Genomic DNA, 56,370 nt, shown 5'->3' with positions numbered 1-56,370 from the left:
AATATAATGGAAGCGGATCGTGCTGACCAATTCGCCATAGCAATAGACACCGAACCGGTAGGAATTGGGCAGATTGTCCCAGCGATCCTCGAACATCCCACTGGCGATTGGGCCGCACATGCCTGAGCGCAGATAGGATTTATAGCGAAGCCGGTAAATCGCCTCCAAATCCTCGCCCCCGGTAACGAGGCGATAATCGACATGCTCCAGCAGTTGCATAATCGATCGATTCAGTACCGAATCGCCGGCTGCGCTGACCGCGCCGGAGGCTTTCCTTGCAGCCCTTGCAGCATCCATCATCTGTCCTCGAAATTCCGCCTACGGATAAGCTATTCGAGTGAAAATGAGACACAAGCTGAAATTTAGATGTTGTTGATTTACCTTGTGTTAACCTTAACAGGTGAGCGCCCACTTGAGAATGTCTTTTGATGAGGAATGCGCTGCGAGAAGGATGTGGATCATTGCCTCCAAGACATCGCACCTCCATCAACACAGGTGCGTGAGCCAGGCCAACGCTTAGGCTGTCGATCACAGCGCTAACTGGCTATCCGTTTGCCGGTGAGACGCAGGTCAGCGGCGAAAGGCCAAGTGACATTCGACATCGTCTCGATACCCGACGCACTGAGCGCGGCACCGAACAGGAAGCCTTGCACGAGATCGGGTTTGACCTGCATGGCCAGGATCTTGAGCTGCTCGAAGGTCTCTACGCCTTCGACGGTGACGGAAAGTCCCAGCGGCCGCGACAGGTTGACGATGCCCTTGAGCAACTCAAGCGAACGCGGGTTCTGGGTGACGTCGATCAGGAACGAGCGGTCGATTTTGATCTTGTCGAGCGGCAACTTATGCAGATAGCTCAGGCTCGAATAGCCGGTGCCGAAATCATCGAGCGCGATGCGTACGCCAAGCTGCTTCAGCTCCTCGATGTACTGGCGTGTCAGCGACTTGTCGTCGAGCAGTGCCGTTTCGGTGACCTCGATCTCCAGTCGGCCGGCGGCCAAGCCGGAACTCGCCAGCGCATCGCGAACCTTCTGGATGACATCGCGGCTGCGGAAATCCTTGGCGGAGAGATTGACCGAGACGCTGGTCTGGTCGGGCCATTTGGCGCATTCGGTACAGGCTGCCTGCAGCACGAAGGTGCTGATCTCGGAAATGATACCCATTTCCTCGGCCAGCGGAATGAAGATGCTGGGCGAAATCGGCCCGAGATCGGGATGGTCCCAGCGGCACAGCGCCTCGCAACTCGCGATGCGCATCGTGTTCATTGCCACGATCGGCTGGTAGACCACCCGCAATTCCTTGCTTTCTACCGCGCTGCGCAGATCCGCCTTCATCAACTGACGGTTGCGGAACGCGGCGTCCATTGCCGCCTCGAACAGCCGCCAGCCGTTCTTGCCGAACTCCTTGGCCTTGTAGAGCGCCAGGTCCGCCTTGACGATCATGGCGTCGACATCGGTATCCTTGACATGCGACAGCACCGCACCGCCACTGGCTTGGATACGCAGCCCGTGACCGGCGACGTCGACTTCTCCTTGCAGGCCGGCGAAAATCTCGTCGAGCTGGCTGGTCAGATGGCTCTCATCCTCGACGCGGTCGAAGAAGATCATGAACTCGTCGCCGCCAAAACGGCTGACCGTGATGCCTTGCCCGGCAATGGCGGCAAGCCGCTCGGCAACGGCGTAGATCAACCCGTCACCGATCGGATGGCCAAGCGTGTCGTTGACGCTCTTGAAATCGTCGAGGTCGAGCACCGCCAGGCCGCAGAGCCGGTCGCGATCGCCGGACGCCATGGCCTCGCCGACCAGTTCGTGGAAATAGGCACGGTTGGGCAGGCCGGTAAGATTGTCAAAGCGCGCCATGAAACGGATCTTGTCTTCCGCCTCGACGCGGGCGGTGACGTCCTCGAAGGTGATGACGCCCAGCTCCTGGCTGCCTTCGCGTGCCGAAAATTCATAGTGCTGGCCGTTGGCGAGGGAAACGAGCACCTTGCGGTCGCGGCCCTCGCGCAGGGCGCGAGTCAGCTGAGCCTCGATATAGCGGCAATCCTTTGGCGCCAGCATGCCGCCGGCGACACCTCGCATCAACAGACCATGGATCGACCGACCAAGCAGCGCATCCCCGGACTTGAGCGACATCAGATGGGCAGCTTCGGCATTGGCCACCGCCACGCGGCCGTTGGGGCCGAGCATGACGAGGCCGTGCGACATCGTGTTGAGTGCGCGATCGAATCTGAGCGCGAGCTTCCTCGCTTCCTTGTGGCCGATGACCGCCGAGAAGAGCACGTCGCGAACGTGGTCGGCGCTGTTGATCGTGACGAAAGTCAACGGAATGATCATCAACCCGAGGACAACCGAGGGGACATCCATGCGCAGCAACAGTGCAAGTGCTGCGGGACCAATGAAGGTCACGGAAAAAATCCGCACCATGAGCGGAGATCCGTAGTTCCGGCCAACAACCGTCACCAACGTTGCGATGGCCAGCGACGTCGCGGCAAGTTCGGCAAAGGGGTCGGGATAAACATAGATAGATATGAAGCACAGCGCGCCCAGCCCGAGGCCCTGCAGGCTGCCCTTGAGGATGTAGTTGCGCTCCCACCGCTGCGCCTCCTGGACGTCGGCTATCACACCGCCCGCCTTCCGGAAGCGGCGAATGCCGAAATAGCGGAAAAGGCAGATAGACAGCAGGGCAAAAGAGAAAGCCAAGAACAACGGATTGTGCGTGCGCAAATAGATCATGAATCCGAGGATCCAGTAGCACACGCCGCCAATCACCAGCATGTGAGCGTTGTCGAACAACGACCGCACAAACTGGATATAAACATCCGCTGGGATGTTTTCGGTTTTTGTTCTGCCCATATCGTCGGCCCAACGCTAGGCCTCGTCATCCCACATCCGCCTTAAGAAAGGCTTAGAACAGTGGTTTTGGCTCGGCTGCGAAGGAGCGCAAAAGCAGGACAGACCAGGAAATCAAGCTTCAGGTAAACAAGGCCTTCATTCGGCGGCCTGAAGTGCGGGGCCCGCCGGTGCGTTTGCAAGGCGCTGGAGCAACCGGGAGCGCTCGCCGGCTGCCTTTTCGGCGCTGGCCTGCCTGACATGGCCATAGCCGCGAATGAGGGCCGGCACCGAGGCAAGGGCAACCGCCGCATCGGCCTTACCCGGCGCCAGTGATTTGACGATTAGCTCCAGATCCGCCTCGTACTGTGCCAGAAGCTGTCGCTCCATGCGCCGCTCGGCGGTGTAGCCGAACAGGTCGAAGGCAGTGCCGCGCAGGCTCTTCATCGCCGCCAGCACGCGAAAACCCTTCATCATCCAGGGGCCAAAGCTCGATTTCCTCGGTTTGCCGTCGTTGCCGCGGCGGCCCATGATCGGCGGTGCGAGATGGAATTCGAGTTTGTCGTAGCTCTGGAATTGCTTGCCCAATTCGGCGGCAAACGAGCCATCGGTGTAGAGCCGCGCCACCTCGTACTCGTCCTTGATCGCCATCAGCTTGAACAGGTTCTTCGCGGCGGCTTCCGACACCGCGGTCGAACCAGGCACGGCCTTCGCTTCGGCGGCGCGCAAAACGGCCAGTCTTTCGGAGTAGCGCTTGCCATAGGCGGCGTTCTGATAGGCGGTCAGGAAGGCGGCGCGGCGGCCAATGATGTTGTCCAGCGTCTCGGCAACCGTCCCAGGCTGACCGGGCTTTCCAGCGACGGTTGGGCCCGGCTGGGCGACAAGGCCGCGCACGAAGTCCGGTTGATGGGCGGCACGACGGCCCCAGCGGAAGGCGGCGATGTTCATCGCCACGGCTTCGCCATTGAGCTCGATCGCCTTCTCGACCGCTTCGGCGGACAGCGGCAAGCCGCCGTGCTGGAAGGCAAAGCCAAGCATGAACATGTTGGCGCCGAGCGAGTTGCCGAACAGTGCCGTGGCGGTGCGGGTGGCGTCGAAGAAATGCGCCTTGTCGTCGCCAGCGGCCGCGCGGATCGCCTTCTTCAGGCGCTCTATCGGCAACGAGAAATCGGCCGAACGGGCAAATTCGCCGGGCATGATTTCGGCGGTGTTGGCGAGGAAGATAGTGTGGCCCTCGCGCACCGCGGTCAGCACCTTCTTGGCGCCCGACACGACGAGATCGCAGCCAAGCACGAGATCGGCCTTACCGGCCGAGACGCGGATGGCATGGATGTCGTCCGGAGTGCGGGCAATGCGGACATGCGTGAACACCGAACCGCCCTTCTGGGCGAGGCCGGCCATGTCGATCATGCCGCAGCCCTTGTCCTCGAGATGGGCGGCCATGCCGAGCACCGCACCGACCGTGACGACGCCGGTGCCGCCGACACCGTCGATGATTGCCGCCCAGCCCTGTTCGCCAAGCGGGAACTCAGCGGGCGTCGGTACGCCGTCGAGCGGGTTGGCCTTGCCGGCAAGGCCTTCGGCCTTGCGGATCTTGGCTCCGTGCACGGTGACGAAGGACGGGCAAAAGCCGTTGACGCAGGAGAAATCCTTGTTGCAGCTCGACTGGTCGATCCTGCGCTTGCGGCCGAATTCGGTCTCGACCGGCTGGATCGAGACGCAGTTCGACTGCACGCCGCAATCGCCGCAGCCTTCACAGACCAGTTCGTTGATGAAGACGCGCTTGTCGGGATCGGGAAAGGTGCCGCGCTTGCGGCGGCGGCGTTTTTCGGCGGCGCAGGTCTGGTCGTAGAGCAGCACCGAGATGCCCTTGACGTTCCGCAATTCGCGCTGAACCAGGTCGAGGTCATCGCGGTGATGGACAGTGGCGCCGGCCGGGAATTCGACCTTCCCGGCATATTTGTCGGGCTCATCGGTGACGACGGCGATGCGGGCGACGCCCTCGGCCCGCACCTGCCTGGCGATCATGTCGACGGTCAGGCCACCTTCGTGCGGCTGGCCGCCGGTCATGGCGACGGCGTCGTTGTAGAGTATCTTGTAGGTGATGTTGGCATCGGTCGACAGCGCGAAGCGGATCGCCAGCGTGCCGGAATGGTTGTAGGTGCCGTCGCCGAGATTCTGGAAGATGTGCTCGCGCTTGGAGAACGGCGCCTGGCCGACCCATTGCGCGCCCTCGCCGCCCATCGCCGTGAAACCGAGGGTGTTGCGGTCCATCCACAGCGCCATGAAGTGGCAACCGATGCCGGCTGCAGCGATCGAGCCGTCCGGCACCTTGGTGGACGAATTGTGCGGGCAACCGGAACAGAAGAACGGCGTGCGCGAGCCGATGTCGGTGGCGTCGGTGAGCATTGCCTGGAACTGGCGCAGCTTGGCCACCCGCGCCGAAATCTCCTCGGACGGACCGATGGTCCTGACGATCCTTTCGCCAAGCGCGATGGCGATCTCGTTGGGGTCGAGCGCGCCCTTGGCCGGGAACAGCCAGTCGCCGCGCTCGTCCTTCTTGCCGATAATGACCGGCTGCGTGGCGGTGCCGTAAAGGCTCTCGCGCAGCTGCACTTCGATCAGCGAGCGTTTCTCCTCGACGACGATGATGGTGTCGAGACCGCGGGCGAAGTCGGCGATGTGATGCAGGTCGAGCGGCCAGGGGCAGCCGACCTTGAACAGCCGCACGCCGATGCGGTTGGCGGCCGCCTCGTCGATGCCGATGTCCTCAAGCGCCTGGCGAACATCGAGATAGCTCTTGCCCAGCGTGATGATGCCAATCTTCGGGTTGCGGCCGCCCGAATAGACGATGCGGTTCAGCCCGTTGGCATGGATGAAGGCGGAAGCCGCGGCACGCTTATGCTCATGCAGCCGCTCCTCCTGGCCGAGCATGTCGATCTCGTGGCGGATGTTGAGACCACCGGGCGGCATGTCGAAATCCGGCACGACGATGTTCAGCCGCTCGAGCGAGGCATCGACGGAGGCCGTCGATTCGATGTTGTCCTTGACGCATTTGATCGCCGCCCAGGTGCCGGCAAAGCGCGACATGGCAAAGCCGTAGAGCCCGTAGTCGATGATCTCCTGGACGCCGGCGGGGTTGAGGATCGGCACCATCGTGTCGACGAAAAGGAATTCGGTGGCATGCGCGTTGGTCGAGGATTCGGCCATATGGTCGTCGCCCATCAAGGCGAGCACGCCGCCGTGTTTCGACGATCCGGCGAGATTGGCATGGCGGAACACATCGCCGGAGCGATCGACGCCCGGCCCCTTGCCGTACCAGACCGAAAAGACGCCGTCATGGGTGCCCTCGCCCAGCAGTTCCGTCTGCTGCGCGCCCCAGCAAGCGGTGGCGGCCAGCTCCTCGTTGAGGCCTGGTTGGAAGACGATGTCGGCCTGGGCGAGTTGATTCTTGGCCTTCCACAGCTGCATGTCGAGGCCGCCGAGCGGCGAACCGCGATAACCGGAGACAAAGCCGGCCGTATTTAGGCCGGCGCGGCGGTCACGCTCGCGCTGCATCAGAAGCATGCGGATGACCGCCTGCGCGCCGGACAGGAAGATGCGCTCCTTTGCGAGATCGAACTTGTCGTCGAGCGCGACGTCATGCAGCGTCATCAGGAATTTCCTCTGCGGAGGCCGCACGGGGGCAGGCAGCCAACGTCGGGGTCGGATGGCGCATCCTTTCTTCCCTTGCAAGGCAGGTCAAACAAAATCGCAGGTGCCAGGCAACGCGCAACGAACAGTCCGTGGCCATCTTGAATCCGGTACGAAACCGATCCGCGGGCGTTGTCCGGCGCACGAAAATTTCAGCAGCGACCAGGGCTGGAAGCGACGCGTCAGCTGCCCTTCGAGCAATCCGGCTTCGGCTCGCCCGGCAGCTTGCCGTCGGGATGGCCGGCGAGATCGGGATTGGCGGTATAGAGCTGGTCGATGACCAAAGGCCGGTCGGGCAGCACCGACTGGTCTTCGGTCGACATCAACGTGGTGTCGATCTTCTGCAGGACCGCGCCGTCGGTCCCCTTGATGCTGATGGCAATCGCATAGGGCTTGTTCTTGACGACGCAGGTCAGCGCCGGGCTCTCCAGCGTCACCTTGTCAAGCTTCGGCCACACCTTCTGCTCGACCACCAATGGCGCGCCGCCGGCGGGATCCTGGAAACTGGCGACCGCCACCTGCCCCTCTGCCATAGGCTTCAGCGGCCGCAGCGTCACCACATAGGTCGCCCTGGCGAGGCGGTAGTTGAAGACGAATATCTTGCCGGAAATCTCGAACAGCTTGCCTTGGTCATCGCCGGTATCGCGGCAGGCGCCGAGCGCAACGGCGGCAACGAGTACCGCGCCGACAATGATCGAACGGGAAAACGCTCTAAGCATCCTTGACCTCATTGGCTGCCATGCGGCGGCGACGATAGTGACGACTTGCCTTCTGCCTGTTGCCGCACACCGCCATGTCGCACCAAAGCCGGCTGGAATTGCGGCTCCTGTCGACGAACAGCCAGGTGCAATTGGGACAGATCCTGAGCCTTGCGGCGGTATCGTCGTGCAGCAGCGAGAGCGCCGAAACCGCCAACGCCGTCTCGAAGGCGAGCGGCGTCACCGGATCGCCGAACGGCCTTCCCGGCGCACCGATCTCGGTCGTGCTGTCGGCCAGGCCATCGGCGCAAGCTCTGAGGAACCCCGGTAGATCGGAGGTTGCAACCGAGCCCTTCGACACCGCACCGCGAAACAGCCGGTCCGTCGCCTCGCGTATCGACAGCACGACGGGTGCAATCGTCTCCGGTGACGGTGCTGCCAGCGGTCTGCCACCAAGCTCGGCGGCGCGAAAGCGGCTCGCCGCATCGGCGAAGCGGGCAATCTCGGCCGGATCATCGAAGCGATCGAAGGACCTCTTCGGATCGCCGCGCAGCACGACGGTGTTCGCCGTGTCGAGCGCAAGCAGGCCGCCGGTGAAGCGGTGCGGGGTCCAGCATACCGTCATGCCGGAAATCTAACCGATAAATCGTATTTGACAAGTTAGATTCAGCGATGCAACTTCTCTATTGGGCGCGGTCTCCGCAGCCTTGTTTTGAGCACATGTCGTTGTCCCAAAACCGCTTCGCACTTTTGGGCGACATGCCTCGAGGTTTTTTGCATGCTCTACTTTTTTCAGCAGGTGCTGAACGGACTGCATTCGGGCGCGCTCTATGCGCTGCTCGCCTTCGGCTATGTGCTGACCAACGGCATCCTGCACCGCACCAACCTCGCCTATGGCGCGCTGTTCGCCTTTTGCGGCCAGATGATGATCCTCACTGCGGCCTTCGGCTATCAGGTGCTGTGGCTGACACTGCTTGCGGCGGTGGCGCTCGGCGTCGTCACGGCATTCCTCTATGCCGCGCTGCTCAGCCACGTCCTGTCGCGTAGCGTCTTCGAACCGTTGGCCGACCGTACACCCAACGCGATCGTGGTGACGACGCTGGGCATATTGCTGGTCCTGTCGGAAGCAAGCCGCATCGCCGCTGATACACACGACCTATGGCTGCCGCCTATGCTGGCGCAGCCCATCGTTTTCGCGCAGGGCGCGACCTTCAAGGCGACGCTGACGCTCATCCAGCTCATCGACTGCGCGGTGGTGCTGGCGGCAATCGCGCTTGCCAGTTGGGCATTTGCCCGCTCGAGCTTCGGCCGGCGCTGGCGCGCCGTCTCCGACGATCCCAGGGCAGCGGCGATGTGCGGCGTCGACGTGCGCGCGGTGTTCCGGCGTGCGGTACTGTTCGGCGGTTTCTGCGCCGCTCTGGCCGGCGTCATGGCCGGCCTCTATTACGGCAATGTCAGCTTCGGCTCCGGCCTCGTCTACGGACTGAAAATCCTGTTCGTGACGGCGGTCGGCGGCTATCTCTCGCCGCCGCGGGCGGCGCTGGGCGCGGCGGCTTTCGGCATGGCCGAATCGCTGTGGGCCGGCTACTTCCCGGTCGAATGGCGCGATGCGTGGATGTACCTATTCCTGGTCGCCATCCTGGTGCTGATCGGCGCCGGCCGCGACACCGGCAAGATCGCCTGAACCGCATCAGACTTTGGTTGCATGACGCGGGGGCACAGAGCCGATATCCGCCCAGCTCTTCCGTGCAATGATATTTTGACGCCGCTATCCTTGTTGACCCGTCAGTCCACGCACGGCATACCGTTGGACCACGCGGCGTGACGGACAAGAAGGGGAAGCCGGCACGCCTCCGGTACAAGGGAGGAATGCATGGCAGGGCTGCTCGCTCTATCCAGAACCATTGATCGCGCGAACGAATTCATCGGCAAATGGGTGTCGTGGCTGATCCTGCTGGCGATCCTGGTGAGCGCCGCCAATGCCATCATCCGCAAGGTGTTCGACATATCCTCGAACGCCTGGCTCGAACTGCAGTGGTATCTGTTCGGCGCCGCCTTCATGCTGGCCGCCGCGTATACGCTGAGGCAGAACGAACATATCCGCATCGACATCGTCTACGGCCTGTTCACGCGCCGTGTGCAGCACTGGATCGACCTGCTTGGTCATATCCTCTTCCTGATGCCGTTCGTGACGCTGATGGTGATCTATTTCGTTCCCTATGTGTCACTCTCGTTTCGCAGCGGCGAGATGTCCAACAATTCCGGCGGGCTGATCATCTGGCCGGCCAAAGCCATCCTGCTGGTCGGCTTTTTCCTGCTCGCGCTCCAGGGCATCTCCGAGATCATCAAGAAGATGGCCATCATGCGCGGCGACATGGACGATCCCAATCCATTCATATCGGTGCATGAGCAGGCCGAGCTCGAAGCCAAGGCACTGGCTGACGAGGTGCGCTCGTGATGGAGTTCATCGCGCAGAACATGGCGCCGATCATGTTCGCTTCGCTGATCATCTTCCTGCTGATCGGCTACCCCGTCGCCTTTTCGCTGGCCGCGAACGGCTTGATGTTCTTCTTCATCGGCGTGCTCCTCTCGCCCTATTCCGGTGGCTCGATCAACCTCGCCTGGCCGCTTTTGCACGCACTGCCGGACAATTTCTACGGCAGCCGGGTAATGTCGAACGACACGTTGCTGGCCATTCCGTTCTTCACCTTCATGGGCATTGTGCTTGAACGATCGGGCATGGCCGAGGATCTGCTCGACACGATCGGCCAGCTCTTCGGGCCGATCCGTGGCGGTCTCGCCTATGCGGTGATCTTCGTCGGCGCGCTGCTGGCGGCGACCACCGGTGTGGTGGCGGCATCCGTCATCGCCATGGGCCTGATCTCGCTGCCGATCATGCTGCGTTACGGCTATGACCGGCGCGTGGCGGCCGGCGTCATCGCGGCGTCTGGCACGCTCGCCCAGATCATCCCGCCCTCGCTGGTGCTGATCGTGCTTGCCGACCAGCTCGGCCGCTCGGTCGGCGACATGTATGCCGGCGCGCTGATCCCGGGCCTCGTGCTCACCGGGCTGTATATGTCCTACATCCTGATCATGTCCTTCATCCGGCCGAATTCGATGCCGGCGCTGCCGCTCGAGGCCCGCAAGCTCGGCCATGGCGTGATGTCCTTGCTGGTGGCGTTGGCGGTCACATCAGCGGTTTCCTACGCGGCGTATCGTTATCTCGCGCCGGCGCATGGCGACAATGCCGACATTCTCGGCGCCACTGCCGGGGTGCTCTTCATCTACATTGTGGCCATTGCCGACAAAGGCCTGAACTTCAACATGATGTCGAGGCTCGCGCAGCAGGTGATCATCGTGCTGATCCCGCCGCTGGCGCTGATCTTCCTGGTGCTGGGTACCATCTTCCTCGGCATCGCCACCCCGACGGAGGGCGGCGCCATGGGCTCCGTCGGCGCCTTGATTATGGCGGCGGCAAAGGGCCGGCTGTCACTGGACGTGGTCAAGCAGGCACTGACCTCGACGACGCGGCTGTCGTCCTTCGTGCTGTTCATCCTGATCGGCGCACGGGTGTTCTCGCTGACCTTCTACGGCGTCAACGGCCACATCTGGGTCGAACACCTGCTGACATCGCTGCCGGGCGGCGAGGTCGGCTTCCTGATCGGCGTCAATATGCTCGTCTTCTTCCTCGCCTTCTTCCTCGATTTCTTCGAGCTCGCCTTCATCATCGTGCCGCTGCTGGCGCCGGCCGCCGACAAGCTCGGGATCGACCTGATCTGGTTCGGCGTGCTTCTGGGCGTCAACATGCAGACCAGTTTCATGCATCCGCCTTTCGGCTTCGCGCTGTTCTATTTGCGCTCGGTCGCCGCCCGAGTGCCCTATCTCGACCGCCTCACCGGCAAGCAAATCGCGCCGGTGACCACCGGGCAGATATATTGGGGCGCGGTGCCCTTCGTCTGCATCCAGGTGATCATGATCGGGCTGACCATCACTTTCCCGCAAATGGTGATGCATTACAAAGGCACCGTCGTGGATCCCGGCACGATCGACTACAAGGTACCGGAGGCCCCCAGCCTGTCGCCGCTCGGTACACAGCCGGGTGGTACGGCACCGGCCGCTCCCGCCGCCCCCGATCTGTCGCAACCGCCGAGCTTCGGCGACGCGCCGCCGGCCCAACCGGCAGCACCGCAGCCCGATCTGTCGCAACCGCCAAGCTTCAACTGAGACCGCCATGGCGACTGTGATGAGGGCGGTTCGGCTGGAGGCGGTGGGTAGCATCGCGCTGCGCGAAGTCGACAAGCCTGACATCGGGCCGGACGACCTTCTGGTGCGCATCGAAGCCTGCGGCGTCTGCGGCACCGACCGGCATCTGTTTCACGGCGAATTTCCGTGCACGCCGCCGGTGACGCCCGGCCATGAGTTCTCCGGCATCGTCGAGGCGATCGGAGTATCCGTATCGGGCTTTGCCGTCGGCGATCGCGTCACCGGCGATCCCAACATCGCCTGCGGGCGTTGCGCGCATTGTCACGCCGGGCGGGTCAACCTGTGCAGCAATTTGCGGGCCATCGGCATCCATCGCGACGGCGGCTTTGCCGAATATCTTGCCTTGCCGCAGAAGCAGGCGTTTGTCCTGCCTGCGGGTCTGGATCCGATGCACGGTGCGTTCTGCGAGCCGCTCGGCTGTTGCCTGCACGGTGTGGACCTTGCCGCGATCAGACCAGGCAGCTCGGCGGTCGTGCTTGGCGGCGGCGTGATCGGCCTGCTCACCGTGCAATTGGCAAGACTGGCGGGAGCCACGACCGTCATCCTGTCGACCAGGCAAGCCTCGCGCCGCGCGCTCGCCGAAGATCTCGGCGCCACGGCGACGGTCGATCCGACCGCCACGGATGTCATCGATGCCATCGCCGGGCCAGCGGGCCTCGTGCCAGGTGGCGTCGACGTCGTCTTCGAGTGCGCGGGCGTGCGAGAGACCGTCGAGCAGTCAATGCGCATGGCCCGCGCCGGTGGCATGGTCGTCATCGTCGGCGTGACACCGCAAGGCATGAAAGCGGAGTTCGAGCCCTTCGACCTGTTGTTCCGGGAACTGAAGGTGCTCGGTTCCTTTCTCAACCCCTACACTCATCGCCGCGCCGCCGAACTCATCGCTTCCGGTACGATCGAGATCGACAGGCTGATCTCCAGGCAGGTGGCGCTCAAGGACGCGGCTGCGGTGATTGCCAATCCGCCAGCGCCCGGCGAGGTCAAGGTGCTGGTGGTGCCGGGCGGAGGCTGAGTGGCTACCGCCCCAGATTGTTAGTTACAAGCGTCTGCGCCGCCCCTCATCCGCCTGCCGGGCACTTCTCCCCGTCGCTGTACGAGGAGAAGGTGCAGGCAGGCGGATGAGGGGGGCGCAGACTTTAGCCGGCGCAAGCCCGAGGTCTCTCAGATGGGACTACAGCTTGCCGTTGCGCTGCTGGACCATCATGAAGGTGTCGTAATTGTATTCGGCCACCTGCGCCCAGAGATAATGCTCCTTGCGGAAGCCCTTGATCGATTCCCAGATCTTCTTGAACGGGGCGTTGGAGGCTTCCATTTCGGCATAGACCTCGTTGGCCTTTTCGAAACAGGCGGCCATGATCTCCTGGCTGAACGGACGCAGCTTGGCACCGCCGGCCACCAGTCGCTTGACCGCCGCAGGGTTCAAATAATCGTATTTCTGCAGCATGTTGGCGTCGGCGGCTTGTGCAGCGGTGCGCAACAGCGATTTGTAAGTCGGCGAAAGCTCGTCGTATTTCGCCTTGTTGAACATCAGGTGGACGGTCGGGCCACCTTCCCACCAGCCGGGATAGTAGTAGTAAGGCGCGACCTTGTAGAAGCCGAGCTTCTCGTCGTCATAGGGACCGACCCATTCGGCGGCATCGATGGTGCCTTTTTCCAGCGCCGGATAGATATCGCCGCCGGCGATCTGCTGCGGCACGACGCCGAGCTTCTGCACTACCTTGCCGGCAAAACCGCCGATGCGCATCTTGAGGCCGGAAAGGTCGGCCACCGTGTTGATTTCCTTGCGGAACCAGCCGCCCATCTGCACGCCGGTGTTGCCGCCAGGCAGGCCGAAAAGGCCCTGCGTGGCGAGAAACTCGTTGAACAGGTCGATGCCGCCGCCATGGTAGTGCCAGGCATTCATACCGCGTGCGTTGAGCGAGAACGGAACCGCCGCACCGAGCGCCCATGTCGGGTCCTTGCCCCAGTAATAATATGCCACCGTGTGGCAGGCTTCGACGGTGCCGGCCGTGGTGGCGTCGGCGGCCTGCAGGCCTGGCACGAGTTCACCGGCGGCGAAGACCTGGATCTGGAAGTTGCCGTCGGTGGCCTCCGACAGCATCTTCGAGAACACCTCGGCGCCGCCATAAATGGTGTCGAGCGACTTAGGGAAGGACGATGCCAGCCGCCACGTCACCTTGGGATTGGACTGGGCTATTGCAGGCGCCGCCAGCGTGGCCGCCGCCGCTGCGGCACCGACGCCGGTGACACCGGCCTTGCGAATGAATGAACGACGATCCATGAAGTTCCTCCCTTTTGGATCAACAGACCGACGTTCGGGGATATCCTCGATTCCCGTATCGGTTCGCTCGAAACAATACACAGGCAAGAAGTCGAGTCCAGCATGCCGGCCCGATTTGACGGCGAAGCCCAGCTGCCCTGCAACTATAGTCTAACGGGCCGTTTCGTGGCCCATGCGACATGCTGAAACTTGTCATGGAAAAATACCCAGGGATCGCCTATTTTAGAGGCAGTACATCCCTTGCCCAGCTGGAAAACAGAGCCAAAATGCATCAGCCGCTCGTCGCCATATCGACCGACGTCCGTCAGTTCGACAACTACACCTGGCATGCCGCCCCACAGCAATATCTGGAAGCGGCGATCACCGGCGCCGGCGTGTTCCCGCTGCTGGTGCCGTCGTTCGGCGACCGGCTCGACTTCGACGAACTTCTGTCGTCGGTCGACGGCGTCATGGTCACCGGCTCGAAATCCAATGTGCATCCTTCGCACTATGGCGGCGATGCCAGCGAAGCCAACGGTCCCTATGACCCGGCGCGCGACGCCACGACGCTGCCGCTGATCCGCCGGGCGATCGAGCGCGGCGTGCCGCTGCTCGCCATCTGCCGCGGCATCCAGGAGATGAACGTGGCGCTGGGCGGCACGCTGGGCACCGAGATTCAGGAGCGCGAGGGTTCGCTCGACCACCGCGCGCCGGTGAGCGACAAGCAGGACGAACGCTTCGCCATCCACCAGACGATTTCGATCAAGCCAGGCAGCTGCCTGGCCGGCGTGTTCGGTGCCGGCGACATCAAGGTCAATTCGTTGCACCGCCAGGCGATTGACCGGCTCGGCCCGAAGCTGCAGATCGAGGCTGTCGCCAACGACGGCACGGTCGAGGCGGTTTCGGTGCGCGACTCGCGCGCCTTCGCCGTCGGCGTGCAATGGCATCCTGAATACTGGGTCAAGTCGGACAGCAACTCAGTGAAGATTTTCCGCGCCTTCGGCGATGCCGTGCGGCTGCACGCGGCGGCGAAAGCCGGAGCGCGAGCCGCAGCGGAATAATCAGTCGCCGGATTCCGAATCACCGGCGGCCGCCAGCGACAGCAACGGCGTGGCCGGAGCATAGGATTCGTAGCCCTCGCCGTCGGCAGCCGCGAACGTGACGATCGGATCGACGCCATTGGCGCTGAAGGCAACCGAGCCGTCGTTTTGCTGATGCCAGAACTTCGCTTGTTCTATACCCGGCAGGAGACGGCGGCATTTCGGAGCAACGGTGAGCAGGGACAGGCCGTCCGAAATTTCGGCCCCGCGGCTGACTGCACAGGCCGCCTCATCGCCATTGGCGACCAGCCTGTAGCTGTTGGAAGGCGCGACCTTGTCGGCGGCACTTTCACTGCTGCCGCCATGAAACAACTGAACGCCGCCAAACAGCGCTGCGGCAGCGATCAATGCGGAAAGTGCTTTCATCATTCTTCATCCACGTACACGGACAGGTTGAACAATGATTCCAAAGGGTTAAGCTGACGTTAATAAATGTGGCGGCCACCGATCAGTTTCTAGCCCTCACATTCGCCGTCTCCGGCACCGGCGTCAGCGGGCGGCGCTCGGTGAACCAGGACACCAGATTGTCGACGCACAGATCCGCCATGGCGCGGCGCGTGTGCTCCGAGGCCGAGCCGACATGCGGCAACAGCACAGTGTTCGGCGCGTCGAGCAGCGCCTTGGGAACGTTCGGTTCGTTGGCAAACACATCGAGCCCGGCAGAGGCGATGGTACCGTTGGCAAGCGCTGCCGCAAGCGCCGTCTCATCGACAGTGCTGCCGCGGCCGATGTTGACGAAGACCCCGTTGGCGCCGAGCGCCGACAGGATTTCGGCATTGACCGCCTTCTCCGTCGACGCTCCGCCCGGCGCCACCGAAATCAGCGTATCGACGGCTTCGGCAAGGCCTTTCAGCGTCGGATGATACTGATAACTCAAGCCTTCGACCTGGCGCCGGTTGTGGTAGGCAACCGGCAGGCCAAAAGCCTCCAGACGTCGGGCGATGGCCTGCCCGATGCGGCCCATGCCGAAAATGCCGACCTTGCGTCCGCGCAAGGTCAGCCGGCTCAAAGGATAGTTGCCCTTGCGCACCCAGTTGCCGTCGCGCAGCCAGGTTTCGGCACGCGGCAGGTCGCGGATGGTGTTGATCAGCAGCCCTATCGCGGTGTCGGCGACCTCCTCGGTCAACACGTCAGGCGTGTTGGTGACCATGATGTTCTTCGCCGCCGCATGGCCGACATCGACCGAATCATAGCCGACGCCGAAGGAAGCGATGAGTTCGAGATTGGGCAGCGCATCCATCATTGCCGCGTTGATGCCGGCAAATGAAGCGATGCCACGCACGTTGCTGCGCATCTCGTCGGTGACGAGCGCCGGATCGGCACGTTCGATCGGGACACGCCTGAATGTGTGGTCGATGCGGTCGTTCGCGTGATCGTTGAAATCGCCCGGCACCAGAATGGCGACGGTCTGCAACTGTTCGGCCTTGGTCATGCACGCTCCACCGGCTTGCCGGTCGACTGACGCACATGCAGTTCCGGCTTGATCAATTCCTGCGAGGGCCGCACCGTCTGCCCGTTGAGCTTGTCGAGCAACGCGCTGGCGGCGCGGCGGCCAACCTCGCGCTGGCCGTTCCAGACGGTGGTCAGGGCTGGCGTAGCGATCGCCGCCTCTTCGAGATCGTCATAGCCGGTGACGGAGATGTCGACGCCAGGCACCAGGCCGGCTCGGGCAATGCCGTTCATGAGGCCGATGGCGACAAGGTCGTTCCAGCAGCAGGCAGCCGTCGGTCTGTCCTTCAGCGCCAGGAATTGCCCGGCGGCCTCGAAACCGGCCTGCTTGGTGCGCGGGCCGGCGATACGCCAGGACGGCCTGACTTCCAGCCCGGCCGCGTCCATCGCATTGACATAGCCCTGGTAGCGGTCGCGGCCGGTCGAGGTCTGGTCGGTGCCGCCGACCATGGCGATACGCTTGTGGCCGAGCGAGATCAGATGATTGGTGGCGAGGCCTGTCCCATAAGAGTCGTCGCCGCGAAAGACCGGCACGTCGGCGCCCTCGACGGTGCGCGCGATCAGCACCGCCGGCAGGCCGTTCTCCTCGGCCATCACGATGTCGGAGGCTGGTGTGCCGATGGCCGGCGACATGATGACGCCGTCGGCACCGAGCTGCAAAAGCGTGTCGATGAACGTGCGCTGCTTTTCGAGCTGATCGTAATGGTTGGACAGGATGAAGGTCTGCCGGCTGCGGTCAAGCTCGCTTTCGATCGAGCGCAGTATCTCTGCGAAGAACGGGTTCATGATGTCGTGGACGACGACACCGACAATACCCGAACGCGAGGTGCGCAAGCTGGCGGCGCGGCGGTTGTAGATATAGCCGATGGCGCGGGCGTGTTCCTTGATGCGGTCGCGGGTGGTCCCCGCAACCAGAGGGCTGTCGCGCAGCGCCAGCGAGACCGTGGCCGTGGACACGCCGAGCGCATCCGCGATCGTCGAAAGCTTGATTTTTTGTGCCAGCGACTTGCGCTCCCCGAACGACCTGAATGCAAACCTAAACTGTTTAAAGGCGGCGTTATGCCACCGATCGGGGGCAAATCAAAGTTTTTTTGCCAGCGCTTCCGCCTCGACATCCGAGGCGGCGCGGCTCTGCAGCCGAAGCCGGTGCTCGCGGTGAACGATGTAGAGGCCGCTGGCGACGATGATGGCGGCGCCGACCAGCGTCCAGCGGTCGGGAAACTGTTTGAAGACGATCCAGCCGGAAATGATCATCCACACCATCTGCGAATAGGGATAGGGCGCCAACGCCGTGGTCGTCGCCAGCCGGTAGGCCTGGACCAGCAGCCAATGGCCAACGCCGCCGAACACGCCGAGCATGAGCAGCACCAACCAGTGCCAGCCGTCATGCGGCAGCGAAAACGAAAACGGCAGCAAGGGCAACAGCAGCAGCGCCGGTGCCAGCGCCGAGAACAGGATCAGGCTCTCCGACGTCTCGGTCGCCGACATGCGGCGCGTCATGATGACGTAGAAGCAGTTCGACAGCATCGAGCCGAGCGCGAAGAGATGTCCGATGCCGAAAACCCCGACGCCTGGCCGCGTGATGATGAGAACCCCGGCAAAGGCCGCCAGGATCGCCAGCCAGCGCCGCCAGCCCGCCCACTCGCCAAGCAGCGGACCGGCCATTGCCGTGATCACCATCGGCCCGAAGAAATAGATCGAGGTGGTCTCGGCCAGCTGCAGGGATCTGAGCGCCAGGACGTTGAATATGGTCGATCCGAACAGGAACAGCCCACGCAGGACATGTGCCGGCAGATTGACCGGGCGAAACCGCGCCGGCTGGCGCCAGCCGCGCAGCAGCGTGCCGACCAGCACGACATGCACGGCAAAGCGCACCCAGGCGACGATCAGCACCGAGACACCGGCGAGGACGAGATATTTGCTGCTGGTGTCGAGGAAGGTGAAGAAGACATAGGTGGAAAGCATGCACAGGATCGCCACCGGCGGCGTCGCGCTTTCTAGATGTCTTTGGGGAGCACTCACTTGCAGGCCGGGTGGGAGCTGGGCTGAAATCCACCTTTGCGGGAAATGTCGCTTGCCGGCAAGCCAATTGTCGGCTGTCGCGACCCGAAAGCCGGCTGGCACAACAAGAGCCGTCGGCAGGCGTAGTGTCTGAAGGGCTAGGCGTGCATGCGGGCGCCCTTGGTGATCTTGTCGACCAGCTTCTTGTCGGCGCGAAACGCGATGCCGACCACCTTGGCGTCTTCAGGCGCGAATTCGGCGAAGACGGCGCGGTTGGCCGCGTCAAAGCCGGTCGAAAACATCTCCTCGACATAGAGCGAACTCGTCAGGCCGCGCTCCAGGGTACGCCGGTGGATCGTACCCAGCGTCGCCTGGTCTGCGGACAGCACGATGACCGGCTGGATCGACAGCGGATTGTAGAGATTGCCGGCGCGGTCGCGATAGGGCTCGCCGATGATGTCCGGAAACTGCGCGACGATGCCGCTGGTTAGAAAGGCCGTGACGTTGAGTTTCTGCCAGACCGGCAGATCTTTCCGCAGTATGATTGCAAATTTCGTATCGAACATGAGACATTGACCATTCGAAGTTGCACCTCAATGCGAGGCTGAAGGAGACGATGTCGCACGATCTAGACAGCCAGGCCTTTAGGGGTCTTGGACGTTTGTGCGTCGATGCGGCGGAAAACTGCATCATCTCCGCTCCCGACCCGGCCGGCATGGAGCGCATCGAGGCGCGCTTCCATGGCAGCGCCTTCGACCTGCATCGCCACGACACTTATTCGATCGGGGTGACGCTGCACGGAGTGCAGACATTTCGCTATCTCGGTGCGGCGCGCCACAGCCTGCCTGGCCAGATCATCGTGCTGCATCCCGACGAGTTGCATGACGGCGGCGCCGGTACCGAGGACGGCCTGCGCTACCGGATGCTCTATCTGGAGCCATCACTGATGCTCGACTGCCTTGGCGGCGCGTCGCTGCCATTTGTCAGGGATGGCGTGGTGACGGACGCCACGTTCTGCGCAACGCTGCTTTCGGCGCTGGGGCCGCTGGAGCAGGAACTCGACGAGTTGTTCGTCGACGACTTCCTCGTGCAGTTGATGCAAAGCTTGACCAGGCATGCCGGCCAGCCGGCGAAACCGATGGCCAGGACGGCGTGGCGAGCGGCTGCGCTGGCGCGCGACTATCTGACGGAAAATATGACCCGGCCGGTGCGTTCGGGCGAACTGGAAGCGATAACCGGGCTCGACCGCTATGCCCTGTCACGGCATTTCCGCGCCGCCTTCTCGACCAGCCCGCATCGCTTCCTGGTGATGCGCCGGCTTCAGAGCGCGCGGCGGATGATCGCCGCCGGCGAGCCACTGGCGCAGATCGCGGTCGAAGCCGGCTTCAGCGACCAAAGCCACTTTATCAGGCAATTCAAGAAGGCGTTCGGCATGACGCCGGGACGCTGGTCGTCGCTGATCCGTGGATCGGCCGCAGCGGCGGCTTGAACGCCTGCCGACTAACTGGGACGATCAGTCGTCCGTCTCGGCGTCGTCGTCGAGGAGCACCAGTTCCTCATTGGAAAGGTTGGCCTCGATGCGGGCGAGCAGCTTGAACAGCGCCTTCTGGTCCTTCTTGTCGAGGCCTTTCAGCGCCTGTTTTTCGGTCTTCTTCACCGATTTCTCGATGGCGTGAATGATGTCGCGACCGGTGTCGGTGAGGAAGATATGCGCTTGGCGGGCATCGGCCTCCGAGGCGCGCTTCTCCAGGAAACCCTGGGCCTGCAGCCGGTTGATGGTCTTGGTGATGGTTGGCGGGCGCACGCCGAGGCGTCCGGCCAGATTGCCAGGCGTCTGGCCGTCTTCACGGTCGAGCGACAGCATGATCTGATCCTGGCCGGCATAGAAGCCGTGCGCCAGAAGCCGTGCCGCCAGCGCGGTTCTTGCCAGCCTTGCCGCCGAATGCAGCCGGCTCATTGTCGCAGTCTTGTCCGCCTTGGCCATGGTCATCCCTCTTCGGCCGTACCGGTGCGGGCAGCATAGAGGCAGCCGGCCGGTTGGCAATCGACGATCAAAAAAATTCCGGTGCTTCAAACAGCTTTGCCGGCAAGCATTGTGGTGTCCGCCGTGGCTAATGCCAGATGTTTATTTCAGTTAGATGACAAACGAGTTTTGGCCGTGGGCAGGGCGCGTGAGGAAATGCCGCTCAGCCGGGCTTCACAGCGACGATCATCAGCGCCTGATAGGCATCCTCGACCTCGCGCAGTGCGGCCTGCGATTGCGGTCCGGCACGCCTCGCGATGCCGTCACTGGCGTTCGAGGTGTCGCGCTTGCCGGGCCGGTCATTGTAGGGCGCGACCGTGGTGAAGATCTGCTCGCTCAGACTGTCGGGGAAAAACAATTGGCCGGTCATCACCGAACTGTCGTCGGGGAAGACCTTGAAATGGATATGGGTGGTGCGGCCGCGATACCAGCCGGGATAGATGGTGGCGAAGGAAACGATGCCGCTTGCATCGGTCTTCTGCCAGCCGCGCAGGAAGGTCTGGCCCGACGTGTCGACATCCCTGCCGTCACCTTGCCCCGGATAGCCGGAATAGGCACCTTGCGCGTCGCAATGCCAGATATCGACACGTGCGCCGGCAAGCGGGCGGCAGGCCGCGTCGACGACCTGCAGCCGGACAGCAAGGGCAATGCCCTTCTTGCCTTCGGTGACATCGGCACGTTCGAGTTTCGGGTCGAAATAGAACGGTCCCTCGGTCACTTCAGGCGTAATGGCGCAGACGCCGGCGCCGATTTCGAACAGGGCTAGTCCGGCATAGGGCGAGGCCTGGGTCGCCGACGACTGGGCCATTGCGGCGGCAGGCAGGAAGGCACCACCGCCGGCGGTGACCGCGATCAAACCGAGCGCCTGGCGCCGGCTGTACGATGAGGAGGATGGCTTGCCGGACATATCATACCTCTCGAATTGGCCTCCCGCGTCCTGATCCAGGTGGTCATAGCGGCTCTCGCCAGTCAAAATTCGGTAATGTCGGCAAGCCGGTTTGGCCCATCGGTTTGCCCCGTGCAAAAGTCCGGCACACATCCTATATGGAGCCGACAATCCCTTTTTCGAGAGCCGGCCCTTTTCGAGGGCCGTATCTTTCGAGGCCCAGATAGTTCGAGGCAAGCCATGAGCGACGCACAGACGCAGATCCCCGTAACCGTTCTTACCGGCTATCTCGGCGCCGGCAAGACGACGCTGCTCAACCGCATCCTGTCGGAAAACCACGGCAAGCGCTACGCCGTCATCGTCAATGAGTTCGGCGAAATCGGCATCGACAATGATTTGATCGTGGAATCCGACGAGGAAATCTACGAGATGAACAATGGCTGCGTCTGCTGCACGGTGCGCGGTGACCTGATCCGTGTCGTCGAGGGCCTGATGCGCCGGCCCGGCCGCTTCGATGCCATCGTCGTCGAGACCACCGGGCTCGCCGATCCGGTGCCGGTGGCGCAGACCTTCTTCATGGACGACGATGTGCGCTCCAAGACCAGGCTGGACGCGGTGGTGGCGCTGGTCGACGCCAAGCACCTGCCGCTGCGGCTCAAGGATTCCAGGGAGGCCGAGGACCAGATTGCCTTCGCCGACGTCGTCGTGCTCAACAAGACCGACCTCGTCACCCCCGAAGAACTCGCCAAGGTCGAGGCGACGATCCGAGCCATCAATCCGGCCGCGAAGATCCATCGCACGACACGAGCCGGCGTCGCCCTATCCGAAGTGCTCGACCGCGGCGCCTTCGACCTGTCCAGGGCGCTGGAAAACGATCCGCATTTCCTCGAGGCGCATGACGATCACGATCATCATGACCATGACGGCCACGATCACCATGATCATGACGGACACGACCACCACCATCACGCGCATGCTTCCGACATCCATGACGTGACGGTGCAGTCGGTGTCGCTGCGCGGCGGCGAGATGGACCCGAAGAAATTCTTCCCGTGGATCGAGAAGATCACCCAGATGGAAGGCCCCAACATCCTGCGGCTGAAGGGCATCATCGCGCTCAAGGGCGACGACGAGCGCTATGTCATTCAGGGCGTGCACATGATCATCGAGGGCGACCACCAGCGCGCCTGGAAGGACGGCGAGAAACATGAGAGCCGCCTGGTGTTCATCGGCCGCGAACTGGATGCCGAGCGGCTGAAGAAGAGTTTTGACGCCTGCCAGGCGGCTTGATTTCCAAGCCTTATAACGCTAGCGCTGCCCTTTCGTCCTTCTCCCCTTGTGGGAGAAGGTGGCCGAGCGAAGCTCGGTCGGATGAGGGGTGTTCCAGCTTGGCGGTGACGGCAATCCGTCACGCACCCGTCAACCGTCTCGGCGCTGCGCGCCGATCCACCTTCTCCCACAAGGGGAGAAGGTTGGCGCCACACCTGGCCGCGCTGGCGACTTCCCGGGGATGGCAACAAACTTCATTGGAATGGTTCTGATGCCCACAGTCGCCCCGCTTGATCTCGAAGGCCATTGCATCGCCGCCGTCTTCCTTGGCGATGTGCCGCATTTCGCGATGGCCGACGGCGCCGTCCATCGGCTCGACCATGGCCACAAGACAATCCAGGCCAATGACGGACTGCTCGCCGCCTTCCATGATGCGGCCAACGATCGGCTGATCACCGGCGGCGAGGATGGCAAGGTATTTGCCGTGAAAACGGGCGGCGAGGCCGCCGAACTGACCAGTGCCGGAAAGAAATGGGTCACCAGCGTTGCCGCCGGGCCACAAGGCGCCATCGCCTATGCCTCAGGCAAGACCGCCTTCGTGCGCTTTGCCGATGGCAAGACCAGGGAGTTCGTCCATCCGCGTTCGGTCGAGGGGCTGGCCTTCTCGCCCAAGGGCATGCGCTTCGGCGTTGCCCGCTACAATGGCGCGACGCTGCATTTCCCGGCCGCCGAGGGAAAGCCGGTGGAGCTCGAATGGGCCGGTGCCCACACCGGCATCACCTTCTCGCCCGATGGCGCCTTCCTGGTCACCACCATGCAGGAAAACGCATTGCACGGCTGGAAGCTCGCAGACGGCAAGCACATGCGCATGAGCGGTTATCCCGGCAAGGTCAAAAGCCTGTCGTGGAGCGTGAAGGGCAAATGGCTGGCGAGTTCCGGCGCGCCGGCGGCGATCGTCTGGCCATTTTCAAGCAAGGATGGTCCCATGGGCAAGGCCCCGCTGGAGCTCGGCACGCGCGGCAACGCCATGGTGACAGCAGTCGCCTGCCACCCGAGCCAGGATGTCGTCGCCGTCGGCTATGATGACGGCATGGTGATGGCGGTGCGCTTTGCAGACGCCAAGGAAGTGCTGTTGCGGCGGCCGGGCAAGGGCGCAATAACCTCGATGATGTGGGACAGGGAAGAACGCCGTGTCGCCTTCGGCAGTGCCGCAGGCGACTGCGGCGTCATCGACATCACGGCGTAGTTTCGGATTTACTCAGCCCCGCACGACACCTTGCCCGTCAACTCAACCGTCTTGCCGTCCTTGTCCGTGTCAGCGGATTTGTCATAGACGGCGAGCGTGTACTGCCCGTCATAGACGCCTTCGTCGGTGGTCTTGGTCAGGATCGTCAGCTCGACATAGTTGTAGGTATCCGCGAGCTGATGCTCGCGGTAGATGTTCAGCCGCAATTCCTTGCCGTCAAGCCAGTACTGGGTGAGGTTGGAACCCTCGAACACCGTCTTGCGCAGATGATCGCCAACTGGCCTCGCCTTGATTTCGAGATCGCCGCGAAAGTTGAAGGTCGGGCCGCCCATGCCTCTGGTGACGCCGGCGCCGACGTCGAATGTCACAGCCGCATCGTCAACGTTGCACCAGATGCCGCCTGAGGCGAAAGCTGCGCTGGCCGACGACAGAAGCGTTGCCACACAGATGATCGTCCGCATATTTGCTCCCCCACCTTAGTTCCCGCTCATATTGGCGCTGACTTCGGCGGCACGGTCAAGCGCCGCTGCCAAGGGCTGAGCCAATGCAGGACAGACGCGCGGCCAATTGCGGTTGCGGACACTCATTGGCTAAGAGGGATCGACCAGAGGGGTTTTCATGCACGGCGACACGTCAAAGACTGCCATCGGCGGCATCGGCCGCGACCGCATTGCCGAATTGCGCGAGACCGAAGGCGTTGCCTTCCGCAAGGCGCGGCCCAAGTCGCAAGCCAAGGTCGGCAACGGCCTGCCCGGCTTCTTCGGCGGCGTGCCGATGCACTGGATGAACGACTGGCCGACGCCGTTTCCGATCCTGGTCGACAGCGCCAAGGGTGCGACGATCACCGACATCGACGGAAACAGGCTCGACGATTTCTGCCTTGGCGACACCGGCTCGATGTTCGGCCATTCGCCGCCGCCGGTGGCGCGCGCCATCCGCCGCCAGGCTGGGCGCGGCCTGACCTATATGCTGCCCTCCGAAGACGCCCTCGCCATCGGGCCGCTGCTGCAGCAGCGTTTCGGCCTGCCGTTCTGGCAGATCGCGACGACGGCGACCGACGCCAACCGCTTTGTGCTGCGCGTTGCCCGGGCCGTTACCGGTCGGGAGAAAATCCTTGTCTTCAACGGCTGCTATCATGGCTCGGTCGACGAGACGATGGTGCGGCTGATCGACGGCAAGCCCGTCAACCGGCCGGGGCTGGCGGGCGAATTCCGTGACTTGACCCGTACGGCCAAGGTTATCGAGTTCAACGATGTTGCCGCGCTGGAAGCCGCGCTTAAAGACGAGGATGTCGCCTGCGTCATCGCCGAACCGGTGTTGACCAATTCCTGCATGGTGCTGGCCGATCCCGGTTTCCACGATGCGTTGCGCAGACTGACGCGCCAGGCCGGCACGCTGCTTCTGATCGACGAGACGCATACGATCTCGACCGGCCCAGGCGGCTACACGAGGAAGTATGGTCTCGACCCGGACTTCTTCGTGCTGGGCAAGCCGATCGCCGGCGGTGTGCCTGCCAGTGTGTGGGGCATGAGCGCCGACGTCGCCTCGCGCTACGCCGACTACAACAGGGCCAAGGAGCCGGGCTATTCCGGCATGGGCACGACGCTCTCGGCCAACCCGCTGCAGTTCGCGGCGATGCGCGCCACGCTCGAAGAGGTGATGACGCAGGAAAATTATGACCGCATGGATCATCGGGCGCGGCGGCTCGATGCCGGGCTGACCGGCGTGATCGACCGCTACCGCCTGCCCTGGCATGTTTCCCGCGTCGGCGCGCGCGTCGAGTTCATCTACGCGCCCGGTCCGCTGCGCAATGGCGCCGAGGCGGAGACAGCGCATGCACCGGAACTGGAAGCCGCCATCCATGTCGCGCTGGTCAATCGCGGCGTGCTGATCGCACCCTTCCACAACATGATGCTGATCTCGCCGGCTACGTCGGGTGCCCAGGTCAACCGGCTGATCACCGCCTTCGGCGCGGTTGCGGCAAAGCTTGCGGCATGAGACAAGCGGCGATGGACCACCCCAATGCTATGATGACATCACCTTCGGGCTCGACGCCCACCGAGGCGCAAGCCTTTCTCGATGCCCATCCCGAGGTCGAAGCCTTCGATATCGTGCTGACCGACGCCAATGGCGTCGGCCGCGGCAAGATCGTGCGCCGGCATGAGCTGAAAAGCATCTTTGAGGGCGGCCGCCACATGCCGATCTCGATCCTCGGCCTCGACATCACCGGCGAGGATGTGCACGAGACCGGCCTGATCTGGACCACCGGCGACGGCGACCTCAGGGCATGGCCGATCCCCGGCACGCTGGTGCCGCTCTACGGCACGAACCCACCGCGCGGCCAGTTGCTGATGGCGATGTATATGCTCGACGGCCGGCCGATGTCCTCCGACCCACGGCTGGCGCTGGCGCGGCAGGTCGAGATACTGGCGGCCAAGGGCCTCTATCCGGCTGGCGCCTTCGAGCTCGAATTTTTTCTCCTTGCCAACGAACGCGATGCGGACGGCAAGGTCCAGCCGGCGCGCGCCGTGCTCGACGGCCGCGTCTCGGGCAAGACCGAGGTCTATTCCGTCGATCATCTGCACGGCATGGAGCCGCTGTTTTCCGACATCTATGCGGCCGCCAAGGCACAAGGCATTCCGGCCGAGACGGTCATCTCCGAATATGCGCCCGGCCAGTACGAGTTGACGCTGAACTACCGCAAGGACGTGATGCGGGCGGCCGACGACCTGGTCATGCTGAAGCGGCTGGTGCGGGCGCAGGCGCGCCGCCACGGCGTCACCGCCTGTTTCATGGCCAAGCCGATCGAGAAATATGCCGGCTCCGGCATGCATTTCCATGTCTCGCTGCAGGACAAGGCCGGCCGGAACGTTTTTGCCGAATCCGGCGGCGAGAGCTGGTCGCTGCCGTTGCTGCAGGGGCTTGGCGGCCTGATCCAGACGATGGCGGAATCGATGCTGGTGTTTGCGCCGCACGCCAATTCATGGCGGCGCTTCGTCTCGCAATCCTATGCACCGGTGGCGCCGACCTGGGGCGTCAACAACCGCTCGGTAGCGCTGCGCGTGCCGGCTGGCGACGCCAAAAACCGGCGCATCGAGCACCGCCCGTCCGGCGTCGATGCAAACCCCTATCTGATCGCCGCAACCGTGCTCGCCGGCATCATCAAGGGTCTCGACGAAGGTCTCGATCCCGGTCCCGAAACGACTGGGAATGGCTACGAGGCGGCAGTCACGCGCACGACGATGCCGGTCGACTGGCGCGCCGCGATCGAAGCCGCGCGAGCATCCAGCTTCTTGAAGAGCGCGCTCGGCGAAGACCTGCACCGGACCTTCGTGGCGATCAAGCAGTCCGAATATCTGCGTGTAGCACGCACGGTCAGCGAACTGGACTACCACCTCTATCTGCACGAGGTGTGAGGAAGGAACCATCCTTGGCCTTGTCCATTTTCAATATCGAAATGGAAAGGCAAAGTGATGGCGACCATAGGCCTTCCGCGTGAGGCGAAGATGCCGGCCCGGCGCGTTTCCGTGGCGCACGCCGAGCCGATGCTGGACGATGCCACCTCGATCACGGAACTGCGCGAGGCGGCGAAGGGTTGCCGCCGCTGCCCGCTTTGGCGGGAGGCGACACAGACGGTGTTCGGCGAAGGGCCGGATGACGCCAGAGTGGTCTTCGTCGGCGAACAGCCGGGCGATCAGGAAGATCTCACGGGCAAACCGTTCGTCGGCCCGGCGGGCAAGGTCTTCGATATCATACTGGATGACGCCGGGATCGACCGGCAAAAGGTCTATGTCACCAACGCGGTCAAGCATTTCAAGTTCGAGCCACGCGGCAAGCGGCGTATCCATTCCAAGCCGAATGCCGGCGAGATTCAGGCCTGCCGCTGGTGGATCGACAAGGAATTCGAATTGATCAGGCCGGACCTCGCCGTGGCGCTTGGCGCTACGGCGGCACAATCGCTGCTGGGCAAGGCGACCCCGGTGATGAAGATGCGCGGACAGGTGATCGAGCGCGAGGACGGTTTACGCGTCTTTGTCACCATCCATCCCTCTTTCATCCTGCGCATCCGTGAGCCCGCGGACAAGGAAGCCGAACGCGAGCGCTTCCTGCGGGATATGAGAAAGGTGAAACGACTGATGGCGGCGTGATCTATCGTCCACACGCTCTATTCGGCTAACGGATGAGGATGGCCCTGAGATCGTTGACATTCGTGCCGGTCGGGCCGGGCACGAAGAGATCGCCAACGGCGTTGAACGCCGTCCAGGCGTTGTTTCCGGCCAGCATGGCCTTGGCATCGACGCCGGCTGCACGCATGCGTGATACGGTCGAGCCGTCGGCGAAGGCGCCGGCATTGTTTTCCGAACCGTCTATGCCGTCGGTGTCGGCGGCCAGTGCGTGGATACCGTCGACGCCGTTGATGCCGATGGCGAAGGCGAGCAGGAATTCCGAGTTGCGGCCGCCCTTGCCCTTGGCGCGAAGCGTTACGGTTGTTTCACCCCCGGACAGGATCAGCACCGGCTTGGAAAATGGCCGGTTGCGCGTCGCCACTTCGCGCGCGATGGCCGCATGGACGCCACCGACCTCGCGTGCTTCGCCTTCAATGGCATCGGAGAGGATGACAGCTTCGACGCCCTGTCGTTTCGCCTCCGCCGCCGCGGCTTCCAGAGACACGCCGGCGGAGGCAATCAAATGCACCTCATTGCGCGAAAAGCGCTTGTCGTCCGGGCTTGGCGCATCGGCCGCCGGCGCGTTGATATGCGCCATGACAGCGGCCGGCAGTTTCATGCCGTAGGCCGATATCGAGGCCAGCGCATCTTCGCGGCTGCCGGTATCCGGCACCGTCGGGCCGGAGGCGACCAGCGCCGGATTGTCACCAGGGATGTCGGAGACGACCAGCGACACCACCTTGGCCGGCCAGGCGGCGGCCGCCAGCCTGCCGCCCTTGATGGTGGAAAGGTGCTTGCGGATGGTGTTCATCGCCACGATCGGCGCGCCCGAGGCGAGCAGCGCCTCGTTGACGGCGATCTCGTCGGCCAGCGTCAGGCTGCCGGCCGGCGATGGCAACAGCGCCGAGCCGCCACCCGAAATCAGCGCCACGACCAGATCGTCCGCCGTCAACCCCTGGACCTTGGCGAGCAGACGCTGCGAGGCTTCGAGCCCGGCAGCGTCCGGCACCGGATGCGCCGCCTCGATGATCTCGATGCGCTCGCAGGTCGCGCCATAGCCGTAGCGGGTGACGACCAGCCCTTCGATGGGGCCGTCCCACACCTTCTCGAACGCCGCCGCCATCTGCGCCGAACCTTTTCCCGCGCCAATGACGATAGTGCGGCCCTTCGGCTTCGCCGGCAAATGATCCCGGATGGTTCGTTCCGGATCGGCGGCGGCGACGGCAGCGTTGAAGATGGAGACGAGGAAGGATTTGGGGTCGAGCACGGTCATTCGGCTTCCCGAGGCAATGCCAGCCCGCGCTTGTCGACGCCCAAATGATCGCATAGCGCATCGACCACCACGCCGTGATCCTGGCGCTCCGGCAGTCCTGAGACGGCGATTACGCCGATGACGCCGGCGCCCTTGACGGTCACCGGAAAACCACCGCCGGCCAGCACGTAGTCCGAAATGTCGAGGCCCTCACCGATCTTGAAGGTGCGATCAGGACGCTGCTGTTCCAGCACCATGCGGTAGGTGCTTTTCAGGAATCGCCTGACGACATTGATCTTGCGACGCGCCCAATCGGGATTGGACGCGTTCGAGCCGGGCATCGCGACGTAGAACAGCGGCCGGTCGAAGGTCCTGATCTCGACAATAACGGGCAGGTTCTCGGCCAAAGCCCGGTTGCGGATGGCCGAGCCTATCTTGAACGCAACGGCCTCGTCGAAGGCCGCGAAGACAAGGGTCTCTTCCTGTCTCTTGATCAGAGCGATGTCGTCAGCAACGGCCATGTCGTTCCCCTGTCAACTTCGCCGCACGCTTTGACCGATGGCTGCCGCCGGGTCAAGCAAGCAACACGCTGGAGCGTTCTAAATTGGCATGTCGCTCTTGGCAGGCCGCCCAGCGACATAAACCTCGCGGACAGTGCGGTCATCGCCCAGCGTCTGCAAGAGAAACAATTCCTGCGCCAGCGTCTCGACCGTTTCCATCCTGAGCCGCATCGCCGGCGTCGCCCTGGCATCCAGCACGACGATGTCGGCATCGGTGCCTGCGTCCAGCGTGCCGATCTTTTCCGCCACCGACAGCGCCTCGGCATTGCCGCGCGTCAGCTGCCAGAAGGACTGGAACGGATTGAGCTTCTCGCCATTCAGCGCGATTACCTTGTAGCCCTCGTCCATGGTGCGCAGCATGGAGTAGTTGGTGCCGCCGCCGACATCGGTGGCGGCGGCGATGCGGATCGGCTTGTCGCGGCGGCGAAAGCGCTGATAATCGAACAGGCCGGAGCCAAGGAACAGGTTCGAGGTCGGACAGAACACCGCCACCGAGCCCGAGTCCGAAAGCGCATCCGCTTCGCGTTCCGACAAATGGATGCAATGGCCGAACAGGCTCTTTTTCCCCAACAGCCCATAATGCTCGTAGACGTCAGTGTAGTCGCGCGACCAGGGATAGAGTTCTTTCGTGAAGGCGATCTCGGCATGATTTTCCGACAGATGCGTCTGCATGTGCAGGTCGGGGTATTCCCGGCACAGCGCGCCGGCCATTTCCATCTGCTCTGGCGACGAGGTGATGGCGAAGCGTGGGGTGATGGCATAGAGCTGCCGCCCCTTTCCATGCCACTCGGCGATCAGCGCCTTTGTGTCGTCGTAGCCGGATTGCGGCGTGTCGAGGACGCCGTCGGGGGCGTTGCGGTCCATCATCACCTTGCCGGCGATGTTGAGCATGTTGCGGTCATGCGACTCCGCAAAGAAGGCTTCGGCCGAAGCCTTGTGCACCGAGCAGTAGGCGGCGACCGTGGTGGTGCCGTGGCGCACCATTTCGTCGAGGAACAGCCGCGCGATGCGGCGGCCGTGCTGGGCGTTGGCGAACTTCGTTTCTTCCGGAAAAGTGTAAGTGTTCAGCCAGTCGAGCAGTTCTGCGCCATAGGAAGCGATGATCTGCATCTGCGGGAAATGCGCATGCGCATCGATGAATCCAGGCAGCAGCAGATGCGGCCGGTGGTCGATTTTTTTTGCCGCTTCGCCTGCCTGCTTTTCAACCTCGGCATAGGCACCAGAGGCAACGATCCTGCCGCCGCGGATCAGCAAGCCGCCATCGTCCTCGTAGCGCCAGGCCGAGTGGTCGTCGATGATTTGCGGCCAGCGCAGAAAAGACAGCGTGCGGCCGCGCAGAAGTGTCGAAATCATGCTATTTCCCTGCGCCTTCGAACCAGGCCACCAGCAGCGCCCGTTCCTTGTCGGTGATCTGCGAGACGTTGGCGGGCGGCATGGCGTGGCTGCGGCCGGCCTGCAGATAGATCTCGCGGGCGTGGTTGGCGATATCCGCATCCGTGTCGAGCATCACGCCCTTGGGCGCATGGTAGATGCCCTCATAGACCGGCTCCGCCGCATGGCACATCGAGCAGCGGCCGAGCACGGTGTCGCGCACGGCCGGGAAATGCGCTGAAGCGACATAGATTTGCGCCGCCGCCGATTCCCGGGGTTCGCCGGTCAGCACCTTCGGCGCGGTCGATAGCCAGATGATGATGATGAACAAGACGAGGGCACCCAGCCAGGTCCAATGCGGGTTGCCCTTGCGCGCGTGGACGCTGTTGAAATAGTGCCGGATCAAGACGCCGATGATGAACACCAGCGAGGCGATGACCCAGTTGAACTCAGTGCCGAACGCCAGGGGATAATGGTTCGACAGCATCAGAAACAGCACCGGCAGCGTCAAATAGTTGTTGTGCAGGGAGCGCTGCTTGGCGATCTTGCCGTATTTCGGGTCGGGCTTGCGCCCCGCGATGAGGTCGGCGACGACGATCTTCTGGTTGGGGATGATGACCATGAAGACGTTGGCCGACATGATCGTCGCGGTGATGGCGCCCAGATGCAGGAAGGCGGCGCGGCCGGTGAACAAATGGGTCAGCCCCCAGGCGATGAACACCAGCACGCAGTAGAGTACCAACATCAGCCCGGTGTCGCTCTTGCCAAGCGGTGAGCGGCACAGCAGATCATAGACCACCCAGCCGACGCCGATCGTTGCCAGCGATAGCAAGATGCCGACCGGCACCGACATGGGCAGCACGTTGGGATCGATCAGGAACAGATCGGCTCCGGCGTAATAGACGACACACAGCATAGCGAAGCCGGACAGCCAGGTGGCGTAGGATTCCCATTTGAACCAGGTCAGGTGTTCCGGCATTTCGGCCGGCGCCACCAGATATTTCTGGATGTGGTAGAAACCGCCGCCATGCACCTGCCATTCCTCGCCGAAGGCGCCGACAGGCATGCCCGGGCGCTGGCGCAGGCCGAGATCGAGCGCGACGAAGTAGAAGGACGAGCCGATCCAGGCGATGCCGGTGATGACATGCAGCCAGCGCACGGCGAAGCTCAGCCAGTCCCAGAAAATCGCGAAATCCATCATTGAAGTCGTCCCTGCCGATTGGGTGACTTTACGGGCTGGAGCGCAAACGGAAAGGGGCGAGGTGCACGATGACTTTCAAAAAAAAATGGAAAATACTAGGCTTATCGCTGCAAACCGGCGAAGGTGCTCCGCATGGCCTATCTCGACAACATCTCCGTCTTCGTCCGCGTCGTCGAGCTCGGCAACCTGTCGGCGGCCGGGCGCGACATGCGCATTTCGCCGGCGGTCGCCTCCAACCGCATCAAGGAGCTGGAGAAGCACCTGGGCGTGCGGCTGTTCAACCGCACCACGCGGCAGTTGATGCCGACCGAGCATGGCACGGTTTTTTACGGGGGCGCCAAGCAGGTGCTGGAGGCAATCACCGAGGCGGAAGCCGCCGTATCGGCGCTTTCCGGCCAGCCGCGCGGCACCATTCGCGTCACGGCACCCTTGGGCCTCGGGCGCCGGCTGGTGGCTTCGGGCATTCCGGATTTTCACGACAAGTATCCTGATATCGAGGTGCGGCTCAGGCTCTCGGACCACAATGTCGACATCATGAAGGAAGGCATCGACGTCGCCTTCCGGCTCGGCATCATCGAGGATTCCAGCCTCAGGATGCGCGGCATCATGGAATGCGAGCGCGTGCTGGTGGCTGCTCCGAAATATCTGGAGGCGCGCGGCGAACCGTTGGAGCCGCAAGAGCTGATCGGCAAGAAGCACGACTGCCTGATGCTGCGCTACTCCGGCGCGCGCGAATATGTATGGACGCTGCAGACCCCGACAGGCCCGCAGAAATTCGAAGTGCACGGGCCCTACGACACCGATGACGGCGACGTGCTGACCGGCTGGGCGCTATCTGGACGCGGCATCATCAACAAGCCGCGCTTCGAGGTCGAGCCGTTCATCCGCGACCGGCGACTGAAGGTGATCCTGGCCAACACGCCACCGACGCCGGTGCAGTTCGCCGCCGTCTATCCGCACAAGAAGCTGCAAGATCCAAAAGTGCGGCTGCTGCTCGACTTCATGGCCGAGCGCTGCCAGCGGCTGATCAACGATCTGCTTGCGGGGAAGTGAGGATTGCCTGTGGCACCGGTCGATCCTTGACGCCGACGTTCGAGATTGGCCGAAAGCCTCCCAACCTCGTCATCCCTGGGCGGAGCAGGAGCGAAGCTCCGTCGCGGAGACCCTGGGATCCCATGCCGCGATCTTCGCCGAATGGCGCAGCGGAGCAGAATTCTGCACCGCAGGTACCGCTCGGAGGTCGCGGCATGGATCCTATGGTCTGCGCCGCGTCGCTTCGCTCCTTGCTCCGCCATAGGATGACGAACTCATTGATGTTTCGGCTAATCGTAGAGATGTGTGATCTGCCAAAGCAAGCACGTACGGCCTGTCCAAATGTCCGCCCCCCAAGACCTGGCCGGAAACTAATTGCTGGCCGGCAAGTGAGTTGCAGTTGGCCTAGCGCCAGCGGTTGCCTTCGCTGCGGGCGGCGAACATAGTTCCAGCCCCATCTCGTCTCGCAGGAACCATCGATGGGCGACAACGCCAGAATGCATCTTGCTGTTTCGCTGTTTCCGGGAACCCCCGGTTCCGGGCCTGAGCCGGAATTCAACCATCTGGCTGATTTCGTGCAAAAGGCAGAAGCAGCCGAGTTGGACATGGTGGTGCTCGCCGATACCGCGCCTGCTTCGGGCGACGATGCGGCAAACGGGCAGATGCGCTTCGAAGCAACGACGTTGCTGGCTGCACTGGCGACGGTCACCAGCAGCATCGGCCTCGTTGCCGCTGCCTCGACAATTGCCCACCAACCCTACAATCTGGCGCGCCGTTTTGCTTCGCTCGACATCATCAGCCATGGCCGCGCCGGCTGGAACGCGACCATGGCACAGGCGCCACGTGAGGCGGCCAATTTCAGCCGGCCCGAAGGATTTTCGCCTGACGATTTTCGTCGCCGCACGCAGGAGTATATCAGCATCGTCCAAGGCTTGTGGCAGGGCTGGGATGCGGATGCGCTGCTATTCGACCAAACCGGAGGCCGCTTCCACGACCCCGAAAAGATGCACTTTCTCGACCACGAGGGCGAGTTCTTCTCCGTGCGCGGACCGTTGAATGTCGCGCGCTCGCCGCAGGACACGCCGGTGCTTGTCGTGTCGGATCTGTCGGAAGCCGACCTGGATATTGCCGCCCGCACCGCCGATGTCGTCCTGCTGCACGACGGACCGATCGATGGCACCAAAGCACGTTATGAGGATCTGAAGCGCCGCGTTGTCGTCTGCGGACACGACCCTGATGCTGTGAGGCTTCTGACGAATATCTCGCTCGTTACCGATGGTACCGCCAGGCCGACCCTCGTCGACAACCTGGAAAAAAGATTCCGGGCGAAAAGCTGCGATGGGTTCAACATCCAGATGCCGGCACAACTGTCAGCACTCGACGATTTCGTCGATCTGGTTTTGCCGGAGCTGCGACGGCGCGGCCTGTTTCGGGAGAGCTATCGCGGGATAACCTTGCGCTCTCATCTCGGACTTGCCGGCGGAGGCAACCAATGACCGCCCGCCAGATGAAGCTCGGTGCCTTCCTGTGGGCGACAGGTCATCACATCGCCGCCTGGCGCCATCCAAAAGCGCATGTCACGGCGGGCATCGACATCGACCATTACATCCAGCTGGCGCGCACTGCGGAAGCGGCGAAATTCGACATGATCTTCTGTGAGGATGCTGCCGGTCTGCGCGAAGCCGATGTCGGCATCGCCAGCCAGACGTCGCGCTCGATCGGCTTCGAGCCGATCAGCCTGCTGTCGGCGCTCGCCGTCCAGACCAGCCGCATTGGCCTCGTTTCGACGGCGTCGACAAGCTACAACGAGCCTTATGGGCTGGCGCGGACCTTCCTGTCGCTCGACCATCTGAGCGGCGGCCGGGCCGGCTGGAACCTGGTCACCTCGGCCAGTCCCATAGAAGCCGCCAATTTCGGGTCGACCGGCTTGCGTCCGCATGCGGACCGCTACGAGCGGGCGCGTGAATTCGCCGAGGTCGTTGCTGGGCTTTGGCACGGCAAGCTTGATGGGGCTTCCGGTCATGACGGCCAGAGCTTTTCGGTACGGGATCCGCTCGACCTGCCGCGTTCGCCGCAGGGCGCGCCGGTGCTGGTTCAGGCTGGCGCTTCGGATGTCGGCCGCGACCTCGCCGCCCGCACCGCCGACGTGGTGTTCACCGCGGCGCAGACTTTCGAGGAGGCCAAGGCCTTCTATGATGATCTCAAGGGGCGTCTGGCGACCTATGGGCGTGAGCCGGACGATATCAAGATTATGCCGGGCGTCGCGCCGGTGGTGGCGGAAACCGAGGCGGAGGCCCGTGAAAAATACGAGGAATTGCAAGAGCTGATCCCTGACGATGTCGGCGTTGCACTGCTGTCCAGTTATCTCAGCATCTCCGACCTGTGGCGCTATCCGATCGACGGGCCGCTGCCGGAATTGCCGGAGAGCGAGGGGATGAAAAGCCGGCAAGCGCTGATCGTCGAGCAGTCGCGCCGCGACGGCCTCTCCATCCGCCAGCTGGCGCGACATTTTGCCGGCGCGCGCGGCCATTGGCGCATCGTCGGCACGGCGGCACAAGTCGCCGACGAGTTGCAGGCACGGTTCGAGGGCGGTGCGGCCGACGGCTTCAACGTCATGCCCTCGTATTTCCCCGGCGAACTTGATGCCTTTGCGACGCTCGTTGTGCCGGAACTGCAGCGGCGCGGCCTGTTCCGCAAGGACTACGAGGGCCGCACACTGCGCGAGCATCTGGGTTTGAAACGGCCGGCATGAGATCCATTGAGGCGCAAGCTTAGCCGACCATCACCTTGTCATGCGGGACCTGATGGCCGACCTTTGATGCTGCGCCGCGAACAACCAGCGCCGTCATGATCTCGGCCGCCGCAAGCGCCGCAATGACTTGGGGGCGCTTGTCCTTGACGGCGTCGCCACCGATCGGTGAGATGAGGTGGGCAAACTCGGCTTCGCTGCCGTCCGCCGATTTCAGGAACCAGTTCTTGAATGTCGCTTTCTTGGTCTTCGACCCGATCATGCCGACATAGGCGGCGTCGCCGCGTTTCAGCGCTTCGGCCACGATCAGGAAATCCAGCGCGTGGTCGTGAGTGAGGATGGCGAAGGCGGTGCCAGCCGGAGCATCGCGCACGATCGCTTCCGGCATGGCTGTCAGCCGGGTCTCCACGGTTTCCGGCATGCCTTCCAACGCTTCGGCCCGCGTCTCGATGACGACGCCGTGCACGGGGAGGAGTGCGATCGCTGACGCCAGCGCCTGGCCGACATGACCGCCGCCGAAGATATAGACATGCGGCAGCTGTGCCTCCTCGGCTTCGGCAGCCGCGACCAATTCGGCGGCGAGCGCCTCATCCACCAGTCGGATCAGCACTTCGACGCGCCCGCCGCAGCATTGGCCGATTTCAGGGCCGAGCGGGACGTCGAGAGTGGCGCGAATATCCCTCCCCCTTGAGGGGAGGGTGGCGGCGAAGCCGTCGGGTGGGGTCGCCGCGGCAGTGCTCGACATTGTCTTAGGTCGCGCGCTGCCTCTGCCGACCCCCCCTGGCCGCTTCGCAGCCTGCCCTTCGCCATGGCTCCGGGCGCTCGTTGCTGAAAAAGCCAAATCATTGGCTTTTTCTCGGCCTTTGGCCGATCGCTCCTCGCCCCCCTCAAGGGGGGAGAAAAGCATCTGCCGGGCCTTGTCGATCGCCATGTATTCGAGCTGACCGCCGCCGATCGTGCCCAGGATTGCCGATTGCGAGACGAGCATGAGGGCGCCCTTCTCGCGTGGCGTCGACCCTTTCGTGCCGGCGACCTCGACCAAAGCGATGCGGCCTTGACCAGCAAGGAAGTCTTTGAGGCTTTGCACTTTCGAATTCATCATTCGTGTTCCCGTGCGGGAAACATAGGGTTTTTCGGCCTGAATTGCACGCATTGCCGACCCTGGCGCCAGAATCAGGCCTTCGCCTCGGTCTTCAGCCGCTCGATCGCCATCAGAACCCGCTCCGGCGTTGCCGGCGCGTCGAGACGGGGACAGATCCTGTTGTCGGCGACGCTCGCCACCGCATCCGACAGGGCGTGCAGCACCGACATGCCGAGCGGGAACGGCGGCTCGCCGACCGCCTTGGAGCGGTGGATGGTCGGCTCACCCGCTTCCGGCCAGTCGGCCAGGGTGACGTTGAAAATCTTCGGCCGATCGGAGGCGAGCGGAATCTTGTAGGTCGACGGCGCATGGGTGCGCAGCCGGCCTTTATCGTCCCACCACAGTTCTTCCGTCGTCAGCCAGCCCATGCCCTGGATGAACCCGCCCTCGATCTGGCCGATGTCGATGGCCCGGTTCAGCGACCGGCCACAATCATGCAGAATATCGGTGCGCTCGACCACGTATTCACCGGTCAGCGTGTCGACCGAGACCTCCGAGCACGAGGCGCCATAGGCGAAGTAGTAAAAGGGGCGGCCCTCGCCCTTGTCGCGGTTCCAGTGGATTTTCGGCGTCTTGTAGAACCCCGCCGCCGAAAGCTGGATGCGCGCCATATAGGCCTGCTTGACGAGGTCGGCGAAGGCGATCTCCTGGTTGCCGACGCGCACCCGGTTGGGCAGGAACAGCACCTGGTCGCGCGGCACCTGATATTTTTCGGCGGCGAAGTCGGTCAGCCTATCCTTGATCTGGCGAGCGCCATTCCGCGCCGCCATGCCGTTGAGGTCGGAACCGGACGACGCCGCCGTGGCCGAGGTGTTCGGCACCTTTCCAGTCGTCGTCGCGGTGATCTTCACCTGGTCGAGGTCGATCTGGAACTCTTCCGCCACCACCTGCGCCACCTTGACGTAGAGGCCCTGCCCCATCTCGGTGCCGCCATGGTTCAGATGCACCGAACCATCGGTGTAAACATGCACCAGCGCGCCGGCCTGATTGTAATGCGTGGCGGTAAACGAAATACCGAACTTGACCGGCGTCAACGCCAGGCCGCGCTTGATGAAACGGCTATTGGCATTGAAGGCCGAAATTTCGCGACGCCGCCGCGCATAGCCCGCGCTTTCCTCCAGCTCGGCGACGATACGCTGGATGATGTTGTCCTCGACGGTCTGGTGGTAGGGCGTGATATTGCGGTCTGATGTGCCGTAGAAATTCTTCTTGCGGATCTCGAGCGGATCCTTGCCGACGGCAAAGGCGACCTCGTCGATGACGCGCTCGGCGCCGACCATGCCTTGCGGGCCACCGAAACCACGGAAGGCGGTGTTCGACACGGTGTTGGTGTAGAGGGGTGCCGATTGCGCATGCACCGCCGGCCAGAAATAGGTGTTGTCGCAGTGGAACAGCGCGCGATCGGTGACCGGGCCGGACAGGTCCGATGAAAAACCGCAGCGTGCCGCGAACATGAAGTCGACACCGAGGATATTGCCCTCGTCGTCGAAGCCGACTTCGTAGTCGACGAGGAAATCATGACGCTTGCCGGTGGCGATCATGTCGTCGTCGCGGTCGGGCCGGATTTTCACGGCGCGATGGTGTTTCTTCGCGGCGATCGCGGCCAATGCGGCAAACTGGTTGCCTTGCGTCTCCTTGCCGCCGAAACCACCACCCATGCGGCGGATTTCCACCGTAATGGCGTTGCTCGGCACACCGAGCGCGTGGCTGACCATGTGCTGGATTTCGCTCGGATGCTGGGTTGAGGAATAGATGGTAACGTCCTGGTCCTCGCCGGGCACGGCCATGGCGATATGGCCTTCGAGATAAAAATGCTCCTGGCCGCCGACGCGCATTTTTCCTTTCAGCCGGCGCGGCGCCTGACGGATCGCTGTAGCGGCATCGCCGCGCTTCAGGGTCAGCGGCGGCGTGACGAGCTTGTCCTTCTTCGGATCGAGCGCGCCGATGTCGGTGACGAAAGGCAATTCCTTGTATTCGACCTTGGCCAGCCTTGTCGCACGACGCGCCTGCTCGCGGGTTTGCGCAATGACGCAAAAGATCGGCTGGCCGTAGAATTGCACCTTGCCATCGGCCAGCACTGGCTCGTCATGGCGGCCGGTCGGCGAAATGTCGTTCTCGCCCGGCACGTCCTTGGCCGTCAGCACGTCGACAACGCCGGGCGCCGTACGCACCGCCGAGAGATCCATGCTGGTGATGGTGGCATGCGGGGCAGCCGAAAGCCCGAGGCAGCCATGCAGCGTGCCGGCCGGTTCCGGCATGTCGTCGATATAGACGGCGGTGCCGCTGACATGCTTGTGCGCGGAATCGTGGCGCTGATCGGTGGCAACGCCGCCGGCAATCTTTTCAGCCCTAGGGTTGGGCGCGGCGTGTTTGTTCATCATGCCGCCTCGTGCCTTGAAACCTGGACCGGCTCCCTGGTGCCGCTGGTCTCGGCGAAGAAGCGCAGCAAGAGGTTGCGCGCCGCCAGGGCGCGATACTCGGCCGAAGCCCGCATGTCGGTCAACGGGGTGAAATCCTCGGCATATCCGGCCATCGCCGCTTCTAACGTCTGTTCGGTCCATGGCTTGCCGAGCAGCGCTTTTTCGACGGAAGACGCTCGCTTCGGCGTCGCCGCCATGCCGCCATAGGCGATGCGCACATCCGCGACCGTGCCATCCCTGGCCAGCGTCAGGAAGAAGGCGCCGAGGGCTGCCGTGATGTCCTCGTCGCGGCGCTTGGTGATCTTGTGGACGGCGAATTTTGTGCCCTTGGCCGGCACTGGCACCTGCACGGCCTCGACGAACTCGCCCGGCTGCCGGTCCTGCTTGCCATAGGCAATGAAGAAGGCTTCCAGCGGGATCGTGCGCCGCTTGTTGCCCTTGCGCAGCGTCAGCCGCGCGCCGAGCGCGATCAAGGGCGGGGGCGTATCGCCAATCGGTGAGCCGTTGGCTATGTTGCCGCCGATGGTGCCCATGTTGCGCACCTGATCGCCACCGATGCGATCGAATAGCGGCCCCAGCGCAGGGATGCGTCTGGCCAGCGTCGAGAACGCCTCGGTGTAGGTCACGCCGGCGCCGATCGAAATGACGCCGTCGTCTTCCGAGATGATGCAAAGCCCGTCGAGATTGCCTATGAAAATGACAGGCGAAATATCGCGCATGTGTTTGGTCACCCACAGACCGACATCGGTCGCGCCGGCAACGATGGTGGCGCCCGGTTCCTTTTCCAGAACGGCGGCGAAATCGTCGACGTTGGCCGGAATGACCAGCCGCGTCTTGGCCGAACCGATCTCGATCCGCGCCCCGTCATGCATGGCCTCAAGCCTCGCGGTGATCGCCTTGCGCTCCGCTGCCAGCGGGTCCTTCGCCACCTTGCCGTAGCTGGAGATGGCGTGCGCCGCGCGCATGATCGCCTCGTAGCCAGTGCAGCGGCATAGGTTACCCTGCAACGCCTTTTCGATTGCCGCGTTCGACGGATCTGATGATTTCATCCACAGGCCATAGAGTGACATGACGAAACCCGGCGTGCAGAAGCCACATTGCGAACCGTGGAAATCGACCATCGCCTGCTGCACCGGGTGCAACTGCCCGGGTGACCCACGCAAATGCTCGACGGTCACGACATGGGTGCCATCCAGCGAGCCGAGGAAGCGTATGCAGGCATTGACGCTCTCATAGACCAATCCGCCAGCGGATAGTTTACCGACCAGCACCGTGCAGGCCCCACAATCGCCTTCGGCGCAGCCTTCCTTGGTGCCGCGCAGCGAACGGTCGAGCCGCAGCCAGTCGAGCAAGGTTGCATCGGGCGCCACTGATGAAAGCACGATATCCCTGCCATTGAGAATGAAGCGGATCTCGTTGCGGATATTGACCTTGGCCATCCTCAGCTCCCCCTGTAGGTCGAGTAGCCATAAGGCGAGACGAGTAGCGGCACATGATAGTGGACCGGCTCGGCCACGCCGAAACGAATTGGTATCAAGTCGAGAAAGGCCGGGCTCGGCAATTTCGTTCCCTGCTGGCGCAGATAATCACCGGCCGCGAAGACCAGTTCGTATTCGCCGGTACGGAACTCCGCGCCGACGAGCAGCGGCTTATCGCAACGGCCGTCGGCATTGGTGACTACAGTCTTCAGATGTGTCCGCGCCTTGCCCTCGAGGTGATAAAGCGCGATCGACAGTCCCGCCGCCGGCTTGCCGGTCGCTGTGTCGAGGACATGGGTCGTCAGACGCCCGCCATCGGCTTTCGACGTTTCTGCCATTGGCCGCCTCCCATTTCCGGTACGAGCGAATTGGCCCGGTACGATCAAGTATCAACAGTGAATTGTGCGCCAATTAAAGGCGATGCATAAGTCCCGGTCGAGCGGAGTGCGACAAAAACACTTTCAAAAATTTTCGGGGGAATGCGCGAGCAGTCCTTTCGATATTCTGATCATGCTTCGGGCGGCGCCCGGCGGGAGGGACGATGCGTTACATCAGAGACATGCGCGGCTACGGAGCCAATCCGCCGGACCCGAAATGGCCTGGCGGTGCGCATGTCGCCGTGCAGTTCGTCGTCAACTACGAGGAAGGCGGCGAAAACTGCGTGCTGCATGGCGACAAGGCGTCCGAGGCCTTCCTGTCGGAAATCGTCGGCGCTGCGCCCTGGGTAGGCCAGCGCCACTGGAACATGGAATCCATCTACGAATATGGCGCCCGCGCCGGCTTCTGGCGGCTGCTGCGGCTGTTTACCGAGGCCGAGGTACCGATCACCTGCTACGGCGTCGCCACCGCGCTCGCCCGCTCGCCCGATCAGGTCACGGCCATGCAGGAAGCCGGCTGGGAGATCGCTTCGCACGGTCTGAGATGGATCGACTACCGCGACCATAGCACCGAGGATGAGCGTAGCGACCTCGAAGCAGCGATCAAACTGCATTACGAGGTGACGGGCCAGCGCCCGACCGGCTGGTACACGGGCCGCACATCGATCAACACGGTGCGAATTGTTGCGGAAGAGGGCGGCTTCGACTACGTGTCGGATACCTATGACGACGAACTGCCTTATTGGTTCGAGCACGCGGGCGGCACGCAGCTCATCATCCCTTATACGCTCGATGCCAACGACATGCGCTTCGCCACGCCGCAAGGGTTCAATTCGGGCGACCAGTTCTTTGCCTATCTCAAAGACAGTTTCGACACGCTCTACGCGGAAGGCAAGGCCGGCCGGCCGCGCATGATGAACATCGGCCTGCATTGCCGCCTCGTCGGGCGTCCGGGGCGGGTAGCGGCGCTGAACCGCTTCGTCGACTATGTCAAATCGCATGACAAGGTCTGGCTGGCGCGACGCATCGATATCGCCAGGCACTGGCAGGAGAACCATCCCTACAAGCCGGCGGCACTCAGGCCATCCAAGATGGAATTCGAGACCTTCGTCCACACCTTCGGTGGCGTGTTCGAGCATTCGCCCTGGATCGCAGAACGCGCCCATGAACTGGAACTGGGGCCGGCGCATGACTCCGCCGGTGGCCTGCACAATGCGCTCTGCCGCATCTTCCGTGCCGCCAGCGAGACCGAGCGGCTTTCGGTGCTCAACGCCCACCCCGACCTTGCCGGCAAGCTGGCCAAGGCCAAACGGCTGACGGCGGAATCGACCAAGGAACAGGCTTCCGCTGGCCTCGACGCGCTGACCGACAAGGAACGCGAACTGTTTTCCAAGCTCAACGCCGCCTACGTCACCACCTTCGGCTTCCCCTTCATTATCGCGGTGAAGGGCAAGACGAAGGAGGAGATCCTCGCCGAATTCGAGACGCGCATCGGCAACAGCCGCGGCGTCGAATTCGAAACCGCCTGCAAACAGGTCGAGCGCATCGCACTGCTCCGCCTCAAGGACATGCTTCCGCAATAGGTTTGAAACCCATGGATACGATCAGGATGCCCGAGCGAACCTATTATGCACCGCATGGCGGCAACCCCGGCCAAAGCGAGCTGCTGACCGGCCGCGCCGTCTTCACCGAGGCCTATGCCGTCATCCCCAGGGGCGTGATGCAGGACATCGTCACCAGCGCCCTGCCGTTCTGGGACAAGACCCGCGTCTGGATCTTGTCGCGACCGCTATCAGGTTTTGCCGAGACGTTCTCGCAGTACATTGTCGAGGTCGGGCCCGGCGGCGGCAGCGACCGGCCGGAACCCGATGCCGGCGCCGAAGGCGCCCTGTTCGTGGTCGAGGGCGAATTGACGGTTTTGCTTGCCGGCAAGAAGCATGTCTTGCGGCCCGGTGGATTCGCCTTCCTGCCGCCGGCCAGCGGCTGGACGGTTCGCAACGAAGGCAAGGCCGAAGTCCGCTTCCACTGGATTCGCAAGGCCTATGAGGCGGTCGACGGTCTCGATGCGCCCGAAGCCTTCTTCACCAACGAACAGGAGATCGCGCCAACGCCGATGCCCGGCACCGAGGGCCGCTGGGCGACGACGCGTTTCGTCGACCCAACCGATCTGCGCCATGACATGCACATGACCATTGTGACCCTGGAGCCCGGCGCGGTCATTCCCTTCGCCGAGACCCATGTCATGGAGCACGGGCTCTATGTGCTGGAGGGCAAGGCAGTCTATCGTCTCAACCAGGACTGGGTCGAGGTCGAGGCCGGCGACTATATGTGGCTGCGCGCCTTCTGCCCGCAAGCCTGCTATGCCGGCGGTCCAGGCAAATTCCGCTATCTGCTCTACAAGGACGTCAACCGGCACGCCAAGCTCGGCGGCGCCGGCATCGCAAAGCGCGCGCCATGACCCGTATCGTCGCGCGGCCGCTGATCCGCGAAAGCTTTGCTCCATTTGGCGACGTCATCGACATGGGCGGCGACAACCACTACCCGATAAATGGCGGCAAGGCCGAGCGCTACCACGATCTCGCCACCGTGCAAGCAACCGGGCCGAACGCCCGCGTGCTGATCTCGATGGTGCGCGGCACGCCCTACGAATTGCCGCTGAAGCTGACGATGGTCGAGCGCCATCCCTTCGGCAGCCAAGCCTTCATTCCGCTGTCGCCACGCCCGTTCCTGGTCGTTGTCTGCCACGATGGGGATGAGGGGCCGGGCGAGCCGCATGCTTTCATCACCGCACCCGGACAGGGCATCAACTATTCCCGCAATCTCTGGCATGGCGTGCTGACGCCGCTCGGCGAGGCTCAGGACTTCCTGATCGTCGACCGAGGCGGTGATGGCTCCAATCTCGAGGAATTCCATTTCTCGCACGCCTACGAGATCCATCTCCCTTGATTTTTTGTGCATGTCGTTGCCCCAAAACCGGGGCACTTTCGGACGACATGCAGCAGGAGACCCCGTAATGACCGACATTTCGCTGATCGACCGCCTGCTCGATGTGATCGAGCACGACATCGTGCCGAAGACGGCCGAAGGCGTCGCCCATGGCAACAAGCTGTTCGGCGCGGCGATCCTGAGAAAGGATGATCGTTCGCTGGTGCTGGCCGAGACCAACAACGAGATCGAAAACCCGCTCTGGCATGGCGAGGTGCATTGCCTGAAACGTTTCTACGAAATGCCCAGGGCCGAGCGCGTCGACACCAAGGACGCCATCTTCATCGCCACGCACGAGCCATGCTCGCTGTGCCTTTCGGCGATCACCTGGACCGGTTTCGACAACTTCTACTACCTCTTTTCACACGAGGATTCACGCGACAGCTTCGCCATCCCGCATGATTTGAAGATCCTGAAAGAGGTCTTCACCCTTGATCCCGGCGGCTATAATGCCGAGAACGCTTACTGGAAGAGTTTTTCGATCCGTAGGCTTGTGCGGTCGCTGCCCGAGGCCGAGCGCCGGCGGCTGGAGGCGCGCATCGGCAAGATTTCGGCACGCTACGACGAATTGTCCGGCGCCTATCAGGCGAACAAGGATGAGAACGACATTCCAATGAATTAAGCTCTCAGGCCTGCCGGGGGCACTCTTGAATTGCCACCTTTATGGTGGCATATTGGGTCATGGAGAAACGCAGGCCCACCTACGATCTTGATGCCATCAAGACGACGTTCGGGTCTGTCAATACGCTGGCGATCACGACGTCCGCTCTGCGGGATGCCACCGGCCTTGGCTTCGACCGTGCCGGTCGAGGTGATCGGCGGCATGACGCGAAAAATGTTCGTGAAGTCCATGACGACCTTTGCGGATCATCGGGTCTGGCAGGATGTCTATCACGTGCCGGTGCGCGACCTGATCCTCTACGTGAAATTCCAAGCGGATGTCGTGACTGAGTTCACGGTCATGTCGTTCAAGGAGAAATGACCATGGCGACAAGAGAAGAAAATCGGACCATGATTTCCCCCGAAACCGGGGAAACGCTCACGCGTGAAGTGCGTCCATTCACCGTAGCGTACAAGGGCGAGAACATAGTTGTCGACCTTCCAGGTTACTATCCAGCATCCGGTGACGAGGGTGTGCATGTCGGAGATGACATGGCTGCCGTCGACGCCGCGCTCCGCGCCCTCAAGGAGAAGATCGATGGTGTGCCGGCCCCGGCAACCATCCGCCGCATGCGCACAAAGCTCAATCTGTCGCAGCGCGAGGCAGGATCTCTATTCAAAGTCGGCGAGAATGCTTTCGACAAATATGAAAGGGGCCTGATCGAGCCGAGTGGCCCGACCATTCAATTGATGACGCTGCTGGAAAAACATCCCGAACTGCTGGATGAATTGCGGTAGCGGCACAGGTCGCATTTTTCGCTGCTCCAGTCGCGAATGGCGATTGAAAGTCGCCGCGTCGCGGGGCGTTATGCAGCCATGAAAACAGTCACCGAATTTCCCCGCAAGGTCGTCGAATTTCCGGATATGGGAATCGTCATGCCGGATGGCTGCCGGCTGTCGGCGCGGGTGTGGATGCCGGATGATGCCGGTGACGATCCGGTGCCGGCGATCCTCGAGCACCTGCCCTACCGCAAGCGCGACGGCACCATCTTTCGCGATCAGCTGACGCATCCCTATTTCGCCGGCCACGGCTATGCCTCGATCCGCGTCGACATGCGCGGCAACGGCGATTCCGAAGGGCTGATGGACGACGAGTATTCCGAGCAGGAATTGCAGGATGCATGCGACGTTATTGCCTGGGCGGCAAGCCAACCCTGGTGCAACGGCAATGTCGGCATGATGGGCATTTCCTGGGGCGGCTTCAACTGCCTGCAGGTCGCGGCCAAGCAGCCGCCGGCACTGAAGGCGGTGATCAGCCTGTGCTCGACCGTCGATCGCTATGCCGACGACATCCATTACAAGGGCGGCTGCCTTTTGATCGAGAATTTCGGCTGGGCCTCGACCATGCTGTCCTACTCGTCGCGGCCGCCGGATCCTCTTTTGGCCGGCGACAACAGATGGCGCGACCTGTGGCTGACCCGGCTGGAGAACCAGTCCTTCCTGGCGCCGCTGTGGTTGAAGCACCAGCACCGAGACGCCTACTGGAAGCGCGGCTCGATCTGCGAGGATTTTTCCGCCGTCAAGGCTGCGGTGCTGTCGATCGGCGGCTGGCATGACGGCTACCGCAACACGGTCTCGCATCTGGCCAGCAACATCGAAGCTCCGGTCAAGGGCATCATCGGGCCGTGGATCCACAAATACCCGCATTACGCCGGGCCTAAGCCCGCCATCGGCTTCCTGCAGGAGGCGTTGCGCTGGTGGGACCGATGGCTGAAGGATATCGACACAGGCGTCGAGGCCGACCCCGCCTACCGCGCCTATGTCATGGACAGCGTGCGTCCGGCGCGCTGGCATCCCGAGCGGCCGGGCCGCTGGGTTGCGGAGCAGCAATGGCCGTCGTCCAACATCAAGACGCAATCGATTGAGCTTATCGCTGATGGTAGCAGGCCTGCCATCGTTGCCTCTCCGCAAAGCTGCGGCCTGGCCGGCGGCGAGTATTTTCCCTTCACTTTCGGCCCGGAACTGCCCGGCGACCAGCGCCCGGACGATGCGGTGTCGGTGTGTTTCGACCAGCCGGAACTCGGCGAGACAATCGACATTGTCGGCGCGCCGGAGGTCGAGGTGCGGCTGTCCTCCGACCGGCGCCAGGCCAACATCGCGGTCCGGCTTTGCGACGTGCATCCCGACGGCGCCTCGGAGTTGATCTCCTATGGCGTGCTCAACCTGACGCACCGCAATTCGCACGAATTTCCGGAAGCACTGGTGCCGGGCAAAACCGTGTCGGCACGCGTCGTGCTCGATCAATGCGCCTACCGCGTGCCGGCCGGCCACCGCTTGCGTGTTGCCGTTTCGAACACCTATTGGCCGATGATCTGGCCGTCGCCGGAGCCGGTACAACTGATCTTGTCGGCCGCGACATTGGCCCTGCCATTGCGGCCGCTGGCGACAGGCGACGAAGTAACGTTCGCCGAGCCGGAAGGGGCCACCCCCTGGGCAACAGAAACGGTCCGCGCCGCCAATTCCGAGCGCCATGTCGATCGCGACGAGAAGACCGGAATTGTCACGCTTTCCATCGTTGATGATTTCGGCGAGGTTCGCGATCTCGCCCATGGCCTGGCCAATGGCAGCATCGCCCGCGAGACCTGGACGATCCATCCCGACGATCCGCTGTCAGCCCGGGGAAAGACGCACTGGACGCAGACCCTGTCGCGAAATGGATGGTCAGTGCGCACCGAAACATCGGCAGAAATGCGATCGGACGCGCAAAACTTCATCGTCAGCGCCAGAATCGAAGCCTATGAGGGCGAGGAGGTCGTTTTCGAGCGCAATTTCGAGGAGAAGGTGCCACGCGCGCTTCTTTGAGCGCCGATCTCATTGATCCAATTGCGACGTACGATTTACGCCACGGCATGTCGCATTCGGTCTTGCTTACCGCTTTCCCTTGCGGTCATTATTCTCCTCACAAGAAACAAGAAAAACGACCGCAGAGTCGAACCAACAGAGTGAGGAACTCAAAATGTCGAACGAACTGGAATTTCTTAGCCGGCGTGTCGCGTCGGGCAAACTGAGCCGTCGTGATTTTCTCGGTCGGGCGGCAGCGCTCGGCGTCACCGCCCCCTTCGCCAACGCGCTGCTTTCAAGTGCGGCTCGTGCGGCCGGCCCTGTCAAGGGCGGCACGCTGAAGGCCGGCCTGGTCGGCGGTGAATCCACCAACAGCCTCGATCCGGCGCTGATGATGACGCAGGTGCCGTTCGCCTTCGGCAAGTGCTGGGGCGAAATGATCGTCGAGCTTTCGCCGGAAGGCAAGCTCGAGAACCGCATCGCCGAGGAGATTGGCTCGTCGGACGACGCCAAGGTGTGGACGCTGAAGATCCGTGACGGCGTCGAATTCCACAACGGCAAGACCGTGACCGCCGAAGACGTTGCCGCCACGCTGGAGCGCCATTCGGACGAAAAGTCGAAGTCCGGCGCGCTCGGCTACATGAAGGGCATCGAAACCATCAAAGCCAGCGGCAAGGAAGTGGTGCTGACGCTGAAGGAGGCGAACGCCGACCTTCCCTACCTGCTTAGCGACTATCACCTGATCGTGCAGCCGAACGGCGGCAAGGACAAGCCAGACGCCGGCATCTCGGCCGGCCCTTACGTGGTCAAGACCAACGAGCCTGGCGTGCGCCATGGCGCCGAGCGCTTCGCCAATTACTGGCAAGGCGACAAGATGGGCCATGCCGACCAGATCGAGGTCATCGTCATCAACGACGCGACGGCGCGCACCGCGGCCCTGCAGGGCGGCCAGGTCAACATGATCAACCGCGTCGAGCCGAAGATCGTCGACCTGATCAAGCGCCTGCCGGGCGTCACCATCCGCAATCACGCCGGCCCCGGCCACTACGTGTTCATCATGCATTGCAATACGGCGCCGTTCGACAACAACGACCTGCGCATGGCGCTCAAGCTGGCCATCGACCGCGAGGAGATGCTGGACAAGATCCTGCGCGGCTACGGCTCCCTCGGCAACGACTTCCCGATCAACGCGTCCTATCCGCTGTTTACCGAGATCGAGCAGCGCAAGTACGATCCCGACAAGGCGAAGTTCCACTACAAGAAGTCCGGTCACGACGGCGCCGTGCTGCTGCGCACCTCGGACGTTGCCTTCCCTGGCGCCGTCGACGCTTCCCAGCTCTTCCAGCAGAGCGCGGCCAAGGCCGGCATCCAGATCGAGCTCAAGCGTGAGCCCGGCGACGGCTATTGGAACGAGGTCTGGAACAAGCAGCCCTTCTGCGCTTCCTACTGGGGCGGCCGCTCGACCCAGGACCAGATGTATTCCACCGCTTATCTGTCGACCGCCGACTGGAACGACACGCGTTTCAAGCGTCCGGACTTCGACAAGATGGTGCTGGCGGCGCGCGCCGAACTCGACGAGACCAAGCGCAAACAGATGTACCACGACATGGCTGTCCTGGTACGCGACGAGGGCGGCCTGATCCTGCCGATGTTCAACCAGTTCATCGACGCGACCGGCGCCAAGGTCGGCGGCTGGGTCGACGATCCGCATCAGGAGCTGATGAACGGCTACGCGCTGGCGAAGTGCTGGCTCGAAGCCTGAGCCTGGCCTTGCGGAGATGTCCTCACCCATCTTGAAACTGGTGGCCCAGCGCGTTGCGCTGGGCATTCTCCTCTTGTTGGCCGTTTCGGTCCTGATCTTCGCCGGCACCCAGATCCTGCCCGGCGACGTCGCACAAGCCATTCTTGGGCAATCGGCGACACCGGAGTCGCTCGCCAATCTGCGCGAACAACTCGGGCTCAACCAGCCAGCCTATATCAGATTTTTCCATTGGCTGGGCGGCGTGCTGACCGGCGATCTTGGTACGGCCATGTCGAGCGGGCAGGATATCGCAACGTCGATCAAGGGCCGGCTGTGGAACACGCTGTTCCTCGCCTTCTGGGCGGCGATCGTCGCCGTGCCGCTGGCGATCATCCTCGGCCTGATCGCGGTGCGCTACCGCAATGGCTGGGTCGACAAGCTGATCTCCGGACTGGCGCTTGCCTCGACGTCGTTTCCCGAATTCTTCATTGGCTATGTGCTCGTCTATTTCTTCGCCGTGAAATGGCAGATATTCCCCGGCATCTCGACCGTCTATGACGGCATGCCCTTCGGCGAACGCATGCAGGCGATCGCCTTGCCGGCGACGGCGCTGACGCTGGTCGTGCTCGCCCACATGATGCGCATGACGCGTGCGGCGATCCTCAACGTCATGCAGTCGGCCTATGTCGAGACGGCGGAACTGAAAGGCCTGTCGGCCTTCAACGTCATCCGCAAGCATGCCTTTCCCAATGCCATCGCGCCGATCATCAACGTCGTCATGCTCAACCTCGCCTACCTGATCGTCGGAGTCGTCGTGGTCGAGGTGATCTTCGTCTATCCGGGCATGGGACAGTATCTGGTCGACCACGTCACCAAGCGCGACGTGCCGGTGGTGCAGGCGGTCGGCCTGATCTTCGCCGCCGTCTACATCAGCCTGAACATCATTGCGGACATAGGGGCTATCGTCGCCAATCCGCGTCTCAGACATCCGAAATAGGGGGCGGATATGCTCGATATCAAACGCATCCCCATCCCCGCGCTAATCGGCATCGTGCTGACGGCATTGTTCGTGCTGGCGGCGGTCTTCGCACCGTGGATCGCACCGCACGGCAATGGCGAGATCGTCGGCGATGTCTGGGAACCAATGTCGGCCAGCCATTTGCTTGGAACCGACAATCTCGGCCGCGATCTCCTGTCGCGCATGATCTACGGCGCCCGCATCACCCTGTTCATCGCGGTGCTCGCCACCGCGCTGTCGTTCTCGCTCGGCGCCATCCTCGGCTTCTCGGCGGCGGTCTTCGGCGGCTGGTTCGATACGCTGCTGTCGCGTCTCGTCGATCTGCTGATGTCGATTCCGACGCTGATCATGGGCTTGGTCGTGCTCTCCGTGCTGCCGACCAACCTGGTGACGCTGATCCTGGTGATGGGCATTCTCGACTCGACCCGCGTCTACCGCCTGTCGCGCGCGGTCGCCGTCGACATCAACGTCATGGACTATGTCGAGGCGGCAAAACTGCGCGGCGAGGGCAGCGCCTGGATCATCTTCCGCGAAATTCTGCCCAACGCATTGTCGCCGCTGGTTTCGGAACTCGGCCTGCGCTTCATCTACGCCGTGCTGTTCCTGTCGACGCTGTCATTCCTCGGCCTTGGCGTGCAGCCGCCCGACGCCGACTGGGGCGGTATGGTCAAGGAAAACAAGGACGGCATCGTCTTCGGCATCGCGGCCGCGCTCATCCCGGCGGCGGCGATCGCCCTGCTGGCGATTTCCGTCAACCTGGTCGCAGACTGGGTGCTCAACCGGACGACAAGCCTCAAGGGAGGACGCGGGTGATGGCCGACAGCAAAGCGAAGCCCGGGCAACCGAAGTCAGGCCTGCTGCTCGACATCCGCAATCTGCGCATCGAGGCGACTGTCTTCCCGCCCGGCGAACCGCCCAAGAACATCGTGCTGGTGCACGATGTCTCGCTGACGCTCGAGAAGGGCAAGGTGCTTGGGCTGATCGGCGAATCCGGCGCCGGCAAGTCAACCATCGGCCTGTCGTCGATGGGCTATGGACGCGGTGGTGTGCGCATCACCGGCGGTGAGGTCATCCTGAACGGCCGCGACATCCTCAAAGGCGGCAAGGACGGCTTCCGCAAGCTGCGCGGCCGCGAGGTCTGCTATGTCGCGCAGTCGGCCGCAGCGGCCTTCAACCCGGCGCACCGACTGATGGACCAGGTGGTCGAAGCCACGCTGCTGCACGGCACCGCGACGCGCGCCGAGGCTGAAAAGCGTGCCGTCGCACTGTTCAGGAAGCTCAGCCTGCCGAACCCCGAAACCATCGGCGAACGCTTTCCGCACCAGGTCTCGGGCGGCCAGCTGCAGCGCGTGATGACGGCGATGGCGCTGTGCTCGGAGCCGGACCTGATCGTCTTCGACGAGCCAACCACGGCGCTCGACGTGACGACCCAGATCGACGTGCTGGCGGCGATCAAGGACGCCATCCGCGATACCCATGTGGCGGCGCTCTACATCACGCATGACCTCGCCGTCGTCGCCCAGGTTTCCGACGAAATCATGGTGCTGCGCCATGGCCGGCTGGTCGAATGGGGCGGCACAAGGCAGATCATCAAGGAGCCGCGCCAGGAGTACACCAACGCGCTGGTGTCGGTGCATGAGATCGAGCATGCCGAACAGAAGCCCGGCACGACGCCGTTCCTGTCGGTGAAGAACGTCACCGCCGCCTATGGCCGCAGCCACATCAAGGTGCTGAAGAACGTCTCGGTCGACATCTATCCGGGCCAGACGCTGGCCGTCGTCGGCGAGTCGGGTTCCGGCAAGTCGACGCTGGCGCGCGCCATCACCGGGCTCTTGCCACCCGAAGAAGGGACCGTCACCTTCGACGGGCGTCCGCTGGCAAACCGGCTGGCCAACCGGCCGAAGGAGGATCTGCGCCAGTTACAGATGATCTATCAGATGGCAGACGTGGCGATGAACCCGCGTCAGACCGTCGGCACCATCATCGGCCGGCCGCTCGAATTCTATTTCGGCATACGCGGCCGCGAGCGCGACAGACGCGTCGCCGAACTGCTCGACAAGATCGAGATGGGCAAAGGCTTCTCCGACCGTTATCCGGCCGAGCTTTCCGGCGGCCAGAAACAGCGCGTCTGCATCGCCCGCTCACTTGCCGCCAAGCCGAAGCTGATCATCTGCGACGAGGTGACCTCGGCACTCGATCCGCTGGTGGCACACGGCATCCTCGAACTGCTGCTCGAGCTGCAGAAGGAGGAGAACGTCGCCTATCTCTTCATCACTCATGACCTGGCCACGGTGAAGTCGATCGCCGATTCGATCGCTGTGATGTACCGCGGCGAGGTGGTGCGTTACGGCCCGAAGAGCAAGGTGCTGGCCCCGCCTTTCGACGCCTATACCGACCTGCTGCTTTCCTCGGTTCCCGAGATGGAGATCGGTTGGTTGGAAAAGGCGATCAAGGGGCGGCGCATGGCCAGTGCGGGGAATTAGGGAAATCGTGGCATAAGCCGCGAAACCACCCTTCAACGACAAAGCCTTCCGGAGTCGCCCATGGCGCTCGCGACAAAACTGTTGCTGATCATCCTTGACGGCGTTCCCTACAGGAACTGGCGCCGGCTGATGGGCAATCTCGAAGGCTGGGTGCAATCGGGCGAGGCGCGGGTCTGGAAGATGCGCTCCGTGCTGCCGTCGACCTCGGCTTGCTGCTATGCCTCGATCCATACCGGGGTTTCGCCCCAGGTGCACGGCATCCTCTCCAACGAGAACCGGTTCCGCGTGGCGCAGCCCGACATCTTCTCCGAAGTCAGCAAGGCCGGCGGCAAGACCGGCGCAGTGACCCATTCCTACTGGTCGGAGTTCTTCCGGGCCTATCCGTTCGACCTGGTCGAGGACATGGAATTCGATGAGCCAAGCGGGCCGATCACGCATGGCCGCTTCCACACCATGACCGGTTACAATGCCCGCAACCAGATGACGCCGAGCGACGTCGACCTGTTCGCGACGCTGACCATGCTCACCAAACGCCACGGCATCGACTACGGCATCCTGCACACCTGCACGCTGGATTCGATGGGCCACCGCTTCGGCCACGACTGCCACGAGATGGACCATGCCGTCTATGCGATGGACGGCATGCTGGCCGCCTTCCTGCCACGCTGGATCGAAGCCGGCTATGAGGTGATGGTCACCGCCGACCATGGCCAGACCGACCGTGGCCATCATGGCGGCCATGACGATGAGATGCAGGATTTCGCGCTGTATTATTTCGGCCCCGGCGAGGGGCCGCAGGCCGATACGCTGCTCGACCAGCTGCAGCTTGCGCCGACAGTGCTGAGCCGGCTGGGTGTTCCCGTGCCGGAGACGATGAACGCGAAGCCGTTTTTGGGGTGAGAAGCGGTCCGCGTAGTGGACGAAAGCTAATTTGCTTGGCTTTTCGAGCTTCGAACGCCCCCTGAGCCTGCGAAGGCGTCCCGGCGTTCGCCGGCCTTTCATCGTGCCACTGGCACGATGAATTCGCTTCGCGAACCGGCTGCTCGCCCCACAAGGGGAGAAGGGAAGATCCTGCCTCTGGCAACACCTAATGACTTCGGTTAGCCTCCCAAAATTCCTTGGCGGAGGATGAACCTTTTTGGGCCGATCAGCGACAGAGCAGACAGGAGCCAGGCGGCTCGACCGGCCATGACGGCAGCGACGGAGACCGATCGCGCGCTTGTCGACCGGGTCGCGAAGGGCGACCGTGCCGCCGTGCGGCTCCTGTTCATGCGTCACCACGCGCGGGTCTACCGCTTCGTGGCGCGCCAGACGGGATCGGAAATGATGGCTGACGACATCGCCAACGAAGTGTTCCTCGAGCTATGGCGCCAGGCGCCAGGTTTCGAGGGACGCTCCGAAGTCTCGACATGGCTGCTCGGCATCGCCCGTTTCAAGGCGCTGTCCTTGCTGCGCAAGAAGAAGGAAGCCTGGATCGACGACGAGGCCGCCGCCGCGGTGCCCGACAGTGCCGACACGCCGGAAGTCGTCACCATGAAGGAAGACAAGGCTGCCGCCTTGCGCCGCTTCGTCGACGCCTTGCCGGAAGAACACCGCGTGGTGATCGATCTTGCCTATTATCATGGACAGTCGGTGAGCGAGATCGGCGAGGTGCTCGACATTCCGGTCGCGACCGTCAAGACCCGCATGTTTTACGCCCGCAAGAAACTCGGTGAGGCCCTCAAGGCCGCCGGTTACGACAGGGGGTGGCCATGAGCGCCGCTGAAAAAATGTCGCGCCGCGACGAAATGGAAATGCTGCTGCCGTTCTATCTGAACGGCTCGCTGGAAGGCTCGGACCTGGAAGCCGTCGAGGAATGGCTGGCCAGCGATCCGGCGGCACTTGCCGCCCTTGGCGAGGCGGAAGCCGAATTCTCCGGCACTGCGGCCGCCAACGAAGCGATCCGTCCGCCCGCCGATGCGCTGAGCCGCTTCGCCAGGGCGCTCGATGCCGAGGCCGGACCGGCGCGAGCGCCGGCAGGATCGTCCTGGCTGGCGCAGGCCTGGGGCCGCTTCATGGCGGTGCCGGTCGGCGTCGCCTGGGCCGCGGCCGCGGTTCTGCTGGCCCTGGTCATGGTGCAGTCATTTGTCGGGTCCGGCGGCAAGGGCAATGATTTCGAGATTGCCGGCGCGCAAGACGATCTGGCGAAAATGCCGTTCGCCCTGGTCAAGTTCAAGCCGGATGCGAAGATGTCGGACATTTCCGCCTTCCTCGGCAGCAACGGGCTGAAGATAATCGGTGGGCCGACCGCCGACGGCGTCTTCCGGCTTGGCATTCCCGCTACGACCGCTGCCGACTACACCAGGCAAATCGGCCTTGTTGCCGCCCAGCCTTTTACGGAGACTGTGATCGAGGGAAGGAAACCGGTTGATGGCGGCTGAGGCGGTCATTCGATTTGCGGCCATGCTTGCGGCGGCGATGACAATCGCCGCCGTGCCTGCGTCGGCGCAGACCAGCGCGAAGCCCGATCGGACGAAAATCGACTGCCGCGACGAGGCCAATGCGTCAGGAGCCGACTGCGCCAAGGGTGACGCGAAGAGCGCGACGGATACAGCGCAGGCCGGCGCGGTGTTCTTGCCGGCTCTGATCGTCGACCTGTTTCCCAATCCGGCAGCGCCTCCGGCACCGGTGCCGACGCCACGGCCGGCGCCTGCGGCGCCGCCTGCCGATACTCAAGCCCGCCCTCCGCCTGGCGGCCCGATCGTCTCTCCGACCGATCTCGTCGCCGTTCAGCCGCCGCGCGCGGTGGTCGGCGATTTCGTGCCGGACGAGGTGCTGGTGACGGTCGACGGCGATGCCGGGGCGGTGCAGCAGATCGCCGCTTCCTTCGGCCTCCAGGTGCGCTCGCAGCGCCAGTCGCGGCTGCTTGGCAGCACGCTGGTGCGTTTTGGGATTCCCGACGGCCGGCCCGTCGGCGTCGTGCTGGCGCAACTCGCCGCCGACGGCCGCACCCAGCGGCGCGAGCCCAACCATGTGTATTCGCTGCAGCAGGCCGCCAGCATCGTAAACTATGCCTTCGACCGCATTGCGCTCGATGCCAAGCAGGCCAGCGGCGAAAACGTCCGCATCGCGGTGATCGACACCGGCATCGACGACACCAATCCGGCGCTGTCAGGCGTCATTGCCGAACAGTTCGACGCCATGCCGGACGTGCCGATCGAAAAGCGCGATCACGGCACGTCGATCGATGGCCTGATCGCCGG

General features: G+C 63.1%; 51 protein-coding genes (2 of these 51 only partly in view). 29 read left to right on the top strand and 22 right to left on the bottom strand.

Annotated elements, in window-relative coordinates; all coding sequences use genetic code 11:
• From NKI38_RS05805 to NKI38_RS05785, 5 genes are all read right to left on the bottom strand, one after another.
• Positions 1 to 300: the beginning of an N-acyl amino acid synthase FeeM domain-containing protein gene (locus NKI38_RS05805; RefSeq protein ID WP_352628232.1), read on the bottom strand. The gene continues 471 nt to the left of window position 1, outside the view; the window shows 300 of its 771 coding nt (coding positions 1-300); the start codon lies at positions 298 to 300; its stop codon lies beyond the left edge, outside the window.
• A 236-nt stretch (positions 301 to 536) separates the two neighbouring features.
• A complete protein-coding gene (locus NKI38_RS05800; RefSeq protein ID WP_352655529.1) occupies positions 537 to 2,852 on the bottom strand; it encodes a putative bifunctional diguanylate cyclase/phosphodiesterase in 2,316 nt (771 codons plus the stop codon).
• A gap of 135 nt (positions 2,853 to 2,987) precedes the next feature.
• The gene (locus NKI38_RS05795) at positions 2,988 to 6,482 is read right to left on the bottom strand and encodes an indolepyruvate ferredoxin oxidoreductase family protein (RefSeq protein ID WP_352655527.1); all 3,495 of its coding nucleotides are present in this window, start codon (positions 6,480 to 6,482) and stop codon (positions 2,988 to 2,990) included.
• A gap of 221 nt (positions 6,483 to 6,703) precedes the next feature.
• Positions 6,704 to 7,240: a hypothetical protein gene (locus tag NKI38_RS05790; protein ID WP_352655525.1), complete on the bottom strand. Its 537-nt coding sequence runs from the start codon at positions 7,238 to 7,240 to the stop codon at positions 6,704 to 6,706.
• Positions 7,233 to 7,844: a CGNR zinc finger domain-containing protein gene (locus tag NKI38_RS05785; protein ID WP_352655524.1), complete on the bottom strand. Its 612-nt coding sequence runs from the start codon at positions 7,842 to 7,844 to the stop codon at positions 7,233 to 7,235. Before NKI38_RS05785 ends, NKI38_RS05790 begins: the two co-directional genes overlap by 8 nt.
• Before the next feature lie 153 nt (positions 7,845 to 7,997).
• Between NKI38_RS05785 and NKI38_RS05780 the strand changes: the two genes are divergently transcribed.
• From NKI38_RS05780 to NKI38_RS05765, 4 genes are all read left to right on the top strand, one after another.
• A complete protein-coding gene (locus NKI38_RS05780; protein ID WP_352628238.1) occupies positions 7,998 to 8,903 on the top strand; it encodes a branched-chain amino acid ABC transporter permease in 906 nt (301 codons plus the stop codon).
• 189 nt (positions 8,904 to 9,092) lie between these two features.
• Positions 9,093 to 9,677: a TRAP transporter small permease subunit gene (locus NKI38_RS05775; protein ID WP_352655522.1), complete on the top strand. Its 585-nt coding sequence runs from the start codon at positions 9,093 to 9,095 to the stop codon at positions 9,675 to 9,677.
• On the top strand, positions 9,677 to 11,443 hold the full coding sequence (locus NKI38_RS05770; RefSeq protein ID WP_502899257.1) for a TRAP transporter large permease: 1,767 nt from the start codon (positions 9,677 to 9,679) through the stop codon (positions 11,441 to 11,443). The genes NKI38_RS05775 and NKI38_RS05770 overlap by 1 nt, the downstream gene beginning before the upstream one ends.
• Positions 11,444 to 11,462: 19 nt before the next feature.
• Complete coding sequence (locus NKI38_RS05765; RefSeq protein WP_352655575.1) at positions 11,463 to 12,491, top strand: zinc-dependent alcohol dehydrogenase family protein; 1,029 nt, start codon at positions 11,463 to 11,465, stop codon at positions 12,489 to 12,491.
• A 159-nt stretch (positions 12,492 to 12,650) separates the two neighbouring features.
• On the opposite strand, the gene NKI38_RS05760 is transcribed toward NKI38_RS05765, so the two are convergent.
• Positions 12,651 to 13,760, bottom strand: coding sequence for a TRAP transporter substrate-binding protein (locus tag NKI38_RS05760; RefSeq protein ID WP_126067370.1), 1,110 nt, complete (start codon positions 13,758 to 13,760; stop codon positions 12,651 to 12,653).
• Between the two features lie 266 nt (positions 13,761 to 14,026).
• On the opposite strand from NKI38_RS05760, the gene NKI38_RS05755 reads away from it, so the two are divergent.
• Entirely contained in the window at positions 14,027 to 14,800 is a 774-nt protein-coding gene (locus tag NKI38_RS05755; RefSeq protein WP_352655518.1) for a gamma-glutamyl-gamma-aminobutyrate hydrolase family protein, read from the top strand.
• On the opposite strand, the gene NKI38_RS05750 is transcribed toward NKI38_RS05755, so the two are convergent.
• The 5 genes from NKI38_RS05750 to NKI38_RS05730 form a co-directional block, all read right to left on the bottom strand.
• Positions 14,801 to 15,205, bottom strand: a complete 405-nt coding sequence (locus NKI38_RS05750; protein ID WP_352655573.1) for a hypothetical protein — start codon at positions 15,203 to 15,205, stop codon at positions 14,801 to 14,803.
• Positions 15,206 to 15,287: 82 nt separating this feature from the next.
• Positions 15,288 to 16,271: a 2-hydroxyacid dehydrogenase gene (locus tag NKI38_RS05745; protein ID WP_352655516.1), complete on the bottom strand. Its 984-nt coding sequence runs from the start codon at positions 16,269 to 16,271 to the stop codon at positions 15,288 to 15,290.
• Complete coding sequence (locus NKI38_RS05740; protein ID WP_352655571.1) at positions 16,268 to 17,290, bottom strand: LacI family DNA-binding transcriptional regulator; 1,023 nt, start codon at positions 17,288 to 17,290, stop codon at positions 16,268 to 16,270. Before NKI38_RS05740 ends, NKI38_RS05745 begins: the two co-directional genes overlap by 4 nt.
• Before the next feature lie 78 nt (positions 17,291 to 17,368).
• Entirely contained in the window at positions 17,369 to 18,253 is an 885-nt protein-coding gene (locus NKI38_RS05735) for a DMT family transporter (RefSeq protein ID WP_352655514.1), read from the bottom strand.
• A 194-nt stretch (positions 18,254 to 18,447) separates the two neighbouring features.
• A complete protein-coding gene (locus NKI38_RS05730) occupies positions 18,448 to 18,855 on the bottom strand; it encodes a DUF2000 family protein (RefSeq protein WP_352655512.1) in 408 nt (135 codons plus the stop codon).
• A 50-nt stretch (positions 18,856 to 18,905) separates the two neighbouring features.
• Between NKI38_RS05730 and NKI38_RS05725 the strand changes: the two genes are divergently transcribed.
• The gene (locus NKI38_RS05725) at positions 18,906 to 19,778 is read left to right on the top strand and encodes an AraC family transcriptional regulator (protein WP_352655510.1); all 873 of its coding nucleotides are present in this window, start codon (positions 18,906 to 18,908) and stop codon (positions 19,776 to 19,778) included.
• A gap of 24 nt (positions 19,779 to 19,802) precedes the next feature.
• On the opposite strand, the gene NKI38_RS05720 is transcribed toward NKI38_RS05725, so the two are convergent.
• Positions 19,803 to 20,273, bottom strand: coding sequence for a MarR family winged helix-turn-helix transcriptional regulator (locus tag NKI38_RS05720; protein ID WP_352655508.1), 471 nt, complete (start codon positions 20,271 to 20,273; stop codon positions 19,803 to 19,805).
• A gap of 202 nt (positions 20,274 to 20,475) precedes the next feature.
• Positions 20,476 to 21,219 (bottom strand): intradiol ring-cleavage dioxygenase, encoded by a 744-nt coding sequence (locus NKI38_RS05715; protein WP_352655506.1) that lies wholly within the window; start codon positions 21,217 to 21,219, stop codon positions 20,476 to 20,478.
• Between the two features lie 219 nt (positions 21,220 to 21,438).
• Here NKI38_RS05715 and NKI38_RS05710 point away from each other — a divergent pair, with 219 nt between their 5' ends.
• The gene (locus tag NKI38_RS05710) at positions 21,439 to 22,488 is read left to right on the top strand and encodes a CobW family GTP-binding protein (RefSeq protein WP_352655505.1); all 1,050 of its coding nucleotides are present in this window, start codon (positions 21,439 to 21,441) and stop codon (positions 22,486 to 22,488) included.
• Between the two features lie 250 nt (positions 22,489 to 22,738).
• Positions 22,739 to 23,713 carry a WD40 repeat domain-containing protein gene (locus NKI38_RS05705; RefSeq protein WP_352655503.1) on the top strand — a complete coding sequence of 325 codons (975 nt, stop codon included), beginning with the start codon at positions 22,739 to 22,741 and terminating at the stop codon, positions 23,711 to 23,713.
• An 8-nt stretch (positions 23,714 to 23,721) separates the two neighbouring features.
• Here the strand turns inward: NKI38_RS05705 and NKI38_RS05700 are convergent, their stop codons facing one another.
• The gene (locus tag NKI38_RS05700; RefSeq protein WP_352655501.1) at positions 23,722 to 24,174 is read right to left on the bottom strand and encodes a hypothetical protein; all 453 of its coding nucleotides are present in this window, start codon (positions 24,172 to 24,174) and stop codon (positions 23,722 to 23,724) included.
• 157 nt (positions 24,175 to 24,331) lie between these two features.
• Here NKI38_RS05700 and NKI38_RS05695 point away from each other — a divergent pair, with 157 nt between their 5' ends.
• The 3 genes from NKI38_RS05695 (at position 24,332) to NKI38_RS05685 (ending at position 27,861) form a co-directional block, all read left to right on the top strand.
• Complete coding sequence (locus NKI38_RS05695) at positions 24,332 to 25,711, top strand: aspartate aminotransferase family protein (protein ID WP_352655499.1); 1,380 nt, start codon at positions 24,332 to 24,334, stop codon at positions 25,709 to 25,711.
• 32 nt (positions 25,712 to 25,743) lie between these two features.
• Positions 25,744 to 27,129 (top strand): glutamine synthetase family protein, encoded by a 1,386-nt coding sequence (locus NKI38_RS05690; RefSeq protein ID WP_502899255.1) that lies wholly within the window; start codon positions 25,744 to 25,746, stop codon positions 27,127 to 27,129.
• A gap of 90 nt (positions 27,130 to 27,219) precedes the next feature.
• The gene (locus tag NKI38_RS05685; protein ID WP_352655569.1) at positions 27,220 to 27,861 is read left to right on the top strand and encodes a UdgX family uracil-DNA binding protein; all 642 of its coding nucleotides are present in this window, start codon (positions 27,220 to 27,222) and stop codon (positions 27,859 to 27,861) included.
• Positions 27,862 to 27,886: 25 nt separating this feature from the next.
• Here NKI38_RS05685 and NKI38_RS05680 read toward each other — a convergent pair whose 3' ends face one another.
• The 4 genes from NKI38_RS05680 to NKI38_RS05665 all read right to left on the bottom strand — a co-directional run bounded on the left by NKI38_RS05680 (position 27,887) and on the right by NKI38_RS05665 (position 32,263).
• On the bottom strand, positions 27,887 to 29,152 hold the full coding sequence (locus NKI38_RS05680; protein WP_352655496.1) for a glycerate kinase type-2 family protein: 1,266 nt from the start codon (positions 29,150 to 29,152) through the stop codon (positions 27,887 to 27,889).
• Positions 29,149 to 29,652 (bottom strand): heme-degrading domain-containing protein, encoded by a 504-nt coding sequence (locus NKI38_RS05675; RefSeq protein WP_352655494.1) that lies wholly within the window; start codon positions 29,650 to 29,652, stop codon positions 29,149 to 29,151. The genes NKI38_RS05680 and NKI38_RS05675 overlap by 4 nt, the downstream gene beginning before the upstream one ends.
• 78 nt (positions 29,653 to 29,730) lie before the next feature.
• Positions 29,731 to 31,044, bottom strand: coding sequence for a guanine deaminase (gene guaD / locus NKI38_RS05670; RefSeq protein ID WP_352655492.1), 1,314 nt, complete (start codon positions 31,042 to 31,044; stop codon positions 29,731 to 29,733).
• Between the two features lies 1 nt (position 31,045).
• The gene (locus NKI38_RS05665; RefSeq protein ID WP_352655491.1) at positions 31,046 to 32,263 is read right to left on the bottom strand and encodes a urate hydroxylase PuuD; all 1,218 of its coding nucleotides are present in this window, start codon (positions 32,261 to 32,263) and stop codon (positions 31,046 to 31,048) included.
• Between the two features lie 132 nt (positions 32,264 to 32,395).
• Between NKI38_RS05665 and NKI38_RS05660 the strand changes: the two genes are divergently transcribed.
• The 3 genes from NKI38_RS05660 (at position 32,396) to NKI38_RS05650 (ending at position 36,047) form a co-directional block, all read left to right on the top strand.
• Positions 32,396 to 33,316: a LysR family transcriptional regulator gene (locus NKI38_RS05660; protein ID WP_352655489.1), complete on the top strand. Its 921-nt coding sequence runs from the start codon at positions 32,396 to 32,398 to the stop codon at positions 33,314 to 33,316.
• A gap of 458 nt (positions 33,317 to 33,774) precedes the next feature.
• On the top strand, positions 33,775 to 34,791 hold the full coding sequence (locus tag NKI38_RS05655; protein ID WP_352655487.1) for an LLM class flavin-dependent oxidoreductase: 1,017 nt from the start codon (positions 33,775 to 33,777) through the stop codon (positions 34,789 to 34,791).
• Positions 34,788 to 36,047 (top strand): LLM class flavin-dependent oxidoreductase, encoded by a 1,260-nt coding sequence (locus tag NKI38_RS05650; RefSeq protein WP_352655485.1) that lies wholly within the window; start codon positions 34,788 to 34,790, stop codon positions 36,045 to 36,047. The genes NKI38_RS05655 and NKI38_RS05650 overlap by 4 nt, the downstream gene beginning before the upstream one ends.
• Before the next feature lie 19 nt (positions 36,048 to 36,066).
• Here NKI38_RS05650 and xdhC read toward each other — a convergent pair whose 3' ends face one another.
• The 4 genes from xdhC to uraH all read right to left on the bottom strand — a co-directional run bounded on the left by xdhC (position 36,067) and on the right by uraH (position 41,421).
• Positions 36,067 to 37,143 (bottom strand): xanthine dehydrogenase accessory protein XdhC, encoded by a 1,077-nt coding sequence (gene xdhC / locus NKI38_RS05645; RefSeq protein ID WP_352655568.1) that lies wholly within the window; start codon positions 37,141 to 37,143, stop codon positions 36,067 to 36,069.
• A gap of 74 nt (positions 37,144 to 37,217) precedes the next feature.
• On the bottom strand, positions 37,218 to 39,563 hold the full coding sequence (xdhB, locus tag NKI38_RS05640) for a xanthine dehydrogenase molybdopterin binding subunit (protein WP_352655566.1): 2,346 nt from the start codon (positions 39,561 to 39,563) through the stop codon (positions 37,218 to 37,220).
• Positions 39,563 to 41,044, bottom strand: coding sequence for a xanthine dehydrogenase small subunit (gene xdhA, locus NKI38_RS05635; RefSeq protein ID WP_352655483.1), 1,482 nt, complete (start codon positions 41,042 to 41,044; stop codon positions 39,563 to 39,565). Before xdhA ends, xdhB begins: the two co-directional genes overlap by 1 nt.
• Positions 41,045 to 41,046: 2 nt before the next feature.
• Positions 41,047 to 41,421 carry a hydroxyisourate hydrolase gene (gene uraH, locus NKI38_RS05630; RefSeq protein ID WP_352628261.1) on the bottom strand — a complete coding sequence of 125 codons (375 nt, stop codon included), beginning with the start codon at positions 41,419 to 41,421 and terminating at the stop codon, positions 41,047 to 41,049.
• 203 nt (positions 41,422 to 41,624) lie between these two features.
• Between uraH and puuE the strand changes: the two genes are divergently transcribed.
• From puuE to NKI38_RS05555, 15 genes are all read left to right on the top strand, one after another.
• On the top strand, positions 41,625 to 43,043 hold the full coding sequence (gene puuE, locus NKI38_RS05625) for an allantoinase PuuE (protein ID WP_352655481.1): 1,419 nt from the start codon (positions 41,625 to 41,627) through the stop codon (positions 43,041 to 43,043).
• Positions 43,044 to 43,054: 11 nt separating this feature from the next.
• Positions 43,055 to 43,918, top strand: a complete 864-nt coding sequence (locus tag NKI38_RS05620; protein ID WP_352655480.1) for a bifunctional allantoicase/(S)-ureidoglycine aminohydrolase — start codon at positions 43,055 to 43,057, stop codon at positions 43,916 to 43,918.
• Positions 43,915 to 44,406 carry an ureidoglycolate lyase gene (locus NKI38_RS05615; RefSeq protein WP_352655478.1) on the top strand — a complete coding sequence of 164 codons (492 nt, stop codon included), beginning with the start codon at positions 43,915 to 43,917 and terminating at the stop codon, positions 44,404 to 44,406. Before NKI38_RS05620 ends, NKI38_RS05615 begins: the two co-directional genes overlap by 4 nt.
• A gap of 67 nt (positions 44,407 to 44,473) precedes the next feature.
• A complete protein-coding gene (locus NKI38_RS05610) occupies positions 44,474 to 45,067 on the top strand; it encodes a nucleoside deaminase (RefSeq protein ID WP_352655476.1) in 594 nt (197 codons plus the stop codon).
• A 165-nt stretch (positions 45,068 to 45,232) separates the two neighbouring features.
• Positions 45,233 to 45,427 (top strand): type II toxin-antitoxin system MqsR family toxin, encoded by a 195-nt coding sequence (locus NKI38_RS05605; protein ID WP_352655475.1) that lies wholly within the window; start codon positions 45,233 to 45,235, stop codon positions 45,425 to 45,427.
• A 2-nt stretch (positions 45,428 to 45,429) separates the two neighbouring features.
• On the top strand, positions 45,430 to 45,843 hold the full coding sequence (locus NKI38_RS05600; protein ID WP_352655473.1) for a type II toxin-antitoxin system MqsA family antitoxin: 414 nt from the start codon (positions 45,430 to 45,432) through the stop codon (positions 45,841 to 45,843).
• Positions 45,844 to 45,921: 78 nt separating this feature from the next.
• On the top strand, positions 45,922 to 47,907 hold the full coding sequence (locus tag NKI38_RS05595; RefSeq protein WP_352655471.1) for a CocE/NonD family hydrolase: 1,986 nt from the start codon (positions 45,922 to 45,924) through the stop codon (positions 47,905 to 47,907).
• 154 nt (positions 47,908 to 48,061) lie between these two features.
• Positions 48,062 to 49,648: an ABC transporter substrate-binding protein gene (locus NKI38_RS05590; protein WP_352655469.1), complete on the top strand. Its 1,587-nt coding sequence runs from the start codon at positions 48,062 to 48,064 to the stop codon at positions 49,646 to 49,648.
• Between the two features lie 16 nt (positions 49,649 to 49,664).
• Positions 49,665 to 50,624, top strand: a complete 960-nt coding sequence (locus NKI38_RS05585) for an ABC transporter permease (RefSeq protein ID WP_352655467.1) — start codon at positions 49,665 to 49,667, stop codon at positions 50,622 to 50,624.
• 9 nt (positions 50,625 to 50,633) lie between these two features.
• Complete coding sequence (locus NKI38_RS05580; RefSeq protein WP_352655465.1) at positions 50,634 to 51,458, top strand: ABC transporter permease; 825 nt, start codon at positions 50,634 to 50,636, stop codon at positions 51,456 to 51,458.
• Positions 51,458 to 53,128, top strand: a complete 1,671-nt coding sequence (locus tag NKI38_RS05575) for an ABC transporter ATP-binding protein (protein WP_352655463.1) — start codon at positions 51,458 to 51,460, stop codon at positions 53,126 to 53,128. Before NKI38_RS05580 ends, NKI38_RS05575 begins: the two co-directional genes overlap by 1 nt.
• A gap of 60 nt (positions 53,129 to 53,188) precedes the next feature.
• Positions 53,189 to 54,028 carry an alkaline phosphatase family protein gene (locus NKI38_RS05570; RefSeq protein WP_352655462.1) on the top strand — a complete coding sequence of 280 codons (840 nt, stop codon included), beginning with the start codon at positions 53,189 to 53,191 and terminating at the stop codon, positions 54,026 to 54,028.
• Between the two features lie 288 nt (positions 54,029 to 54,316).
• Positions 54,317 to 54,883, top strand: coding sequence for a sigma-70 family RNA polymerase sigma factor (locus NKI38_RS05565; protein WP_352655460.1), 567 nt, complete (start codon positions 54,317 to 54,319; stop codon positions 54,881 to 54,883).
• Complete coding sequence (locus NKI38_RS05560) at positions 54,880 to 55,548, top strand: anti-sigma factor (RefSeq protein WP_352655458.1); 669 nt, start codon at positions 54,880 to 54,882, stop codon at positions 55,546 to 55,548. The genes NKI38_RS05565 and NKI38_RS05560 overlap by 4 nt, the downstream gene beginning before the upstream one ends.
• Positions 55,538 to 56,370, top strand: partial view of a S8 family serine peptidase gene (locus NKI38_RS05555; protein ID WP_352655457.1) — the 5' portion only. 589 nt of this gene lie beyond the right edge of the window; only the first 833 of its 1,422 coding nucleotides appear in the window; the start codon lies at positions 55,538 to 55,540; its stop codon lies off the right edge, out of view. Before NKI38_RS05560 ends, NKI38_RS05555 begins: the two co-directional genes overlap by 11 nt.

The organism is Mesorhizobium sp. M0621 (assembly GCF_040320745.1).
GTDB lineage: Bacteria > Pseudomonadota > Alphaproteobacteria > Rhizobiales > Rhizobiaceae > Mesorhizobium.
Note: the sequence above shows the minus strand (reverse complement) of the source record. Positions and strands in the feature narration are given on the sequence as shown.

What these genes read in the sequence shown, in the direction of transcription:
- xdhB (WP_352655566.1), bottom strand. Translation starts at nt 39,563, where the DNA reads ATGAACAAACACGCCGCGCCCAACCCTAGGGCTGAAAAGATTGCCGGC.
- NKI38_RS05780 (WP_352628238.1), top strand. Translation starts at nt 7,998, where the DNA reads ATGCTCTACTTTTTTCAGCAGGTGCTGAACGGACTGCATTCGGGCGCG.
- NKI38_RS05560 (WP_352655458.1), top strand. Translation starts at nt 54,880, where the DNA reads ATGAGCGCCGCTGAAAAAATGTCGCGCCGCGACGAAATGGAAATGCTG.
- NKI38_RS05600 (WP_352655473.1), top strand. Translation starts at nt 45,430, where the DNA reads ATGGCGACAAGAGAAGAAAATCGGACCATGATTTCCCCCGAAACCGGG.
- NKI38_RS05755 (WP_352655518.1), top strand. Translation starts at nt 14,027, where the DNA reads ATGCATCAGCCGCTCGTCGCCATATCGACCGACGTCCGTCAGTTCGAC.
- NKI38_RS05750 (WP_352655573.1), bottom strand. Translation starts at nt 15,205, where the DNA reads ATGAAAGCACTTTCCGCATTGATCGCTGCCGCAGCGCTGTTTGGCGGC.
- NKI38_RS05705 (WP_352655503.1), top strand. Translation starts at nt 22,739, where the DNA reads ATGCCCACAGTCGCCCCGCTTGATCTCGAAGGCCATTGCATCGCCGCC.
- xdhC (WP_352655568.1), bottom strand. Translation starts at nt 37,143, where the DNA reads ATGAATTCGAAAGTGCAAAGCCTCAAAGACTTCCTTGCTGGTCAAGGC.
- NKI38_RS05765 (WP_352655575.1), top strand. Translation starts at nt 11,463, where the DNA reads ATGAGGGCGGTTCGGCTGGAGGCGGTGGGTAGCATCGCGCTGCGCGAA.
- NKI38_RS05580 (WP_352655465.1), top strand. Translation starts at nt 50,634, where the DNA reads ATGCTCGATATCAAACGCATCCCCATCCCCGCGCTAATCGGCATCGTG.
- NKI38_RS05610 (WP_352655476.1), top strand. Translation starts at nt 44,474, where the DNA reads ATGACCGACATTTCGCTGATCGACCGCCTGCTCGATGTGATCGAGCAC.
- NKI38_RS05680 (WP_352655496.1), bottom strand. Translation starts at nt 29,152, where the DNA reads ATGACCGTGCTCGACCCCAAATCCTTCCTCGTCTCCATCTTCAACGCT.
- NKI38_RS05760 (WP_126067370.1), bottom strand. Translation starts at nt 13,760, where the DNA reads ATGGATCGTCGTTCATTCATTCGCAAGGCCGGTGTCACCGGCGTCGGT.
- NKI38_RS05660 (WP_352655489.1), top strand. Translation starts at nt 32,396, where the DNA reads ATGGCCTATCTCGACAACATCTCCGTCTTCGTCCGCGTCGTCGAGCTC.
- NKI38_RS05620 (WP_352655480.1), top strand. Translation starts at nt 43,055, where the DNA reads ATGGATACGATCAGGATGCCCGAGCGAACCTATTATGCACCGCATGGC.
- NKI38_RS05720 (WP_352655508.1), bottom strand. Translation starts at nt 20,273, where the DNA reads ATGGCCAAGGCGGACAAGACTGCGACAATGAGCCGGCTGCATTCGGCG.
- NKI38_RS05615 (WP_352655478.1), top strand. Translation starts at nt 43,915, where the DNA reads ATGACCCGTATCGTCGCGCGGCCGCTGATCCGCGAAAGCTTTGCTCCA.
- NKI38_RS05690 (WP_502899255.1), top strand. Translation starts at nt 25,744, where the DNA reads ATGACATCACCTTCGGGCTCGACGCCCACCGAGGCGCAAGCCTTTCTC.
- NKI38_RS05590 (WP_352655469.1), top strand. Translation starts at nt 48,062, where the DNA reads ATGTCGAACGAACTGGAATTTCTTAGCCGGCGTGTCGCGTCGGGCAAA.
- guaD (WP_352655492.1), bottom strand. Translation starts at nt 31,044, where the DNA reads ATGATTTCGACACTTCTGCGCGGCCGCACGCTGTCTTTTCTGCGCTGG.
- NKI38_RS05650 (WP_352655485.1), top strand. Translation starts at nt 34,788, where the DNA reads ATGACCGCCCGCCAGATGAAGCTCGGTGCCTTCCTGTGGGCGACAGGT.
- NKI38_RS05575 (WP_352655463.1), top strand. Translation starts at nt 51,458, where the DNA reads ATGGCCGACAGCAAAGCGAAGCCCGGGCAACCGAAGTCAGGCCTGCTG.
- NKI38_RS05770 (WP_502899257.1), top strand. Translation starts at nt 9,677, where the DNA reads ATGGAGTTCATCGCGCAGAACATGGCGCCGATCATGTTCGCTTCGCTG.
- NKI38_RS05790 (WP_352655525.1), bottom strand. Translation starts at nt 7,240, where the DNA reads ATGCTTAGAGCGTTTTCCCGTTCGATCATTGTCGGCGCGGTACTCGTT.
- NKI38_RS05785 (WP_352655524.1), bottom strand. Translation starts at nt 7,844, where the DNA reads ATGACGGTATGCTGGACCCCGCACCGCTTCACCGGCGGCCTGCTTGCG.
- NKI38_RS05735 (WP_352655514.1), bottom strand. Translation starts at nt 18,253, where the DNA reads ATGCTTTCCACCTATGTCTTCTTCACCTTCCTCGACACCAGCAGCAAA.
- NKI38_RS05715 (WP_352655506.1), bottom strand. Translation starts at nt 21,219, where the DNA reads ATGTCCGGCAAGCCATCCTCCTCATCGTACAGCCGGCGCCAGGCGCTC.
- NKI38_RS05710 (WP_352655505.1), top strand. Translation starts at nt 21,439, where the DNA reads ATGAGCGACGCACAGACGCAGATCCCCGTAACCGTTCTTACCGGCTAT.
- NKI38_RS05800 (WP_352655529.1), bottom strand. Translation starts at nt 2,852, where the DNA reads ATGGGCAGAACAAAAACCGAAAACATCCCAGCGGATGTTTATATCCAG.
- NKI38_RS05695 (WP_352655499.1), top strand. Translation starts at nt 24,332, where the DNA reads ATGCACGGCGACACGTCAAAGACTGCCATCGGCGGCATCGGCCGCGAC.
- NKI38_RS05675 (WP_352655494.1), bottom strand. Translation starts at nt 29,652, where the DNA reads ATGGCCGTTGCTGACGACATCGCTCTGATCAAGAGACAGGAAGAGACC.
- NKI38_RS05595 (WP_352655471.1), top strand. Translation starts at nt 45,922, where the DNA reads ATGAAAACAGTCACCGAATTTCCCCGCAAGGTCGTCGAATTTCCGGAT.
- NKI38_RS05665 (WP_352655491.1), bottom strand. Translation starts at nt 32,263, where the DNA reads ATGATGGATTTCGCGATTTTCTGGGACTGGCTGAGCTTCGCCGTGCGC.
- NKI38_RS05570 (WP_352655462.1), top strand. Translation starts at nt 53,189, where the DNA reads ATGGCGCTCGCGACAAAACTGTTGCTGATCATCCTTGACGGCGTTCCC.
- NKI38_RS05775 (WP_352655522.1), top strand. Translation starts at nt 9,093, where the DNA reads ATGGCAGGGCTGCTCGCTCTATCCAGAACCATTGATCGCGCGAACGAA.
- NKI38_RS05730 (WP_352655512.1), bottom strand. Translation starts at nt 18,855, where the DNA reads ATGTTCGATACGAAATTTGCAATCATACTGCGGAAAGATCTGCCGGTC.
- NKI38_RS05700 (WP_352655501.1), bottom strand. Translation starts at nt 24,174, where the DNA reads ATGCGGACGATCATCTGTGTGGCAACGCTTCTGTCGTCGGCCAGCGCA.
- xdhA (WP_352655483.1), bottom strand. Translation starts at nt 41,044, where the DNA reads ATGGCCAAGGTCAATATCCGCAACGAGATCCGCTTCATTCTCAATGGC.
- puuE (WP_352655481.1), top strand. Translation starts at nt 41,625, where the DNA reads ATGCGTTACATCAGAGACATGCGCGGCTACGGAGCCAATCCGCCGGAC.
- NKI38_RS05585 (WP_352655467.1), top strand. Translation starts at nt 49,665, where the DNA reads ATGTCCTCACCCATCTTGAAACTGGTGGCCCAGCGCGTTGCGCTGGGC.
- NKI38_RS05745 (WP_352655516.1), bottom strand. Translation starts at nt 16,271, where the DNA reads ATGACCAAGGCCGAACAGTTGCAGACCGTCGCCATTCTGGTGCCGGGC.
- uraH (WP_352628261.1), bottom strand. Translation starts at nt 41,421, where the DNA reads ATGGCAGAAACGTCGAAAGCCGATGGCGGGCGTCTGACGACCCATGTC.
- NKI38_RS05565 (WP_352655460.1), top strand. Translation starts at nt 54,317, where the DNA reads ATGACGGCAGCGACGGAGACCGATCGCGCGCTTGTCGACCGGGTCGCG.
- NKI38_RS05655 (WP_352655487.1), top strand. Translation starts at nt 33,775, where the DNA reads ATGGGCGACAACGCCAGAATGCATCTTGCTGTTTCGCTGTTTCCGGGA.
- NKI38_RS05795 (WP_352655527.1), bottom strand. Translation starts at nt 6,482, where the DNA reads ATGACGCTGCATGACGTCGCGCTCGACGACAAGTTCGATCTCGCAAAG.
- NKI38_RS05725 (WP_352655510.1), top strand. Translation starts at nt 18,906, where the DNA reads ATGTCGCACGATCTAGACAGCCAGGCCTTTAGGGGTCTTGGACGTTTG.
- NKI38_RS05685 (WP_352655569.1), top strand. Translation starts at nt 27,220, where the DNA reads ATGCCGGCCCGGCGCGTTTCCGTGGCGCACGCCGAGCCGATGCTGGAC.